Genomic DNA, 57671 nt, shown 5'->3' with positions numbered 1-57671 from the left:
GCATTATCAAGTCCTCCAACAGCAATTTTTTGCACAAGTGACTTGATAGCTATTGGTGTAATGGATGCTGCAAGATTTGAGTATAAGTTGAGGATACCAGAAGATTTATCAGTGATAGGATATGATGATATTCAAATGGCTTCATGGAAAAGTTATAATTTAACAACGATTAGACAGCCACTAGATTTGCTGATTGAAAAAACAATTAATATACTTAAATCTTTATTAAATGAAGAAAATCCAGAGTCAGTAGTTGAAATGTTAAAACCAGAATTGATTGAAAGAGGTTCTACGGTTTAAGTGATTGATATTTAAGGATATGTTAAGAATGGTTTTTATAAAGGAAATTCTATAAGTGAAAGAATCTTATTTTTATAATTACTACTGATTAACATTGGATGTTTGCAAATTTTAATTTTAATGTTTTATGTAGTTATAATATTATATTAATAGATAGAATTAAAAGATGAGTCTTAAATTTGATAAGACTCATCTTTTAAAATTAAACTAGTTTACAGCTTCTTTTCCTATCAAATCCTTTAACTCTTCATGAGTCATAGTCTCTTTTTCAAATAGGAATTTAGAAACAGAATGTAAATCTTCAAGATTATCCTTTAACATCTCTAAAGTCTCTTTATAACAAATTTCAACTATACGATTTGCTTCCTTTTGAACTTTATCACATAAGAAAGTCTTATCATTTCCATCAATAGTCATAAATCCTAAGTTACTCATACCATACTCACAAACCATTTGGTTAGCTATTTCAGTAACTTTCTTTAAGTCATCTTTTGCACCAGTAGATTTGTGGTTAAATATTAATTCTTCTGACGCCTTTCCAGCAAGTAATATTTTTATCTTTCCAATCAACTCGTCCTTAGTATATATATATCTATCTTCATCAGGGAGTTGAAGAACATAACCTAACGCTTGTCCCCTAGGAACTATAGATATTTTTTGTATAGGACAAATTCCTACTATATCACTTACAAGAGCATGTCCAGCTTCATGATATGCTACTATTTTTTTCTCTTTTTCAACCAATGCAGAGTTTTTAGATTCTAGCCCTGCAATAACTCTTTCAAGTGCTTTGTCAAAGTGTTCTGATGTAATACATTCACTGTCATCTCTAACTGCAAATATAGCTGCTTCATTTGCTATATTTGAAAGATGGGCTCCATTGAAACCATGAGTTTTTTTAGCTAAAAGTTCTAGATTTACAGATTTGTCTATAGGTTTGTCATCTGTATGTACCTTTAGAATTTCAAATCTAGTGTGATAATTTGGTGCACCTATATGAATGTGTCTGTCAAATCTTCCTGGTCTAAGTAAAGCTTCATCTAATAAGTCAAGTCTATTGGTAGCACCTATTATTAATACATTGGAATCTTTATTAAATCCATCCATTTCAACTAAAAGTTGGTTTAGAGTTTGGTCTTTTTCGTTGTTACTTTCAAGATGTCTTTTTGCTCCTACAGCATCTATTTCGTCTATAAATATTATACTTGGAGCTTCTTTTCTAGCTTTTTCAAATAGAGTTCTAACTCTTTTTGCTCCTACACCTACATATTTTTCAACGAATTCTGAACCTGTAACATTGAAAAATGATGAGTTTGTTTCACCAGCTACAGCAGATGCAAGTAAAGTTTTTCCTGTTCCTGGAGGACCATAAAATAATACTCCTTTAGGTATCTTTGCACCCATTTTTTGATATTTTTGTGGTGACTTCATAAAATCGACTATTTCAAATAGTTCTTCTTTTACTTCGTCTAATCCAGCAACGTCTCTAAATGTAGTCTTTGGTTTTGTAGAAAGTGAATCATCTGTTTGATTGTCTCTTTCCATTTTTGTTTGTGCAAAGACAGGAGCTGGATTGTTGATTTTCTTAAAAAAGTTGTTTAGCATTTTCATATTCACACCTCAGGTAATTAATTATTGTTAATCAATTTTATATTTTCCATATTTACTATTTTTTATTATTTATTTTTCGTGGAAAAAATATACATCTTATCTAAATAAAAATAAATTTGTTAAATGTATGAAAAAGTGAATTTATGTATATAGAGATTGATTTTATATATTGAATAAAAATTGATGAATAAAGTGATAAATATAGATAATATTGAATAAAATGTGATAAATCTAAATAAAATGAAAATGATAAAAAATGTTATATTGTATATATTGATGGGTGTGAATCATAGTATTATGTATAAAATTGACTAAGTAGGTGTTTTTAGTTATAGTTTTAAAAGAATTTTGATTTGGGGGTAGTATTTTTTTAATATAAGTAAAAAATTAATATCAAAATGAGTAGTACAGACATATAATTAGTAGTAGGAGAAAGTAATTAAATTTTTCCTAAACTAAAAAAAATAGTTGCAAATAATTTGATTAAGTGATATAGTAAATAAGGTAAGAATAAAACAAAGAAGAAGTCCGCTTCTCACCTTACGCCAAGGGTTAGTAAGGTAAATATAAGTTAAAGTTTAATATTAATTTAAACTTGTTTAAATTTGGTAACTTATATTGCGGATGATTATGTCATCCGCTTTTTATTTTATAAAAAATTTGGAGGTGTCCTACAATTAGCAAAGAATTAGCAATCAATGAACAAATAAAAGATAAGGAAATAAGAGTCCTTTCACCAACAGGTGAACAACTTGGAGTAATGCCTACTAAAGAAGCTCAAGCAATGGCTAATAGCAAAAACTTAGATTTAGTTCAAATCTCGCCAAATGCAAATCCACCAGTATGTAAGATAATGGATTATGGAAAGTTTAGATATGAGCAAGCGAGAAAAGAGAAAGAAGCTAAGAAAAAACAAAAAACTATAGTTGTAAAGGAAGTAAGACTTAGACCAGGTATTGAACAAAATGATTTAAATACGAAAGCTAATAATGCTATAAAGTTCCTTACAAAAGGGGATAAAGTCAAAGTTGAACTTAGATTTAGAGGAAGAGAATTAGGACATAAAGACATAGGTAAAGAAGTTATGCTTAAGTTTTTAGATATAATAAAAGAGTTTGGAGAACCAACAAAAGCCCCTACATTTGAGGGGAATAATATGGTTGTAATTATAGATCCAAAAAAATAGATGATTAACTGAGAGGAGGAATTTGTCATGCCTAAAATGAAAACTCATAGAGGTGCAGCAAAGAGATTAAAGAAAACAGGAACTGGAAAGTTAAAGAGAGCTAAAGCTTATAAAAAACATATATTAACTAAAAAATCTGCAAAAACTAAAATGAACTTAAGAAAATCAACTTTAGTAAGTGATGGAGATGCTAAGAGAATAGCACAATTATTACCATACTAGGATACAGATTATAAATAATAACTATAGAAGAGGGATATAAAAGGAGGTCATAACGATGGCAAGAGTTAAAAAAGCTATGAACGCTCGTAAAAAGCATAAGAAAATATTAAAACTTGCAAAAGGATTCAGAGGATCTAGAAGCAAATTATATAGACCAGCAAATACATTCGTAATGAAGGCATTAAAAAATGCTTATATAGGAAGAAAGTTAAAGAAGAGAGACTTCAGAAAACTTTGGATACAAAGAATAAATGCAGCTGCTAGAATGAATGGAATATCTTATTCAAGATTAATGAATGGATTAAAATTATCTGGTATTGAAGTTAACAGAAAGATGTTATCTGAAATGGCTATACAAGACCCAGAAGGATTTGCAAAATTAGCAGAAGTTGCTAAAGCAAAATTAGCTTAGTATTGAATCATGATATGTAAAGTCTTTGAGTTATGTAAATAATTCAAGGGCTTTTTTATTTTTTGAAAAAGAATTATTAGTGTCAAGTACAATCAATTTTATAATGCTAAATAAAATAAGCAATACAATAGAGTTTACTTAGATTTATTATAAAAATTATTACAATTATTTATGAGAATTATAAAAAGTTATCGTAAAAGCAACATTGATATATGTATAAAATTTCCAATCAATCTTGAATTAATATTATCAACATGATAATATTATCTTATTAAGAACGTATACAGGGGGAATATAATATGAATGATAAACTGATGGATTGTTTTGTAAACCAAATTAAATGCAAGTTAATACTTGAAATTTTTTCAAATAGTCGAACTACAGCTAAACAATTAGGAGAAAAATTTCAAGATATATCAAAAGCCACACTTTATCGTTACCTTAATAAAATGCTGGAAGATGACATTATAAAAGTGGTTGAAGAAAATAAAATAAGGGGAACTGTTGAAAAAGTATATGCTATGAAACTAGATATAGCTAATGATGTGAACAAAATTATAGATGAAAATTCTGGAGAAGAATATGCCCAACTGTTTACTCAATATATGATGGGATTTTTAAGAGAATTTTATGAGTATGCTGAAAGGAAGGAAAAGGATATTATAAAAGATGGTTTAGGATTTTCTGTCTGTCCAGTATATGCTAGTATTGATGAGATAGTTGAAGCAAGCAAAAAGATTGCTAGTATACTAGAACCTCTGAAAAATAATTCACAGGAAAAAGGTAGAAGAATGCATTCTATAGGACTAATAATTACGCCACCTAAAGAATATGAAGGCAAATAGAAGATAAAAATAACAGTTTGATTTTTATGTTGAGCTGTTATTTTTATTTATAGTATTTTATTTTAGTGTATACAATAAAATGTATATCAAGCTGACATATAAAGTGATATGATATATTTAAGGAAAAATTGTATATATATGACATATTTAAAGTAAAGGGGCTGAAACTTATGAGGTTAATTACAATAAAATTGCAGAAAAGCCCCCTTCTTTAGATATGGGGATGAAAGGCAAGGTCTTAATATAAATAAAAGTCAGAATAATACTTGCAACCTAACACTACGAATGATAGATTATGTGTAGGAGGTATTAGGTTTTATGTATAAATCTAACGGAAATATAACATATGATTGTAAATATCATATAATATTTTGTCCTAAGTATCATAAACCTGTTTTAGTTGGCGAAGTAGAAAAGATGTTAAAGGAGATAATAACATATAAAGCAGATGAACTTGAAGCAGAAATAATAGAAATGGAAATAGACAAATACCATGTTCATTTAGTAATATCATGTGACCCACAATTTGGAATCCATAAAGTAGTAAAAGGTTTTAGTTCAAGAGTATTAAGAGAAAATTTCAAACATTGTAGTAAATATATTGTGAGTATACTAGGGAAAGTTTTAATTGATAATTTAAGTGCACTAGAGTAAGTCTTGTTTGACTAATAAAAAATATTGAGAACTATATGTAGATTTGATTAAAAAGGAATTTACGTATAGTTCTTTTAGTATAATAAATAGTACAAACTTATTATAATAAAGATAAAGCATGATATTAAATTTTATTATCATCCAAAAATCTAAGGGGGAGGCTTTTATGAAAATAAAATTTATTATAGTAGCACTAATAATATTTTTAATAGTATTACTCGTAGGATGTCAAAGTACTAAAGATACAGAAATCAATGTACTCGCTACAAGTGATTTACATTCAATTATTCCAGATAATTTGGTCTCTTATGTGGATAAAGAAAGAAAATATGATGAGAATCTGCTTATGGTAGATGCAGGTGATTTTTTTGATATGCAAAGTAGTGAAATGAACAAGTGGTTTACTGGACAAAAATTAGTGAGGTTTAAAGATGGTATACCGGAGTACAAAAAAATAGCTGAACCACGTGAAGGTGAGGTTCCCATAGCTAAAGAAATGGCAAAGTTGAAATATGATGCAGTTACATTTGGAAATCATGAATTTGTTTCTAATGACAAGCAAAGCCTTGATAAATTGGTTTCTGATTTTAAAAATAATAACATACCATTAGTGTCAGCAAATGTATATGAACAATCTGGAGAAAACTATGTAAAGCCGTATGTAATGAAAAATGTAAAGACTGATAAGGGAGATGTAAAGGTTGGAATACTTGGTCTGACTATAAAAGAAGTAGGAGAACGTTCAAGATTTAAAAATTTCGAGCAAGATAAAAAAGCTAGAGAACTTGGGGAGCAACCTCAATATAAAGGGAAATTATATGCAAATGATTTAGTAGAAGATGCGAATAAGTGGGTAAAGGTTATGAAAAAAGAAAAGCCAGATATAATAATTGCTATTGTACATTCAGGTGAAGAACCAAAAAAACCTAAAAATCCAGGAAATAGAATAAAAGAACTAGCAACAACTGTAGAGGGAATAGATGTTATTGTAGCAGGTCATACGCATAAAAAAATAGAGCAACACACATATAAAAATAGTTCTGGCGAAGAAGTAATAGTAACACAGCCTGGAGCTCATGGTAATAGTATATCAAAGATTAATTTCAAGTTAGATAAGAAGAATGATAAGTGGTTTATAAAAGATAAATATAGTGAATTAAAAGTGTTTGGAAAAGAAGTAAATATAATCACAACATCTGGTCTAAATCCAAAATGTTCAGATGAAATGGCAGTTAATTTGTTTAGTGAAAGAGATAGGGCTGTTCAACCTATATTTATAGATACTGGAGATTTTCTAAATACTAATACAAAAGAAATGACTAAATGGGCTAAAGAGTGGCAGTACAATGAAAATAAAGGTATACATAAAAAAATAAACGAATGGCCAATTGTATATCTTGGTTATGATGCTGTAGTACTTGGTAGTCATGAATTTACATTCGATAAAGATAATTTTGAAGAAAAAAAATCTACATTGGATTATATTATAGAAAACTTTGAGGAAATGAAGATACCCGTTTTATCGGCTAATATATATGATGAATCTGGAGAAAATTATGTAAAACCGTATATAATTCATAATGTAGAAACTAGGGAAGGAAATATAAAGGTTGGGGTATTAGGTCTTACTACTACTGATAAGGATACTGATAAGGATGAAAAAGACTTAAGTGGCTTAAGTTTAAGCAAAGGTTCTAAGACTTTGAAAACTTCTAAAGATGCAGAAAAATTATATACCAACAACCTAGTACAAGATGCAAAAGAGTGGGTAAAAGTTATGCAAAAGGAAAATCCTGATGTAATCGTTATAGTTGTACATTCAGATAACAATGTCACTCTAAAAAATCCAAGCAGTGAAGTAAAAAAACTTGCAATGTCAGTAGAGGGAATAGATGCTATTGTCGTAGGTCATACGAAAAATAAGGTAGAAGAACATATTTACAAAAATAAGTCTGGAGATGAGGTTATAGTAACACAATCTGGAGAGGATTATTATTCAAAAATAAGCCTTGAATTAAGAAAGGAAAATGGTAAATGGAACATCATTAACAAATATAGTAAAGCAATAAAAATGAAATAAGCTAATAAAGATAAAGCAATACATTAAAATAAGTAATAAAAATAAAGTGAAATAATAAAAATAAAGCAATAAAATAAAGTAAGCAATAAAAATTTAGTAAATTTATATCATAATTATATAATTAGGTGCATAGTAATATCAAATTTATTGGTGAGAATATGTTTATATTAAAAATAAGCTTAGATATAGTTAAAAAACTAAAGAATTGTATATTAAAATAAGATAGGAGAACCTTTATATTTAAGGTTCTTCTTTCTTATTTTTATTTATAAACAAGCAAAATTATCTATAAAAAAACGAATATATTTTTCTTTTACATTTTTTTGATATGCGATACCATATTCAATGATAGCATGTTCAATAATTGGACGAATAATAAATCCATCACTTTCTGTTGGTATACAGTGTTCAGGTAATATTGCTATACCATATCCACAATTTGCAAGTAGGATACTTGCTTGGTCATTTTCACATACAATATTAAAATGGCTTTGGGAATGTAATGTTATTTTTTCTTGTAATATATTCCCATGTTGAAATGGTATAAATTTAGGATTCAATATAATTAGACAGTTTGTCTTTAAATCATCAAAAGTTAAACTATCTTTTTCAGCAAGGGTAGATTGTGGAGACATAATAGCATAATTTCTAGTATTCTTTAATTTCTTAAAAGAGCACTCCTTCATATCCCTAATCATTTCTCTTGTTGAAAGTATAATATCTAAATGTTTATTGTTAAACAAATTTTTAAGCTTAAAATAATCCTCGACAAAGATTAAAGGGTATACTTGTGGAAAGGCAATTCGTAAGTCTGACAATATACTTTGTAATTTATTGAGTTCAGCATAACTAGAACATCCAATACGTAAAAAAGAAGTATTTTTAGAAGTAGCTTTTGCTATTTTTTTCTGTGATACTTCTATTTTGTTGAGTATGTCCTTGGCATCACTGTAAAACATGTTTCCCATTTCTGTCAATCGTACCATTTTTGAAGTTCGTATAAATAATTTCACACCTAATTCTTCCTCTAGATTTTTGATATGATGAGTAACTGTAGGGGTAGATAAAAAAAGTTCTTCAGCTGCTTTTGTGAAATTTAACTTGTCAGCAACACAGACGAAACATTCTAATTGTTGAGTATTCATAGAGCACCTTCCTTTCTAATTAAAAGTATAATTGCAATATGATATGATTTCAAGATAACATTAGATTTTATCTAATGTTATTGCGTTTTTTGAAATTCTCATTCAAAACCGTTCGTGATAAAATTCTAAATATTAGGCATCTAAGTATATCCATTTCTATACAGAATAAATGAAAATTGAGTCATAGAATTATAGATAATTGAAATTGTCTGATAAAACTTAGAATAAGTCAACATCTTAAAAATTAATTAGAAAAGGAGATAGAGTATGATAAAAAAATTAGCTTGTTCTATTAGAGAGTATAAAAATACCTCCATACTAACGTCAGTATTTGTTGTGTTGGAAGTTTTAATGGAAATTTTGATTCCCATGATTATGGTGGAAATGATTGATGAGGGAATTGGGGGGAACAATACACAAACTATAATACAATTTGGTACGATTTTGATTGTTTGTGTGCTTTTAGGGTTATGTTTTGGAATCCTTTCTGGAAGTTTTTGTGCTACTGCTTCTGCTGGATTTGCACAAAATTTAAGAAAGGATATGTATTATAAAATACAGAGTTATTCTTTTGCTAATATTGATAAGTTTTCAACTTCCAGTATGGTGACGAGATTAACTACAGATGTTACAAATGTTCAAAATGCTTACATGATGATTATTCGTGTGGCTGTACGTGCTCCACTTATGCTTGTATTTTCATTGATTGCTGCATTTATGGTTAATGTGAACTTATCCTTTATATTTTTAATTGCAATTCCGATTCTTGGGATTGGTCTATATTTAATTGTAAACTGTTCACATCCATATTTTGAAAGAGTATTCAATATTTATGATGACTTAAATGGAGTTGTGCAGGAAAATCTTACAGGTATACGAGTAGTTAAATCCTTTGTAAGAGAAAAATTTGAAATTAAAAAATTTGGGCGTGTTTCAGAAAAAATATACAAGACATTTGGAAAAGCTGAAGGAATTGTTGCATATAATATGCCATTAATGCAGTTTTCTATATATTGTTGTACACTGTTACTTTGTTGGTTTGGTTCAAAGATGATAGTTTCAAGTAATGCAATTACAATGACTACAGGAGAACTTTCTAGCTTAATTGCATATGCCATGAATATTCTTAATTGTCTTATGATGTTATCTATGGTTATGGTCATGATTAATATGGCAAGAGCTTCTTCTGAACGGATTATAGAAATACTGGATGAAGAAAGTTCATTAAGAAATGGTGATACTCCTGTATATCATATGGAAAATGGAGAAATAAGTTTTGATAATGTATGTTTCAGTTATGTGGATGATAAAGAAAAAGAATGTCTAAAAAATATTTCATTTCATATAGAAGCTGGTTCAACATTAGGTATTATTGGCGGAACTGGAAGTGGGAAAAGTTCACTGGTACAGTTAATACCACGTCTTTATGATGTTACAGAGGGAAAAATTACAATAGGAGGTATAAATGTAAAAGATTATGATTTATTTACACTTCGTAATGAGGTAGGTATGGTTCTTCAAAAAAATGAGTTGTTTTCTGGGACAATTAAAGATAATCTTCTTTGGGGAAATAAATCTGCTAGTGAAGAAGAAATGATACATGCTTGTAAATTGGCACAGGCAAAACCTTTTATTGAGACATTTTCAGATAAATACGACACATATATTGAACAGGGAGGGACAAATGTTTCTGGTGGTCAAAAGCAAAGACTATGTATTGCAAGAGCTTTGTTAAAAAAACCAAAGATTTTAATACTTGATGATTCTACAAGTGCAGTGGATACAAAAACAGATTCAATGATTAGAAAGTCATTCAGCGAGGAAATACCAGAAACTACAAAAATTATTATTGCACAACGTATTTCCTCAGTGGAAGATGCTGATTATATTATCGTTATGGATAGTGGTAAAATCAATGGGTATGGTACACATGAGGAGTTACTAAAAACAAATGTAATCTATAAAGAAATCTATGATTCACAAACGAAGGGAGATGATAAGTAATGGAAACAAAAGTACTTAGTGTATGGAAACGACTGTTATCTTATATTGTAGGGAGACATAAGGTTTTATTTGGTACAGTTGTTATATGTATTCTTTTTAGTTCTTGTACTATTGTTATAAGTTCTTTGTTTTTGCAAATATTGATTGATGACTATATCACTCCACTTTTGCTTGAAGATAATCCATCATTTAGTGGATTACTATATACAATTCTTCTAATGGCATGTATTTATATCTTAGGGGTTGTCGCAACGTTTCTCTATAATAAAATTATGGTAAAGATTTCTCAAGGAACTTTGAAAGAGATTAGAGATGACATGTTTATACATATGCAAAAACTTCCTATTCGTTATTTTGATACTCATACACATGGAGATATTATGAGTCATTACACAAATGATACAGACACATTGCGTCAGTTTATTTCACAGGCATTGCCACAATTTATTTCAGCTATTATTACAGTAGTTGTTATATTGATTTCTATGTTTATAAGTAATGTACCCTTGACACTCTTAGTTTTAATAGTTACAGTCATTATGAGTATAGCTACCAAAAAGATTGGTGGTATAAGTGCAAAATATTTCATAAAACAACAAAAAACACTAGGCAATATCACAGGTTATATTGAAGAAATGATAAATGGTCAAAAAGTTATTAAAGTGTTCTGCCATGAAGAAGAGGCAAAACAACAGTTTGATAAAAAGAATAATAATTTATGTTTAGATTCTACACAAGCAAATAAATATGGTAATATACTTATGCCAACCGTTATGCAACTTGGAAATCTCCAATATGTGTTAATTGCTCTTTTTGGAGGACTTATGGCATTACATAGTGTAGGTTCTATTACGGTTGGAATGATTGTAGCTTTCTTGAACTTGTCAAAAACATTTTGTATGCCTGTTTCACAGATTGCACAGCAAATTAGTATGATGTCTATGGCGTTGGCAGGAGCAGAACGTATATTTGAATTAATTGATGAAGAACCTGAAAAAGATAATGGATATGTCACACTAGTACATGTTAGATTCAATAATGGTAAATTAATTGAAACAACTGATAATACAGGAATATGGGCATGGAAATATCCTCATCATGATGGTACAATAACATATACTCCATTAAAAGGGGATATTCAGTTCTTTGATGTTGATTTTGGATATACAGAAAAGAAATTAGTATTACACAATATAGTTTTGGAAGCAAAAGCAGGAGAAAAAATAGCATTTGTTGGTGTAACTGGGGCTGGAAAAACTACTATTACAAACTTGATTAACCGTTTTTATGATTTAGCAGATGGGAAAATTCGATATGATGATATCAACATCAATAAAATTAAAAAGACAGATTTACGCCGTTCACTGGGCATTGTCTTACAAGATGTCAACTTATTTACAGGAACAATTATGGATAATATAAGATATGGTAAGATGGACGCTACAGATGAAGAGTGTATTGAGGCTGCTAAACTATCAAATGCACATGATTTTATTACCAGACTGCCAAATGGATATCAGACTATATTAACACAAAATGGTGCAAGTCTTTCACAAGGTCAACGACAATTAATCTCGATTGCTCGTGCAGCAGTTGCAAATCCACCAGTGATGATTCTTGATGAAGCTACATCTTCTATTGATACACGTACAGAAACGTTGGTACAGAAAGGTATGGACAATCTTATGAAGGGTAGGACTGTTTTTGTAATAGCACATAGATTGTCCACTGTTAGAAATTCAGATGCAATTATAGTTCTTGAACATGGACGAATAATAGAGCGAGGTAATCATGATGAGTTAATAAATAAAAAAGGAGTTTATCATAGTCTTTATACAGGGTCATTTGAGTTAGAATAAGAGTATAGATTATAATTTTTATAGTGTATTTTTGTATAAATTAGTAAAGTAATTAAAAGTCCCTTTATCATTTATTGAAAATGATATGAATATAACGCCTGAATAGAGGGCGTTTTATTTGTAAAAAATAAGTTTACAAGTTTGAATGTATAAACTTACTTTAAAGGAGAAAAATTATGAGTTATAAGAAGATTGCAATTATAACTGGTGCTAATAGTGGTTTTGGTAAGGAGTTTCTAAAGTTATTAATAAATGAGGAGGAAATAACAGAGATATGGGCAATCGCAAGAAACAAGGCACGATTAAATCAATTAGTAGATGAATTTGGGAGTAAAGTAAAAGTTTTTTCAAAAGACTTATCAAAATTAGAAGAAGTAAAAGAAATTGATAACCTTTTAAATAAAGAAAATATATGTATAAAGTACCTTATAAATAATGCAGGTTTTGCAAAGTTCTGTTCATACAATGATTTGAGTATAGATGAATCTATTAATATGATTGATTTAAATATTAGTGCTGTTGTAGCATTGGGACTTATATGTATTCCATATATGAAAAAGGAAAGTCATATCATAAATATTTCTTCACAAGCATCATTCCAGCCATTGCCATATCAAAATATTTATAGTTCAACTAAAGCATTTGTAAGAAATTATACAAGAGCATTAAATGTTGAACTTAAAAGTAAAGGAATAAATGCAATTGTTGTATGCCCAGGGTGGATGAGTACAAACCTATTTAAGAGAGGTATAGTTGTCGCTAAAAAAGGGACAAAAAATTTCTCAGGCATAGTAACTCCAGATGTTGTCGCTAAAAAAGCATTGAAGGATACAAAGAAAAATAAAGATATTTCTGTGTATGGTATCAATACAAAAGCCAGTCATTTATTAGCAAAACTATTGCCTCAAAAGATAATGATGAAGGTATGGTTAAAGCAACAGCATATTAAGGAATAAGGGTTTTAGATGATGTTCTATTTAGGTTATACGTTTTGCACAATGGTAGACAAGATAAAATACTGCTGTTTAAAACACAAGTGAAATAATATCTGCACAAATTAGTCGGCTTTGCGAAAAATTGAAAATAGCTCCTGACCTGCCAGAGTTTATCAAATCCAAACGGAGTATGGGCTACAGTTTCAATCACGATTGTGATAAACTATGCTAGACTTTTCCACGAACAAACAAAGCCATGACAAAGCGGCTTATCTAATGTTGATAAGCCGTTTAGAATGTAGATAAACTATATTTTGATTTTAATTTATGTATGGCTGAATTTTTATACAGGTAAAAGCAGTGATAGTTTGAAGTCACTTCTTTTGACTACACTATTAAATTGAAATTTACTGATTTTGTATTATAATTATTATTTTATGCTTTATACTATAATTTCCATACCGTCATATGCAAAGTAAATATTATCAAGTTTCTTCTCTAATTCACTGTAATAACCATATGATTTCCCCCACATTTCGTCAATATGTGTAACTATAATCTTTTTAATTCTATAATAGTTTTTAATTTCAATAATCTCATCTAAAGTAAATATTTCATCTTTAAATGGTGTGTCTTTAAGTTCTGTACCACCATTTAATATGCCATCATCAGAAACTAAACTTATTATTAAAATATCTGCGTCAAAGTACATATCATTATGAGTAAACGGCTTGGGATTACAGCAGGCGTATATGACTTTTTTTCCATTTTCTTTGATAACATAGAAGGTTATATTCCTGTCTGGATTGTTGTTAATCAAATCAATATCAAAATTATTTATCTTTATATGTGAAGTTTCATTAACAGAAATACAATTCAAAACATCGCCATAATATTTAAGACAATCTAGATTCGTTCGGTTTATATCTTCAATTACTTCAGGAAGCGCATAAAAACCAATGGGCATATTTTCGCCTGTGATAAAGTCACAGCCGATTTTTTCGACAATTCTAATACCTTTAACATGGTCTGGGTCATGGTGAGAAATTGAAAGATGTTTTACTTCCGATATTTTTTGTCTGTTGCAGGCTACTGCAATATCTTCAGGCGTGTCTATCAACATTTTTATATCATCAATATATAGACTTGGTCCTAATCGTTCATATCTTCTGCCTTTTTGCCTAGCTTCTTCACATATTTTGCATTTACAAAATGAACTTGGAATAATTGACATACCGCCACTACCAATAATTTTTAATTTCAAAGTTATTACACCACCTTATTAAAGTGTTAGATTATATAAATATTCTACAATTACAATTGCTTAACAAAATTTTGAGTTAATAAATTATATCACATGTAAATATGAAAGAATAGTAGAGAATTTTTATATTATATATTCAATATCTTATATAAAATTTACTTTGTTTAAAGTCTAAGTGGCTTATCCAATATTGATAAGACGCTTTTCTTGTCATAAGATATGATTCTCATACAAGGTTCATGTAATTTTGATGTAATACACTTATTACCAGTATACATACTACTAACGAGCATATTTCTATAGAATGGAAGATATAATTTTTTATGATTATCATTGTACCATTGTCCAAAACAGTTAAAAAGAGTAGAGTACAAAGAAATTATTTGTACTTTACTATTTTATTGTTTTATTACAAAAACTAATTTATATCAGTAATTCAAATATGTTTAACTAAAGTATAAGGATTGTATATAATCTTATAATAAATTTATCTGACAAATTAAGATAATATCTTAATTAAATTATAGGTACTTATATATAATATTATAAGCAATTTATCTGGAAAATTAAGATATTATTTTAATTAAATTATAAGTATTTGTACACAATCTTATAGTGAATTTATCTGACAAATTAAGATACTATCCAATTAATATATAAGATAAAGTTACTTCTTTTTAACTGGGAAGCATACCTCTGTTACCCAATTATCAGGATTATTGTCGTTACCAGGACTTATATGATAAATATTAAACATAGGAGCATCCACCTCATAATTATTGTCTGATATCCAAGTACCAATAGCTTCACAAGCATCTGCAACTTGATTGAAATTTCCATTAACAATTGCAGTTGCGGCAGTTACACTTGGTACAGTCTTAAATTTAACATGTTCAGTATCTTTATACTTTCCAGATACAGCAACTTGTACTTCAACATCTACATAATCTTCTTTATATCCAGTATCATAAAAGACTGCTTTAGAATGATTTGGAGATTCAATTTGGACATTCTGGTCTTTTGTCTCTGAAAATGCTTGATGCCATAACATTCCTTCATCTTGATAAGTTGGTATAACCCTTCTAAGTGTCATCATATATTTTGGTGCAAAATTCTTTACAGTTACATCATAGTTTTTCATAGTATCATTTCCTCCAATTCTTTTAATAGTAGTTTCTATTTTCAGTAGTTTTTTCTGTGTATCTTCTAATTGTTCTTTTACTTGAGAATGATGGATATTTAGATATTTTATAAGACTTTCTTTATCGTTGTATTCTGTCAAAATTTCTTTTATAGAATACAAGCCAAAGCCCATATCTTTTAGTGCATGGATTCTATTTGTAGTAGAAAGTTGGTCTGCACTATAGTATCTATATCCATTCGTTTTATTCGTATGAGAAGGAGTTAAAAGTCCAATTTCGTCATAATGACGTAGCATACGAATGCTAATTTTACTTAGCTTTGAAAAATCGCCTATCCTAAACATGTTTTTGTCTCCTTTATAAAGGTATTTTTAGCTTAATTTTTACAGGTATATTTTTATTGATTTCCATAATCCTTTTAATTATATATATGAAAAAATAAAAATATTATATTAATAGGTAAAGCGTCAGAAATTCTAAAGATAAGAGTTTTTAAAATTTCTGACGTCTTTATCAGTATATTTTATTAAACATTAATAATGTAGTCAATATTGTATATTAAAAAGTATTACTTGTTGAAAGCTAATACTGAATCTTAAAAATAAGAATTACCTGTTAAAAGCTAATACTAAATCTTAAAAATAAGTATTACCTGTTAAAAGCTAATATTAAATCTTAAGAATGAATACAAAGTATTAGAAATTAAGAAGCATTTTTTAGCTCAAGTGGATTATCTATGCCAAAATAATCATATAAAGCAGAGCTTATTTCCTCTAAATTCCCATTTTGGAAAGGTAATTGTAAATTCACCTTTTCTACCACATCCTTAAATCCTGCATCAGTGTTTTGATTTAAAAAATCCATATATACACCAACTGCTTTTCTGTAATCATCTTGTGACAGTTCCCATATCTGAAGTGATACGTCAGAAGCAAGACCATAACTCAAGTAATAAAAAGGAACTTGGAAGTTATGAGATACAAGTATCCAAAATGGAGCATTCTTTTCTTTAAGTACATTATTGGATACTCCATATTCTTCCTCTAAATTAAAAAATAACTTATTTATATCATTTAAACTCATATATGGATTTTTGTATATAATTTCTTGAAATTCATCATAAAGACAAGCGTCAATAATAGTATTTAGAACAATTGATAAGTGTTCTTTTTTTATAGCTTCAGATTGTTTACCAAAAAAATCATCAAAATATTTGTAAAATAGAATTTCTAAAGATGTTGAATGAACTTCACATATGTCTATACTTGGCTGTATCTTATTATTTAGATTAATGCTGTTGTAGTAATTATAAAAATGACCAAACTCATGAGCAAAACTAGTAACCCCTAAAAAAGAATTGTCCCATGTATTAAACAAAAAAGGTGCTTTATACTTAGTTATATAAGTAGTATATCCTCCTGGAGATTTATTCTTTCCAGAAGAATAATCGTACAAGTCATATTTTTTCATATAGTCGAAGCTCTCTTTTAGTTTTGGAGATATATCTTCAAGTACCTTATCAAATTTCCTAAATGAGCGATTCTTATATACTTTAATATAAATAGAAGAATCAGCAGGTTTTGATGAAATCTCTCTATATAATGGTACTATGTACTCCTTTACATCTTGTCTAAATTTTTTAGCTTCTTCTTGAGAATAGTCTTTGTTTAGGTTCATATAAGCATATTCTATATAATTTTTAAATCCTAGCTTACTTGCTATTTCAGTTCTTGTCTGTACAAGTTCTAAAAAAATATTACCAAATATAGGGTTGTATTTTTTTAAGTAATCTGAATAAATTTTTACATATTCTTCAGGGCTAAGGTTTGGTCTTGATAAGGCTTCTTCAAAGTCTATCTCTATATCATCTACTGGTACTGTAGACTTAGATAACAAGTCTTCATATTTTACAACTAGGTCTTGCTCTTTTTTAAGTAGACCTTCAACTTCTTTAGAATTAAGTTTCCCAATGTTCTTTAGATAATTAAATGTATCTTTTCCAAGTTCTTTTTCTAATTCTTTAGAGTATTTAGAAGTTACAAATCTATCTTGAAAGTCTTTGTATGACATGTCAACATCAACTGATTTACTCATAAGATACTTGTATTCTTTAGAGTAAAATTCTTCTGATGAATCTATATTGTTTCTAATTTTTGCTATAGTAAGTGTACTATAAAAATCTTGATAAATTCTATCAACTTCATTAAATAAATTTAATTGTTCTTTGGCGGTTTTAGATGTTAAAAGTTTATCGCTATACATGTTAATATTTTCGCAAATAGCCTTTATATCAGGACGCTTATATTCCATTTTTTCAAAGGGAATAGTTCCTCTAGCAGAATCTTTTTTTGTATCATTAGTATAATTTCTTATGTATGAAGCAAATATAATAAAAACTGCAATTAAAATTAGAAAAACAAATATTTTTTTCTTGGATTTAACCATAAAAATCCTCCAATCATGGATATAGTTATTAATTATTTTACTATATTAAATATAAAAAATGCATGTTAAGAAAATTTAACATAAAGATATAGATAAGATTATAAATAATATAAAAAATTCAACTTCAAAGAAAGTATATGAAATTTGTTCTGGTAAAATGATAAATAAATTTTAAGTACAAAATAGTAAAAGTTATGATAGTTTTAGACCTGTTATATGTAAAAAATATAGATGTTTTTGGTGCAATTTAAATTAAAAGACATATATATAAATTTGAAATATTCCAAACAAGAATTATAAAAATTCATATCATTGTCTTTATACAATATTTATACTATAATAGAATAATAATTTAGAGGAAAGCTCTAAAAATAAACAAATTAAAGGTCTTAACAGTAGTGATTTTATGTTAAGGAGGTATAAAGAAAGTTGAAAACAATAGTTAGAAGACTTATTCTCTACGCAGATGGAATGCGACCTACTCAAATAATGGTATCTGGATTTGCTGCGATTATTGTAATTGGAGCATTGTTGTTAACACTCCCGATAGCGTCACAGAGTGGAGAGAGTATAGGCTTATTAAATGCTCTGTTTACGGCTACTTCAGCAGTTTGTGTTACTGGTCTAGTTATGGTAGATACAGCAACTTATTGGAGTTTATTTGGACAGATAGTTATAATAACATTGATACAAATTGGTGGTCTTGGATTTATGACCGTAGCTACAATGTTTTCACTTATGGCACGAAAAAAAATACAACTAAGAGAAAGATTATTAATACAAGAGTCATTAAACCAATCTGATTTGTCGGGTCTTGTAAAACTTACAAGATTTGTATTAATAATAACCATAACAATAGAGGGAATAGGTGCACTAGTTTTATCAACTGTCTTTATTCCACAATTTGGTTTGTCTAAAGGAATATGGTATAGTGTATTTCACGCAATATCAGCGTTTTGTAATGCCGGATTTGATTTAATGGGGAGTGTAAGTGGACCATTTACATCATTAAATTCTTATGTAAATAACTTTACAGTATCAATGACTGTTTGTGCACTTATAGTGCTTGGAGGTCTAGGATTCCCTGTTGTGCTTGATATTGTAAGAAAAAGAAGATTTTCAAAATTAAATGTACATTCTAAAGTTGTATTATTTTCAACTGCGACACTTGTTTTAGTAGGTGCATTATTTATTTTTCTTATAGAATTTAATCAAAAAGCTACTATGGCGGACTTGCCTTTAAAGGGAAAAGTATTATCAGCAATATTTCAATCAGTAACGGCAAGAACTGCTGGTTTTAATACTCTTGATTTAGCTACTTTACAAGAAAGTAGTGTATTTGTAATGATAATTTTGATGTTTATTGGAGCATCACCTGCATCAACTGGTGGAGGTATAAAAACAACAACATTAGCTGTTTTAATAATTACAGTTAGAAGTTTTCTATCAGGAAAATCAGATATAGAAGCTTTTGAAAGAAGATTAGCTCCATCAACTATAAAAAAATCTCTAGGTATATTTGTAATTAGTATATCAGCAGTTATTTTTGGAACCCTGATTATTTCAATAACTCAGCCTAATTTTACACTAGTTCAATCAGCGTTTGAGGTTACATCAGCACTTGCTACAGTTGGTTCAAGTTTAGCTGGAACTCCAAACTTAAATGCTCTAGGAAAGATTATAATAATAATTTTTATGTTTATGGGTAGAGTTGGTTCTCTTACTTTATTTATGGCAATACTTTCTGGAGGTAAAAGAAAGAGTCAACCAGTTAGATATGCAGAAGGTAGAATTATGGTTGGTTAAGTTAGCAAGTAGTAATAAAATTTATTGGTGTTAGGCATCAAGTAGTAATATAAACAAATTGTGTATTAGGGAGGAAGTTTCGAGATGAAGCAATATATAGTCATTGGGTGTGGGCGATTTGGAAGTTCAGTTGCGTCTACTATGCATCTTTTAGGACATCAAGTAATGGCAATAGACAAAAATGAAGATTCAGTTCAGAGTGTATCTGACAAGGTAACTCATTCACTTATAGTGGATGTTACTGATGAACAAGCGTTAAGGTCATTAGGTTTAGGTAACTTTGATGTAGCAGTAGTTGCAATAGGTTCTGATATAAGGGCATCTATAATGGCGACTCTTATAGCCAAAGAAATGGGTGTAGAGTTGATAATATGTAAGGCAAAGGATGAACTACAAGCTAAAGTACTTTATAAAATTGGTGCAGATAGAGTTGTATTCCCAGAAAGAGATATGGGAGTAAGAGTTGCTCATAATTTAGTTTCTGATAACATATTAGACCATATTGAACTTGACCCAGAGTATTCAATTGTTGAAATCGTAACTCCAAATAGCTGGGTTGGCAAGACACTTGTAGAGCTTGAATTAAGAGCTAGGTATGAGATAACTGTACTTGCTATAAAAACAGGTAAAAATATAAATGTTACACCTTCTCCAGATGAAGAACTTATAGCTGGAAGTATCCTAGTTATAATCGGTCAAAACACTAGTATAACAGCGATAACATCTGGAAATAAGGGGATAATTAGAAGAAGATAATTTATTATTTAATATATATTTAATTGCAATGAAAGTAGGTAGTATCATATAATTATGAATAGTTATATGATACTATTTTTATTTAATCAAAAGTAGGATTTAGATGTAAGATTAGGTAAAGAGTATTTTAAGTTAAAAAAGAGTAAGGAGGTTGTGCTAACATAAAAATTTAGCATTTAGATAAAATGATTACGAATATAAACAGTAAGGATAATGAAAAATTAAAGTATACGAAAGCACTGTTAAAATCAAAAAACAGGAATAAAGAATCAAAGTTCATAATAGAAGGTTACAGAATAGTAGTACTTGCACTTGAATGTATGGCAAATCTTGATTATGTATTTATCAATGAGGACTTTGAAAATAAGAAGGAACATGTAAAACTATTAGACGATTTAGATAAAAAAAACACAAAGATATATAAGACTACTAATAAAAACTTTAAAGAATTAGTGGATACAGAAAATACTCAAGGTATAATAGGTGTGGTTTCGTTTAAAGAAAGAAAATTAGGAGAAAGTATAGATAAAAAAGATAAATTTGTATTGATTCTAGATAGAATACAAGACCCAGGAAACATGGGTACTATAATAAGAACTGCTGATTCTGCTGGAGTAGATGCCATAATAGCGCTAAAGGGATGTGTCGATATATACAACCCAAAAGTAATTAGGTCGACTATGGGTTCTATTTTTGATATGAATATAATCAATGCTTCACAAGATGAAACTGTGGACATGCTTAAATCATTGGATTTTAATATAGTTTCAAGTTACCTAAATACAGATAATTTTTATGATAAAATAGACTATGGTTCAAAAGTAGCTTTGGTGATAGGAAACGAAGCAAATGGAATAAATGAAGAACTTGTATCAAAATCTGATATTTTGGTTAAGATACCTATATATGGTAAAGCTGAGTCGTTAAATGCTGCAATAAGCTCTGCTATACTGATGTATGAAATAAAAAAATACTTAATTTAATGTATTGTAATAAATATAATGTCATGTTATAATCTTGAATTAAATAGTAGAGTATCAAAAATAGTCAATATATTAAAAAAAATAATTGAATTAATTCTATATTAGATGTATATTATATTTAAAAAATAATTGAATTAATTATGTATTAGATGTATATTAAAAATAGTCACATAATTTGAATGGAAATGATATAATACTAAAATAAACAATATAATATTGTAAATGCAATGAAAGAGGAAAGTATTTTGATTAAACTTAGTAAAGAGATAAACACCTAGGCTGGGAGTGTTTTCTAAGAGGTCAGGAGAAGTTCCCTCTGGAGTAACAAAGCTGAAATTTTATAGTAGGCTTTGACGTCAAAAACGCGTTAAGTTTGTTAGAGGTGGTTTGATGATTTTTAAATTGTTAAACTACTAGGGTGGTACCGCGAAACTATAGCCTTTCGTCCCTAGACAGGGATTGAGGGGCTTTTTTTATACAAAAAAACGAAAGGGTGATATGTGTGCAAGAAAAATTACTTGCTTTACGTGAAGCAGCTTTGGCTGAAATAAAAGAGGCACAAAGCATAGAAAGTGTAGAAAGTTTAAGAGTTAAGTACTTAGGAAAAAAAGGTGAGATAACTGCCATACTTAAAGAAATGGGTAAATTATCTGCAGAAGAAAGACCAGTGGTTGGTAAGGTTGCCAATGAGGTAAGAGAGCATATTGAACTTAGCATAAATTCTAAAAAAGAAGAACTAAATGCTATTGAAAAAGAAAGAAAATTAAGAGAAGAAGTAATAGATGTTACTCAACCAGGAAAAGTTTTAAAGGTTGGAAAGAAACATCCAATAACTCAAATTATAGATGAAGTAACAGATATATTTATCGGAATGGGATTCTCTATAGCAGAAGGTCCAGAAGTTGAAACTGTTGAAAATAACTTTGATGCTTTGAACGCTCCTAAAGACCATCCATCAAGAGATATGAGTGACACATTCTATATCAATGATGGAGTATTACTTAGAACTCAAACATCTCCAGTTCAAGTAAGAACTATGAGAAGTCAAGAGTTACCAATAAAAGTAATTGCACCAGGTAGATGTTTTAGGTCAGATTCGCCAGATGCGACACATTCACCAATGTTCCATCAGATAGAAGGGCTTGTTGTTGGAAAAGATGTTACTATGGCAGAGTTCAAAGGAACTATGGATATCTTCGTTGAAAAATTGTTTGGTTCTGATATCAAAACTAAGTTTAGACCTCACAACTTCCCATTTACAGAGCCAAGTGCAGAAGTTGATGTTACTTGTTTTAAATGTGGTGGTAAAGGTTGCCCAATGTGTAAATATGAAGGTTGGATAGAAATATTAGGTTCAGGTATGGTTCATCCAAATGTGCTTAGAAATTGTGGAATAGACCCAGAAGTTTATAGCGGATTTGCATTTGGAGTTGGGGTTGAAAGACTTGCAATGCTTAAATATGAAATAGATGATATTAGATTATTATTCGAAAATGATATGAGATTCTTAAATCAATTTTAATTAGGAGGGTATGTAGATGTTAATATCTTTAAAATGGCTTAGAGACTATGTTGATATAGACATGGATGTAAAAGAGTTCGCTGATAAAATGACAATGACAGGAACTAAAGTTGAAACAATAGATTATTATGGTGAAGAAATAGAAAATATATTGGTTGGAAAGATTTTAGAAATAAAGCAACATCCAAATGCTGATAAGTTAGTTGTAACTAAAGTAGATATTGGAGATAAAGTTGTTCAAATAGTTACAGGAGCTACAAATATATCAGAAGGAGATTATATTCCAGTAGCTGTAAATGGTTCTAAATTACCTGGAGGAGTTGAAATCAAACAGACTGATTTCAGAGGTGAATTATCAGATGGTATGATGTGTTCAGCGGCTGAACTAGGTATAGATGAACATTACATTGAAGAGTACAAAAGAGGTGGTATATATATTTTAGACCACGAAGATTCTTATGAATTAGGAAAAGATATAAAAGATGTTTTGGGATTAAATGATGCTTTAATAGATTTTGAATTAACTTCAAACAGACCTGATTGTAAATGTATGATAGGTATAGCTAGAGAAGCGGCTGCAACTATAGGCACAAAAGTAAAATATCCTGAAATCGAAGTAAAAGAAAGTGATGAAGAGATAGACTTCAAAGTTGAAATAGATAATCCAGATTTATGTAGAAGATATGTTGCTAGAATGGTTACAGATGTAAAAATAGAACCTTCTCCATATTGGATGCAAAGAAGACTTACAGAAGCAGGAGTAAGACCTATAAGCAACATAGTTGATATAACAAACTTCGTAATGTTAGAGCTTGGTCAACCACTTCATGCTTTTGATATAAATCAAGTAGAGACTGGAAGAATAGTAGTAAGAAATGCTAAAGATGGAGAGAAACTTGTAACATTAGATGATGTTGAGAGAACGTTAGATAAAGATATGTTAGTTATAACAAATGGAGAAAAATCACTTGGTCTAGCTGGTGTAATGGGGGGTGCTAACTCAGAAATAACTGACAACACAAAGACTGTACTTTTTGAAAGTGCTAATTTCAAACCAGAAAATATAAGAATGACAGCTAAAAAAGTTGGTATTAGGTCAGAAGCATCTTCAAGAAATGAAAAAGATTTAGACCCTAATCTTGCAGAAATAGCAGCAAATAGAGCTGCACAACTTGTTGAAATGTTAGGAGCAGGAAAAGTTTTAAAAGGTGTTGTAGATGTTTATCCAAATAAACCAGAACCTAAAAAATTGGTAGTAAATCCTCAAAGAATTAACCATCTTTTAGGCGTAGATGTACCAATGGAGCAGTTTGTAGGAATTTTAGAATCATTAGAATTTAAATGTAATTTAGTAGCTGATGATAAACTAGAAATAGATGTACCAAGCTTTAGAACAGATATGGAACAAGAAGCTGATGTATGGGAAGAAATAACTAGAATTTATGGATTTGAAAACATACCTTCTGTACAATTAGAAGGGAATACGACAGCAGGAATCAAAACTTCAAAACAAAAATTCATGGATGCTTTAAAAGATAATTCAACTGCTGTAGGATTAAACGAAATATTAACATATTCATTTGTAAGCCCTAAGGGAGTAGATAAGATAAGAGTACCAGAAGGTAATGCGAAGAGAAATTTTGTTAAATTACTTAACCCATTAGGAGAAGAAACTTCTGTAATGAGAACTACTTTAATACCAAATATGTTAGATGTTTTATCAACTAATGTATCTCATAAAATAGAAGAAGTATATGCTTTTGAGTGTGGCCATATATTTATACCACAAGACTCAGAGTTACCTAAGGAAGAAAATAGAATGTGTATAGGTATGTATGGTAAAGATGTTGATTTCTTTGCATTAAAAGGAACTGTAGAAACTATACTTGTAAATGTCGGATTTAAAGGTTATGAAATTGAACCTCAAGATAATAATACTACCTTCCACCCTGGTAGATGTGCTAAAATAGTGTATAATAATAAATATGTAGGTACATTAGGTGAATTGCATCCAGATGTTATAGAAAACTACAATCTAGGTCAAAGAGTTTATGTGGCTGAAATAGATATTGACTTTGTATTTGATAATTCTGATAGAACAAAGAATTATGTACCATTACCAAAATATCCATCTACATCAAGAGATATAGCTCTTATTGTTAAAGAAGATATATTTGTAAAACAAATAGAAGATATAATAAAGGAAAATGGTCAAGGATTAGTAGAGAGCTACAAGTTATTTGACGTTTATAAAGGTTCTCAAATAGAAGATGGATACAAGTCAATTGCATATTCAATCACTTATAGAAGTAAGGATAAAACTCTGACAGATGAAGATGTAGCTAAGGTGCATGATAAGATATTAAGTGAATTAAGCGAAAAATTGAATGCTAACTTAAGATCAAATTAACAACTAATGTCGGGGAGGTTAGGATGAACAAAGTAATGGTTAAAATCCATGGCGCTGAATATCCAATGGTTGGAGACAAATCAGAGAAGTTTATGATTAGTATTGCTGATTTTGTAGACAAAGAAATGGATAAAATAACACGTCAAAACCCGAAATTAAGCTTATCAGTTGCTGCGATATTGACTGCATTAAATATATCAGACCTTTTATTTGAATGTTCAGATGAGAATGAAAAATTGATTAAAGCTAATGAGGAATTGAGTAAGAAGGTTGGAGCATCTAATGAAGAACTTCAATTAGAAATCAAGTCTTTAAAGCTTACAATAGCAGAAAAAGAAGCAGAAAATCGTGAAGCTGAAGCTAAGATGAAAGAGTTAATTGAGATTATAGAAAATAAAAAGCAAGAAATATTCGAACTTAGTAATACGACAGAAGGTTCTAGAGCCGAGTTAGATGCTTATAAAAGCAAGATTGAGGAGTTAAGTACTCAACTTGAAGAAGCAAATGAAAGAGCTACTATAGCTGAAAACTTAGCTTCTGAGTTTCAAAACAAAGCTTATGATTTACAGCTAAAATGTACAGGGTTAAACAATGATGTAAAAAACGTGGAATAAATTAAAAGATTTGCTGTCTCTCTTGTTTTTTGAGACAGCTTCTTTTAATGTATAAATATAAATGATGTATAAATAATTTTTATATGTTAATGAAAAACAGTATTTAAAATAATTTTGATAATAGATAACTTATGTAATAATCGTAGGAACTACGGGGATAGCCTGTGGAGAATTGGTAAGACATATTTTAGTATGCAAAATTCTATGAAGCAGGAATCCTGTGACTTTAGTCATGGGAGGTTTAGTTGGTATCTATCATTAGAAAGTGAGAGGTTTATATATGACAAGCAAGAGTCAGATGTCTGAATCATTCTTCTTATGTTCTTTATTGGCAATAACAGGAGGATTTTTAGATATTTATACTTATGTAGTAAGAGGTAAAGTCTTTGCTAATGCACAGACTGGAAACATAGTTTTATTTGGGCTTAATATAGCGAAAGGCAATATAAAGGAATCGTTTTATTATTTGATTCCTATTTTGGCATTTATGTTAGGTGTGTTTATAGCAGAGAATATAAGAAAGTATTTTACAAATAATAATGCAAAGATTCATTGGCGTCAGGTAATCATTATAATTGAAATGATTACAATACTTATTGTTTCATTTGTTCCTAGAGGAAGATTTAATATGTTTGTAAATGTTGCTATTTCTTTTATTTGTTCAATGCAAGTGGAGAGTTTTAGAAAGGTAAATGGAAATAGTTTTGCAACGACAATGTGTACTGGAAATTTAAGAAGTGCTACAGAAACATTATTTCATTATATACATACTAAGAATATTTTTATGATAAAAAAGAGTTTACAGTATTATGCTATTATTATATTCTTTATATTTGGAGCTATTTTAGGGACTTTTTTTACAAAAATTTTCGTAGAAAAATCAATACTAATATGTTTCTTTATTTTGGCAGTAGTCTTTGGAATTATGTTTATCAATAAAGATGATTCATTTAATGAAAATTAGCTTTATGAAAATTTACAAAAAATGAAGCTATTATTTGATATACTTTATATATAGTAAGTAATATATAAATTATTTAATATATATTAAATATATCAAGTGGTGTACAAATTAAGTGAAGTAAGTAGTGTGTATAAGTTAAGCTAAGTATTCTAAGTGAAATAAGTAGTGTATAAGTTAATGGAAATATTTAAAATAAGATTAAGTAATGTATATGTTAACTGAAATACATCAAGTATAAATAATTCTTGTATAAATTAATGGAAGTATTTAAAATATAGTAAGTAGTATATAGATTCAATATAAATATTTGAATTATAGATATAATTATATTAACCTAACAAGTATAAATAGAGGAGAAAAATATGAAAAAAATAGAATTACTTGCACCAGTTGGCTCTTTTGATTCATTAAAAGCAGCAGTACAAAATGGAGCAAATGCTGTGTATTTAGGTGGTAAAGACTTTAGTGCAAGAGCATCTGCAAATAATTTTGATAGAAATGAGTTGATTGACGCTGTTAAATACTCTCATATAAGGGGAGTGCAAGTCTTTGTTACTGTGAACACATTGATAAAACAGTATGAGATAGAGGATTTTGTAGAGTATGTAAAATTTTTATATGATATAGATATTGATGCTTTAATAGTACAAGATATAGGAATGGCAAAGCTTATAAAAAAACTATTACCTGATTTTGAATTACATGCAAGTACTCAAATGGTAGCACATTCATTAGAAGATGTGAAGTATCTTCAAAGTGTGGGATTTGATAGAGTTGTTTTAGCAAGGGAATTAAATGTTGATGAGATAAAATGGATTTGTGAAAATACAACTGTAGATATAGAAGTTTTTGTACATGGGGCCTTATGTGTGTGCTACTCAGGTCAATGCCTTATGAGTAGTATGATAGGAAATAGGTCTGGAAACAGGGGCAGATGTGCACAACCATGTAGACAAAAGTATGAGTTGATAGATATAAATACAGGGGAAGTAGTAAAAAGTGATGGAGATTATTTATTGAGTCCTAGAGATTTAAGCACTATAGAAGATTTAGATAAAATAATTGAAGCAGGTGTATTATCTCTAAAAATTGAAGGAAGAATGAAAAAGCCAGAATATGTAGCTACTGTGGTTTCAGGATATAGAGAAGCGATTAATGAATTTATAGATAAGAAAAAAATAAGTATTTCTGAGGAAATAATAAATAATTTGTATACTATATTTAACAGAAAGTTTACAAAAGGATATATATTAGGTGAAGTTGGCAAGGATATAATGAACTCTAATAGACCTAATAATCAAGGGCTATATATTGGAAAAGTTTTAGATTATAATAGAAAAAACAAAAGACTTAGGGTGATACTAGAAAATACGCTTAAAAAAGGTGATGGAATCAACCTAGGTGGAGGTACTATTGGAAGGATAATAAAAAATGGAGAGATAACTACAATAGCACATAAAGGGGACTTGATAGAATTAGATTTTGTTGGAGAAGCAAAGAGAAATCAGCTTATATATAAGACTTCTGATAGCGAATTAATGGATAGAGTACAAGCTACATTCCAGCAAGATAAAGAGTTTATAAAAACTAATATAAGTGCAAAAGTGAGTATTAAACTAGGTAAAAAACCAGTGCTTTCTATAAGTGATTTTTGTGGAAATAAATCGGTTGTAGAGGGAGAAAAGATAGTTGAAAAAGCTATAAAAGTAGCTTTAAGTAAAGAAAAAATAGAAACACAAATTCAAAAGCTTGGAAACACACCTTATAAATTAAAAGAGATAGAAATTGATTTGGATGAAGGTGTAAGTATGCCTATAAGTGTGTTAAATCAAATGAGAAGAGATTGTATTGAGCTTTTAGATGAAGAAAGAATAAAGATAAAAGATAGAAAGTTTAAAAAGAACAGATTAAAATACCAACCAGCTAGAATAAATAAACAGAAAAAACTTAATAAAATTCCTAAAATTAGAGTTAAAGTCAAGAACTTGGAGCAATTAGAGGCAGTATTAAAATATGATGTGGATTTAATCTATTATGAAGATATAAATACACTATCAAAAGCTTTACAAATGGTCTCAAGTATTTCTATAGATTCAAGTATTTCCATGGATTTAGATACTTCTTTGTCTTTAAGTATTTCTAAAGAATCAATGAGTTCAAATCCAAATAAAATAGATATTCTGTCAAATTCAAATAACATAGATACTTTGAATTTGAAGCGTTCTAATACAGCAGTCACTGACAAGAAATTAATATATTCAGCACCAAGGATTGTCAGAAATAAAGAGTATAAACAATTTGAGATATTAGATAATATAAAAGTAATTGATAAGGTTCAAATTGGTAATTGGGGTTCTATGGAATATTTTAAAGAAAAAGATTTAAATATAGATTGTTATTTAAATGTATTTAATAGTGAAAGTATAAACCATTTTAAAGATGAGGGAGCAAGCACAGTTTGCTTGTCGCAAGAATTAAATCTAAATGAAATTAAACAAACTTTAAAATATACAGATGTAGAAATTGAAGCAGTAATATATGGATATACTCCTATGATGATTACAGAATACTGTCCTATGGGAGTTGTTGTTAGAGATTGTAAAAAGGATAAGAGAGTTGCTAAATGTAAGGAAAGTAGTTATGCTTTGAGAGATTTTACAGATGCAAATTATAGGATAACACAAGATATGTTCTGTAGAAGTACAATTTACAATTCAAAGGTTACTTGTATGTTGGACAATCTATATGAGTTAGATGAAGTTGGAATAGATGTATTTAGAATAGATTTTACAGTGGAAGATAGTGAGATGGTTAAAAAGGTTATTGAAGCTCATATTGAAGTTTTGAGTAATGATTATAAACTTGGGAAAAAATCTACTGATTTATATAATCAATTGGATGAAATTGGAACAGTTGCAGGACACTACTACAAAGGTGTAGAATAGATATAACATGAAAAATATACATAAATATATAAAAAAACTTGAATTTATGTGTATTGATATATAAAAATATCATATCTATGAAAAAACAGGGGGATTAGTGAAAATGAGAGAAGAAGCTTTAGAAATTTTATTTAAGTATTTAGAAACTGATAGAATGAGAAAACATTGTTATGCTGTTGAAGCAGTTATGAGAGATTTAGCCAAAAGATTAGAACCAGAAAAAGAAGAAGAGTGGGCAGTTGCAGGTCTTTTACACGATTTGGATTCAGATATAGTTGGAAGAAAGCCAGGAGAAATCTGTGAAGGACATGCTACAACAACAGTAGAACTGCTTAAAAAAGAAAACTTTGGTGATGAAGAAATGTACAGAGCAATACTTGGTCATCATGATGGAATGGGAGTTACAAGAACTAGTCTAATGGAAAAAGCTATATATGCAGCAGACCCTATAACTGGGTTTATAACTGCCATAGCTTTAGTTTATCCAGATAAAAAACTTACTAGTGTAAAGACAAAGTCTGTAATTAAAAGAATGAAGGAAACAAGATTTGCTTCAAATGTAAACAGAGATGCAATGAGAAGTATAGAAGATATAGGAATTCCATTTGATGAATTTGCAGAGCTTTCTCTTAATGCAATGAAAAATATAAGTGATGTACTTGAAAGTGCTGAAAATAATTAAATGAAAATATAAAGAGAAAGCAAGGCGAGATATATGAAACTTACAACTATTTGTTATATGGAAAAAGATGATAAGACTTTGATGTTGTACAGGAATAAAAAGAAAGATGATGTACATGAAGGTAAGTATGTGGGGATTGGAGGAAAGTTTGAACAAGGAGAGACTCCAGAGGAATGTGTAATCAGAGAAGTTAAAGAAGAGACTGGTCTTACTCTTAAATCATTGTCGTATAAAGGATTGATAACTTTCCCAAAATTTAAAGATGAAGAAGATTGGTATATGTTTTTGTATTTTTCAGATGAATTTGAAGGAGAATTATCTGAAAAAGATTTAAATGATTGTAAAGAAGGAAATTTAATTTGGGTTGATAATGATAAAATATTTGATTTAAATATGTGGGAAGGCGATAGGTTATTTTTAAATTGGGCTAAGACTGGAAATGTTTTTAGTGCAAAGATAGTATATGATAATGGGAAACTAAAAGATTATAGTGTAAACTTCTTAGATTAATTAAGATACAACTTAATGATACATTTCAAAAATATAGTCTAAAGATACCACTTAAGAATGTAATTTAAGTTTATAGCAAATTAAATTGATTGATATAATATTAAGATAAACCATTTGTTTTATACTAAAGTAAAATTTTTATAAATGGAGGAATAATTTGGAATGATAGACATAAATTTAGAAAAATGTGTAGGATGTGGTATGTGTGAATCAGACTGCCTTGTAAATGCAATAAAAGTTAAGGATGATAAAGCAAAGGTAAAAAATATTCTCTGTATTAACTGTGGTCACTGTATGGCAATCTGTCCAACAGATGCAATAGAAATGCAGGGATTTGATAAAAGTGAGGTAATAGAATACAATCGTGAAAAATTTGAATTAGAAGCTGAAAAGTTATTGAATTTCATTAAGTTTAGAAGAAGTATAAGACAATATAAAGACGTAGAGGTAGAAGAAGAAAAACTAAAAAATATAGTGGAAGCTGGTAGATACACACCAACAGGTGGAAATAGACAGCCTATAAGATACATATTAGTAAAAGAAAAACTAAAAGAAGTAAAAGAACTAGCAATAGAAGGTCTTTATAACTTAGCATTAGACACTGATGATAGTGACCCTGTGAGCTCTATGTATAAAAATACATTTAAGAAAATGTACAAAAGATATAAAGAGAAAGGAAATGATTCTTTATTTTATGATGCCCCACTACTTATGGTAGTTGTAGGTGACATGTCTCTAGGTAAAAGTGCGTATGTAGATGGAGGATTGGCTGCATCTAATATGGAACTTATGGCCTATTCTCAAGGATTGGGAATGTGCTATAATGGATTTTTTGTTATGGCATCAAATGTAGAGCCAAAGATAAAAGAACTATTGGGAATGAGTGAGAATGAAGCAGTTATAACTTCATTTATATTAGGTTATCCAGATGTGAAATATAAAAGAACAGTAAATAGAAACACTGCTAAATTCGAGATAATATAGAGATTAAACTTCACTGAAATTTGTAAAATTATGGAATATGGAGTAAGTATTTAGCAGGGTAAATTTGTTGTAATAAATAGATAAATGAGTTATAATTTAGGTATATTGTATATGTTAAGGATATTTAAATTTTTGATTAAATTTATATATCCTTTTATATACTAATCTATTTTTTCATATCTACAAGTTTATGCAGTAATTTATACTGTAAATCTTAACTATATGGAGGTTTGTGTAGTGAATTTAAAAAAATTACTTTTATTAACTATTGTAATTACATCTATATTCACTTCTTACATATTTTCTTTTAGTATTAATGCTATAGGTAATGATAATCGTACTATTCGGGTTGCTTATCCTGTTCAAAAAGGTCTAACTGAAATGGATGAACAAGGTAACTATTCTGGATATACATATGAATATTTATTAGAAATTGCACAATATACTGGATGGAATTATGAATTTGTTCAAGTTCCTGGAGAAATAAATGAATCTATTACAAAATTAATGAAGATGTTAGAAGATGGTGAAATTGATATAATGGGAGGCATGTTATACAATGAACCATTGGAAAAAATGTATAATTATGCAGGTAATAGTTATGGAGTAGTAAATACAGTACTACAAGTATTATATGAAAATACAGCTATTGATAGTATTAGTTCACAAACCATGAAAAAAATTAGAATTGCTATAATGGAAAATTCTAGTACAAGACTTGAAGAGTTGAATGAATATTGTAAGATGAATTTAATTTCACCCGAGTTGGTATATTGTAAGACAGAAGAAGAACAAATAGAAGCACTAAAGAATGGTAAAGCAGATGCACTTCTTAATGTGAGTATGAATCCAATCGAAGGTGTGCGTACTGTGGCTAAATTTTCTCCAAAACCATTTTATTTTATTACACCTAAAGGTAATACAGACCTAACTCAAAGACTAAATTCAGCAATTAGTAATATTGAACAGACGGACCCATATTTTTCAACTACTTTATATGAAAAGTACTTTACACCAGAAAATAATAAGATGTTTTTGTCTGATGAAGAAACTAAATTCATTAAAGATACAGAAAAATTAAGGGTGGGGGTGCCTTTAAATAAACCACCATTTCAGAATATATATAAAGATACAAGTGAATTAAAAGGTATATCAATTGATTTATTAAATCATATATCTGACAAAACAGGATTGGAATTTGAGCTTGTGCCTGTGAAGTCACAAGCAAATTTGGAAAAAATGACTAAAAATCATGAAATTGATATTGTAGCAGGAATGATTTATGATTATGAATATTCCCGGAAACACAATATAATTATGTCTCGGCCATTTATTTCCACTCAATATGCTATGATGATTAACAATAAATTAAATGAGAATAGTTTAGATGGGAAACGTCTAGCTCTAACTAAAGATATTGCTTATGAGAGTCATTTTAAAGGGGATATTGTATGGTATGATACTTTAGAAGAGTGTATAGAAGCTGTCAATAAAGGATATGTAGATTATACTTATGGTGAAGGTTATTCTATGCAGTATTATATGAATCAACCTAAGTATAAAGACGTACGTCTAGTTCCACAGACTTATGAAGCACAGCGTATTTGTTTTGGGGTAACTAAACCAAATAAACAAGAATTATTGAACATATTTAATAAAGCTATTATAAGTATTTCATCAGAAAAAATGCAATCAATTATTTATCAAAATACTACCTATAGACAAGATTTTTCACTGCTTTATATTATGCAACAAAATCCAATTGAGACTGTTTTTATTGTATCAAGTTTATTAATTTGTGTTATTGGATTTATGGCATTTAGTTTACATACTCGTACAAGTATGAATGAGAAAATATCTTTAGAACTTAAAAAACATACTCAAGTATATGAAATGGCAAGTGAATACTTTTTTGAGTATGATTATAAAAAAGATAAATTGATAATTTCTATGCAAGGAAAAGGAATTGATACCTATTATGGTGTAAATAAAAATAATAATAGTGAAAATGATAATATAACAGATGCTAAAAAAGAAATAAGAAGAGAATACAATAAAAAGTTTTTTGATGTAATTAAATCACAAGAAAATGGAACAACTGAAATATATACTCTTATTTCCGATGATACTTTTCACTGGATTAGAATTACTTCAAAAATAATTTATAATGACAGAAATATACCAGTTTATGTAATTGGGAAAATATGCAATATTGATTCTGAAAAAGAGGAAAAGAATATGTTATTGGATAAGGTTCAAAAGGATAGTCTAACAAATATTTATAATGCAGCTTACATTAGAAAATTAACAGCAAAAAATTTATTAGATTTATCAACTGATAAAAATGGAGCTTTATTAATTATAGATATTGATTATTTTAAGTCTATTAATGATAATTATGGGCACTTGTTTGGAGATAAAGTACTAGTTAATGTTGCAAAGATACTTGATGAAAGTTTTGCAAAAGATGATATAGTAGGTCGTTTAGGTGGAGATGAGTTTAGCGTTTATGTCAAGGATATAATAAATAAGGAAGAACTTATTAATAAATGTAATAATGTATACAATCAGATTCAGCTTATTAAATTGCCAAACGGGGAAAGTTTATCAATTAGTATGGGAGTAGTTATAACAAAATGTGGTCAGGAATATGATGAACTATATGAAATAGCAGATAATGCTCTTTACGATTCTAAGAGAGAAGGAAGAAATAGATTTAAAATAGTATAAGAATTAATTTAAAATCACAATAAAGCCTAATGATACGTGCTATCACTTATCATTAGGCTTTATTTCTATAAATTAACACTAAGATTAAATGGTGACACTAACACTAGTATTAATTTACATGGTTAATTTTATATTAATTTACTTAGAACTAAAGTCTATTTAGAATCAAATCTTAAATTTAATATTGGTTCATAGATTTTAATATTTCAATAACATAATCCCAAACATTAGCTACAGAAGGGATACTAACATGTTCATTTGGAGTATGAACATCAAACATATCTGGTCCTATAGAGATAGCTTCAGCATGAGGAAGTTTATCAAGTAATAATCCACACTCAAGACCAGCATGTAGAGCCATAACAGTAGGAACTTTACCAGTTAATTTTTCATAAGTTTCACTACATATTTTTTCTAATTTTGAACCTTTTTTGAATTCCCAAGCTGGGTATTGAGCTATAAGGTTATAATTAGCACCTAAAGCTTGAGCTAAAAGTTTTATTCTATCAGCGATTTCATCTCTAATAGACATAACAGAACTTCTAACAGAAGTTAAGAATTCGATAGTAGATTCTTTAGTTTCAATTATAGCGAAGTTAGTAGAACTTTCAACTAATCCTTCTATATCAAGGCTCACAGATTGAACTCCATGAGGAGTTAAGCAAGACATTTGAACAACTTTTTCTTTACAATCTTTAGTAAGAACTTTATCTACAGAAGTTTCAGCTACTGAATAAGTCATACCAGAGTCAGAAGTAGTGAACTCATGTTTAAATGCAGTTAAAATATCATTTATTTGTTTTTTAGCAGATTCAACATCAGCCTTATTAACAGCTATTACACACTTAGCTTCACGAGGTATAGCATTGTGCTTAGTACCACCATCAACAGAAGCTAATTCATAATCAACATCTAAAACACTTAATACTCTAGCTATTGCTTTATTAGCATTAGCTCTTTGTAAGACAATCTCCATACCAGAGTGTCCACCTAATAGTCCACTAACTTCAACTAATAATCCTTGCTTGTCACCTTCAACTTTTTTGTATTCAACAGGTAAACTAACAACACAAGTTTTACCACCAGCACAGCTAACTAATAAGTATCCTTCCTCCTCGGAGTCCATATTTAGAATATATTGACCTTTAATTAAGCTAGGGTCTAGTGCATCTGCACCATTCATACCATCTTCTTCATTAACAGTAACTAAAACTTCTAGTGCTGGATGCTCTAAAGTGTTGTCTTCTAATATAGCCATACCCATAGCAACAGCTATACCATTATCAGCTCCTAGAGTAGTTCCAGTAGCATATATCATGTCACCATCAATTCTTAATTTTATAGGGTCTTTAAGAAAATCATGTTCAACATCCTTTTCTTTTTCACAAACCATATCCATATGTCCTTGAAGAACTACACCTGGACAATTTTCATATCCTTTTGTAGCAGGCTTTCTTATTATTATGTTTAAGCTTTCATCTTGAATAGTTTCAAGACCTAAATTTTTACCAAAGCTAAGTAAAAAATCACTTATGCCTTTTTCATTTCCAGAACCTCTAGGAATTTGAGATATTTTCTCAAAGTTTTTAAAAACATTTTCTGGTTTTAATCCTTCCAATACGTTTCCCATGACTTATGTTCCTCCTTAATTTATCTATATAAGTAGCTATTTTTTAAAATAAGCCAAAATAAACTTCTTTAAAAATATTAAAGAAGATTTTTTAACAGATTATATTACAAATAAACCATGTTTATGTATAATATATAGATAGCTACATACATAGTATAATACAAAATATGTGTAAAATATATCTAAAAGAGAAAAAATATAATAATTTTAGAAATGAAAAAGAAATAAAACTTGCAGTTTTTATTGGAAATGCTTGAAAACATACATTTTTAAAATTAAATAAAAAAGTTAAAATATCGAGGATGGTGAATATATAAAATGAATGAGAAATCGTTAAGAGTTCTAGAATACAATAAAATAATAGATTTGTTAAAGAAGAAAGCCTCATCTTCTTTAGGTCTAAAATATATAGAAAATTTAGTCCCAAATACTGATTTTGTAGAAGTAAAATCTATGCTAGAAGAAACTAGTGAAGCTCAATCAATTATTATAAAAAGAGGTTCAGTAGGTTTGGAAGGTATTCATGATATAGAAGATAAGGTAAGGAGAGCTTATGTAGGTGCATCTCTTGACCCAGGAAGTTTAATTATGATAGCAGATACTTTAAGAGTAGCTAGAAGATTAAAAAATAGTCTATCTAGCAGTGATGAAGAAGATTTCAATTATCCAATAATACAATCTCTATCAAATTCTCTATATGTATATAAAGACATAGAAGACCAGATATACAATGCGATAATTAGTGAAGTAGAAATATCTGACAACGCTTCAAGTACACTTAGAGATATCAGAAGAAGAATAGCTCAAAAAAATCAATCCATTAGGTCAAAACTAAATTCAATAATAAGTTCAACTACTTATCAAAAATACTTACAAGATGCCATAATATCTTTAAGAGGTGATAGATTTGTAGTACCTGTAAAATCTGAATATAGGTCACAAGTAGCTGGTATAGTGCATGACCAGTCATCTTCTGGTGCTACACTTTTTATAGAACCAATGACTATAGTAGAAATGAACAATGAATTGAGACAGTTGAAACTAGGAGAACAAGAAGAGATAGAAAGAATTTTATCAGAGCTTTCTGCTATGGTTGGAGAAGTAAGTGAAGACTTAATTTCAAATCAAGAGATACTCGGAAGATTGGATTTTGCATTTTCAAAGGGAAAACTTTCTATACAAATGAGAGGAATAGAACCAACTTTAAATGAGGATAAATATTTAAACATAAAAAATGGAAGGCATCCATTGTTGGATAAGAAGAAAGTAGTAGCAAATACGATTTATTTAGGAAGAGATTTCCATACATTGGTAATAACTGGTCCAAATACAGGTGGTAAGACAGTTACAATAAAGACTGTAGGTCTATTTGCACTTATGACACAAAGTGGACTTCATATACCTGCTGATTACGGAAGTAGTATGTGTGTATACGATAATGTATTTGCTGATATAGGAGATGAACAAAGTATTGAACAGAGTCTATCAACATTTTCATCTCATATGACGAATATAGTATCAATACTACAAAACGTAACAGTTGACTCTTTAGTTATATTTGACGAATTAGGAGCAGGAACAGACCCTGTTGAAGGAGCTGCCCTTGCAATAGCAGTATTAGAAGATATAAATTCTGTAGGAGCTAAATGTATAGCAACCACTCACTATAGTGAGCTTAAAAACTATGCTCTTACTAAATCAGGTGTAGAAAATGCAGCAGTTGAGTTTGATATAGAAACTTTAAGCCCAACATATAAACTACTTATAGGTGTTCCTGGAAAATCAAATGCGTTTGAGATTTCTAGAAAACTCGGACTAAGTGACTATGTAATTTCACGTGCTAAAGAATATATAAATACAGAGAACATAGCTTTAGAAGATGTGTTACAGAATGTTGAAAAAAATAGAATCAAAGCAGTAGAAGATAGAGAAGAAGCTGAAAGATTAAAAGAAGAGATTGAAAGACTAAAAGTAGAGTATGATGAAAAACTTGAAAAATTGGTCAGCCAAAGAGATAAGATGATTGAAAAAGCTAAGTCAGAAGCATTTTCAATTATAAGACAAGCTAAAGAAGAAGTAGACCTTATAATAAAGGAACTTAGAAGTCTTGAGCAAGAAAGAGCTTCAAAAGAAAAGAACCGTAAAATAGAAGAACTTAGAAGAGAATTGACTAGCTCTATGGGAAGTCTTCAACCAACAGTAAAAAGCATGATAGTTCCAAAAGTCTCAAATAAGGAGATAAAAGACTTAAAGCCAGGTGAAGAAGTCAAGGTAATAACTTTAAACCAAAATGGTAGTGTAGTTTCAGTAGATAAAAAGAGAAAAGAAGCAGTAGTACAAATTGGTATAATGAAGATGAATCTACCTTTTAAGTCTTTACAAAAAACACACAAAGATGTTTCAACAAATGTAACTAAATCAACTAGAAATATTATAAGGGCAAAATCTGGTAATGTAAAAAATGAGGTTGACCTTAGAGGATTAAACTTAGAAGAAGCTATAATGGAAGTCGAAAAGTATCTTGATGATGCGTATGTGGCAGGTTTAGAGTCTGTAACAGTAATACATGGGATAGGTACAGGAGTATTAAAAGCAGGGCTACAAGACATTTTAAGAAGAAATAGACATGTAAAATCACAAAGAGGTGGTCAATATGGAGAAGGTGGAGCAGGAGTAACAATTGTTAAACTAAAATAATTTGTATAGGAGCACATTTTTATGATATTGGTATCTGCATGTTTAATAGGAATAAATTGTAAATATAGTGGCGATAATAATGAAAATGAAAAAGTTAAGGAATATTTAAAAGGCAAAGAATTTACACTTGTATGCCCAGAGCAGTTAGGTGGTCTATCTACACCAAGACCACCTGCTGAGATAGTTGATGGAAAAGTAATTACTAAAGATAATAATGATGTGACAGAAAACTTTGTGAGAGGGGCTAAGGAAACTCTAAAAATAGCAAGATTATATGTATGTAGCGAAGCAATACTAAAAGAGGGTAGCCCCTCTTGTGGATGTAATCTAATATATGATGGTAGTTTTTCAGGTAAAAAAATACCAGGTAAAGGTGTAACAGCAAGGTTATTAGAAGAAGAAGGAATAAGAGTTAAGAGTGAAAAAGACTTATAGAAAATTAATACGGATGTATAAAAAATTGATAAAAGAGTAAAAGAAGTTAATACTGATGCATAAAAAACTGATAAAAAAGTAAAAAAAGGTATATAAAGTCAACTTGGTAGTATAAGAAATGATAAAATAGAGAAAAAAGCTTTTAAAAAATCAATAATAGTGTGATTAAAAACTGCAATTATAGTATTTTTAATATATACAGAAAACATAACTACTAAAGTGTTTTGCCCTGTAATGAAATACTTGAAAAAACACGAAATTTGATTTAACATAAAGAGATAAGCACAATATAAACCAGGAACAATGTAGAGAGGAGCAACAGGATGCAAGATTTCAAGGTAGCAATATCAAATTGTCTTAAAGAAAAAATAGAAGATTTATCGAAAGAAGAGATAGAGGTACTTATAGAAGTTCCACCAAATAAGGACATGGGTGACTATGCTTTTCCATGTTTTAAATTAGCTAAAGTGTTTAGAAAAGCTCCAAACATGATAGCAAGTGAATTAGCAGAAAGTATAGAACCAAGTGGAGAGATAACAAAAGTAATACAACTAGGCGGATATGTGAATTTCTTTGTAAATAAATCTCAATTAGCAGAAACTGTAATCAAAAAAGTTTTACATGAAAAAGAAAATTACGGACATAGTGATTTTGGAAAAGATAAAACTGTAATAGTTGAGTATTCTTCTCCAAATATAGCAAAACCTTTCCATATAGGGCATATAAGAACTACAGTTATAGGCAATGCTTTATATAAGATATATGATTCACAAGGATACAAGACTATAAGAATAAATCATTTAGGTGACTATGGAACTCAATTTGGTAAGTTAATAGTGGCCTTTAAAAAGTGGGGAGAAAAAGAAGTAGTAGAAGCTAATCCAATTCCAGAATTACTAAAATTATATGTAAGATTCCATGATGAAGCTGAACAACATCCCGAAATGGAAGATGAAGCAAGAGCATGGTTTACTAAATTAGAAAATGGTGATGAAGAAGCAAAGGAATTATGGCAATGGTTTAGAGATGAGAGTTTAAAAGAGTTTAACAGAGTGTATAAACTTTTAGATATAGAATTTGATTCTTTAGCAGGTGAGAGTTTCTATTCTGATAAAATGAACAGGGTTATTGAACTATTAGAAGAGAAAAATCTTTTAAAAGAGTCTAAAGGAGCCAGAATTGTTGATTTAGAAGAGTATAAAATGCCACCAGCACTAATTACTAAGAATGATGGTTCAACATTATATATGACAAGAGATTTAGCTGCTGCAATATATAGAAAAGAAACTTATAATTTTGACAAGTGTATATATGTAGTTGGTTCTCAACAAAACTTGCATTTCCAACAATGGTTTAAGGTAATTGAGCTTATGGGATATGATTGGGCAAAAGATTTAATTCATGTTGGATTTGGTATGGTAGCCCTTGAAGAAGGCACTATGTCAACTAGAAAAGGAAGAGTCGTATTTTTAGAAGATGCTTTGAATCAAGCTATAGATAAGACTAAAGATATTATACTAGCTAAAAATCCAAATGCTAAAAATGTAGATGAAATATCTAAGCAAGTAGGTGTTGGAGCTGTAGTTTTCCAAGAATTATCTAATAGTAGAATTAAAGATTATACATTCTCATGGGAAAGAACATTGAGTTTTGATGGAGAGACTGGACCATATGTTCAATATACACATGCTAGATGTTGTGCAGTTTTAAGAAAGGCAGAAGTAGAAGTGACTTCTGATATAGATTATAGTCTATTATCTGATGAAGATAGTGCAGAAGTTCTTAGAGTTATAGAATCATTCAATAAGAATATTTTACTTGCTCTAAAGAAAAATGAACCACATATAGTAACTAGATTTATGTTAGATTTAGCTCAAGCGTTTAATAAATTTTATCATGAAAATCCAATTTTAGTAGAAAATTTGAAAGTTAGAAAAGCAAGACTTGCATTAGTTCTAGCCACAAAACAAACTTTAGAAAATTCTCTGAAACTGTTGGGAATGCACGCTCCAGAAAGAATGTAATACAGTAAAATGTTGAAATAAAAAGAATAAAATAGAACTTAGTACGCAATTTGTATAACTGTAAAATATAGGGATGTCGAAAACTGATACTTTACATATAAAAAAGTAGTATCGTATAATAATATATAGATAGTAGATTACAATGATTTTTGTACACTACTATCCCCCTATATATGACAGCTTCTTAAACGGGCTGTCTCTTTTTTTTTAATAACAAGATATTTAGATTCAATTTTTCAGAAAGGATATATTTATGAATGACGAATTACTAAAAAAAGTCTATATATCTTCTTTTATTAGTGCAAGTAGGGCTCTTAAAGATTTAATTATAATAAATACAAAATCCTTAATAGATGATAAAACGCAAAGATGTGTATATATAGACGAAAAGAGACTGAGAGATGAACTTATTTACTATAGATTTTATGGAGAAAAAATAGGAAATATCAACTTTTTAAATATTTTATTACCACTAATTTTATCGAATACTAATATTCAAAAAAGTGAAGATGAAGTTATTAAATTAATAAAAAAATATGTGAGTTATTTTAAAAAAGAAGAATTTTTATTTGATTATTTATTAGGTTCTGTAGTGTATAATTCTGTTATTCACAATCTTATAAATAATATTAAAATAGAATATGTCGAATTACTACAGAGTATTAAAGACAAGATAATAGGATTTTCTATAGAATTAGACAAATCGGATATTGTAAAGTTTCAGATGGCAAGGATTAAAGCAATACAATTAATTGATAAATATATTGATTTGAAGTTTGAAGATTATGATGAAGAAAGTATTCTATTAAATGTTTTAAATGTCCTATATGATGTATATATTGAAGATAGAACTGTAGAAAATGAAGGAGCTTCTAGCATAAAAAAATCTATATTATCCATTTTGGGTGAAGATAGTGAATTAAATGAAGATAATATAGATTTTATTTTTTCTATGTCGGAATATATTGTTAAATTGAGAAAATATAAAATTGGAGTTAAAGCGTATAATAAAGAAATAGACCCAAGAAGCCTTATAAGACTTGAAGAGGGTAATACTACAATAGACCCTATATTTAATCAAATAACAATTGTATCAAAAACCTTTAATGATAATATACTAAGCATAAAAATAAATTCTAAATCAGGTATTTATATATTAAAGTTTAAAAAGGTTTAGGTTATTAGAGCGTACTATTTTTTTCTAGATAATCTAAAAAATCTTTTTCTTTAGTGTCAGTTAAAAAACATAATTCTTTTACTATATTATTTCTAAGTTCGATAAAATCACTAATTTGAGTATTTTCATTAGTGTATTCAAGAGACTTTATAATAAGTAGTAAATCTCTTTTTGACAAAGAGTTGATAGATACTTTTTCAATTAATTCCATAAAAAACTTCCTTTCTCATATTACTTGAAATTAATAAATTAATTATATAGATATTATTTAAACTTTACATATACTATTTTAACCTATAAGGGGTACAAAAAGACAGTATAATATTAAAAAGAGGTGAGAAATATTTGAAAATTTTATTAACAACGTTGAATTCTAAGTTTATTCATACAAATTTAGCTATAAGATATCTAAAAGAATTTGTAAGAGATTTGATAGAAGTTGATATGAAAGAATATACTATAAACAACGATTTGGACTATATCTTGAAGGATATATATAAAAACGAATATGATATAATATTATTCTCAACATATATCTGGAATGTGGGAGATATAGTTAAGCTTTGTGATAATCTAAAAAAAATTAGACCTAATACTAAAATAGCTTTGGGCGGACCAGAAGTGAGTTATGATAGTTATGATGCAATGAAAAAGTATGATTTTGTGGATTATATACTTTATGGAGAAGGAGAATTAATTTTTAGAGACTTAGTACTCCATTTGCAAGGAAAGATGGAAATAAATGATGTAAATGGACTTGTATATAGACAAGGTAGTGAGATAATAGTAAATAAGCCTATGGAATTACTTCAAAATCTGGACGAGATTCCTAGCCCTTATGAAAATTTGAATCCAAAAGAATATGAAAATAGAATAGTATACTATGAATCATCAAGAGGTTGTCCTTTTAACTGTCAGTACTGTTTATCATCTACTATTCCAGGACTAAGATATTTTAGTTTAGATAGGATAAAAAGGGATTTAAAGGCTTTAATAGATGCAAGAGTATCACAGATAAAATTTATTGATAGGACATTTAATGCAAATAGAAAAGTGGCTATGGAAATTATGGATTTTCTTATGAAAAACGATAATGGCTATACAACTTATCATTTTGAAGTTACAGCGTATTTGATAGATGATAAGATGCTTGGATTTTTAGCTGATTGTAAAGAAGGTCTTTTTCAATTTGAAATAGGTGTGCAGTCAACAAATGAAAAAACACTTGATGCAGTAGGAAGAAGGGATGATTTTAAAAAGTTGTCTCATGTTGTACAGACTGTGGCATCTTATAGAAATATACATCAGCACTTAGATTTAATCGCAGGACTACCTTATGAAGATTATAAGAGCTTTGAGAATTCTTTTAATGATGTATTTAATCTAGGTATAGAGCACTTACAATTAGGCTTTTTAAAGATGATTAAAGGTACAGGTATGAGAAAAGTTGCAGATGAGCATGGTTTTAAATATAAAGATTATGCTCCATATGAATTTTTATACAATAATTATATAAGTTATGAAGAAACACTGAAGTTAAAGGATATAGAAGATATACTTGAGAGATACTATAATTCTAAAAATTTTGTGCTGTCTATGAGATATATTATAGGCAGATTTTATAAGCAAAGCCCTTTTAAATTCTTTGAGATTTTTGCCAAGTATTTTGATGAAAATGGTTATTTTGATTTGGCACAAGGGAAGAATCAATTATATAAAATATTGATGGATTTTTATAATGAAGAAATAAATATTGATAATGATGTATTCAATGATATATTAAAGTATGACTATATATCACTGGGCAAAACATCAAATATTCCACAGTTTTTTAATAAACTAGATGTGGATGATTTTAAGAATAGATGCCATGTATTTTTACAGGATAATGATAACTTATCAACATATTTACCTAATTTTGTTGATAAACCGGCTAAACATATAATAAAATATGTTCATTTTGAGCCATTTAAATTTAATGTTGTGGATTTAAAAAATGATATAAAGACAGAAATAAGAGAAGAAGAAAATGTAGTATTATTTGAGTATGATGATAAAAAAATATTTGAGAAATCTAAAACTCATAAAGTAAAGATTTAAGTATTTAGGAGGATAAAATGGATTTTAAAATAGAAAAATATTTGCTAAAAAAAGCAGATGAATTAGCCTTTATAACGATAAAACATGGTGGAGAGTTTAAATTAAAGAGCTATGAAGTACCAAAAGGTGGATTAGATGTACCTATAAAAAATGAGGTACTGGTAAAAGGAATAAAAGAAAAAACTGCTCAAGATAAGTTAAATTCAATGTCTATAGCAGATGCAATGATATATATAATTGGGATAGATAGTAAATTTAAAAACAATGCAGAGTATGAGAAGTTTTTAAATGCTTTAGCTAAAGATATTGATTTAGATTTGAAAGCATACATGGGGTATATGTCGAGAAAATACTTTGAAATTGGTGAACATACAGATTCTTTAATATATATAAAATCATTTATAACAATGTATCCAGAGGATTTAGATGCAATGTATAATTATGCGATTGTTTGTCAAGAGATAGCAAAGCAGTATCAAAAAGATATGGATGATAAGGCAATGAATGCATTCTTACTTGAAGCAATGGATAAGCTTGAAAAAATAATTGATGTTGATGAGAATTTTGCATTAGGTTATTATCACTTAGGTTACCATTATTATAATCAAGGTCAATATCTAAAGACTAAGTTGACTTGGGAAGAGGCATTAAGACTAGGGCTAGATGCTGATTTGGTGGCTGAGATACAAGATAATTTAGGCAAGATGGACTTTAAAGTTCAATATGAAGAAGGATATACACTTGTATTCCAAGGTAAGTTTAAAGAAGGATTAGAGAAATTACTGCCATTAGAAGAAGAACATATGGATTGGTGGAACTTGTTGTTCATGATAGCACTTGGATATAAGGGTATGGGTGAAATAGAACAGGCTAAGATGTATCTTGAGAAGATATTGATAATAAAGCCTAATCAAGTAGATTCTATAGTGGAATTGGGGCTTTGTGAAGCTTATAAGAATAATCTAGATAAAGCAATAGAGTATTTTGAACAAGCGGCTAAGATAAAGGAAGACCCAGAAATACTTTGTAATTTAGGAATGGCTTATTTAAATAATGGTGATATTGATGACGCAACTTACTATATAGAAAGAGCTTATGAATTGAATCCACAAGATGAAATTACGATTGCTTGTTTAAGAGAGCTTGGAATAAATAAGTAAGTATACTGTTAAATTGTATTTCATTTATTGGTTAAGTGAGGCTGGCTCAAAATAGAGATAAGCCTCTTTTTTATTGCTGAAATGATGAAAATATATTTGATTTCATACAAAAAAGAGTTCCTTATGAACTAAAAAGTTCATTTTGAGACACCCACACTTTTTATTCTTATTATTTATTTTTTTCAGGTGTATCCAACTTAGATGTATCCAACATGATAGAAGAAAAATCTTTTTGTATTTGAAGTAAAAATTTTTCTGCTGCTTTTGAGAATATTTGATGTTTTTTCCATATAATATTTAACTTAGCTTCTAAAGAAGGAGATAGAGGTCTAAAACAAAGATTACTGTTTTCTGTAGTATTAACGAGTCTATCTAAACACAAAGCATAGCCCAGCCCCTCTTCCACCAAAAGAGAAGCATTATAAACTAAATTGTATGTTGCAACAATATTTAGCTTTTCAGTACTGTATTCAAGCCATTTAGAAATTGCCTTATCAACTAGTGTCTGCCTTGAAATAATAAGTGGTATATTACATAAATCTTTTGGATTTATCGTGTTTTGTGAGGCGAGGATACTATCTTTACGCATTAGTAAACCCCACACATCAGTAGCAGGAATTTGTGCATAATCATATTTCTGTATATTTGCAGGTTCAATTAAAATACCAAAATCAAGAAGCCCCTTGTCTAATTTTTCAGTTACATCATCAGCATTTCCACTAAAAAGATGGTATCTTACATTGGGGTATTTTTGATGAAAATGATGTGCAGTTCTAGCAATAAGTCGCATAGCTTCAGTCTCACCACCTCCTATATATATATCACCACTAACAATCTCATTTGGATTGTCGAATTCTAACTCTACTTTATCAACTAATGATATAATTTCCTCTGCTCTTTTATGTAAAAGTCTACCTTCATTTGTTAAAGTAATTTTTCTATTTCCTCTAACTAATAATTTGACTCCCAACTCTTCTTCAAGTTCTATAATCTGTCTAGAAAGCGTTGGTTGTGTTATATGCAAAAATGTCGCTGCACCAGATATACTTTCTTCTCTTGCAATTGCCAAAAAATATCTTAATACTCTTAGCTCCATAGTCAGCCCTCCTTTACTAGTCTATTTACTATATAATTATATCAATTTTTATGCTTTTTAAGTATATTTAAGTATTTAATATAGGTATTTGATATATAGAGAGTAGTATATTACACTAAAAGAAGCAATGATATTGCTTATAAAATGAATTAAATTAATTTTTATTAAAAATATTGTTTAAAATGTACAAATAAATTAAAGCGTATATTGAAAGGATGTATAAAATGAATATCAATGAATTTTTAACACATGTCAATCAAGGAAAACCTGTTTCTAGTGAATCAGAAATACATGAATTTATGGTTAAGTTGAGTAATGAAGCAATGAAAATCACAAGTAAGTTAAATTCTTCTTATCATGAGCCAGAAGAAATCCGTAGTTTGTTTTCTGAGTTAATTGGAAAGAAAGTAGATGAATCATTTTTTATGTTTCCACCATTTTATACAGATTGTGGAAAAAATATCACTATAGGAAAAAATGTTTTTATAAATAGCAGTTGCCATTTTCAAGACCAAGGTGGTATTGAGATTGGAGATAACACACAAATTGGGCATAATGTGGTATTGGCTACACTTAATCATGGTATTATGCCAGAAAAACGTAGTACAACCTATCCTTCTCCAATCATAATAGGAAAAAATGTATGGATTGGTGCTAATGTAACTGTTGTTCCAGGAGTTACTATTGGGGATAATGCAATTATTGCTGCTGGAGCAGTTGTAACCAAAAATGTTTCAGAAAACACAATTGTAGGTGGTGTCCCTGCAAAGATTTTAAGAGTTATTGATGAAATCCCAGAATAAAATATTAAACTATCTTTTAGTTATATAAATTCTTTATCACATAAAAAATAAATTGAGAAAAGGTATATTAAATATGGTATTATTTAGTTAAATATATATAAGGGAGGGGTTACTTTTGATAAAAAAATTAGATGATATTTTAGACCAACTTAAGGGAGGGGAGAAAATAGTACTTTCTGTAGCAGCAGCTCATGACAAAGAAGTTTTAATGGCAATAAAGGATGCTGTAGAAAGAAATATAATTACTCCTATATTAGTTGGAAATGAAGCAAAAATAAGAGAAATATCAAAAGAAATAGGATTTGATTTAAGTGGTATCAAAATAGTGGATAAGGATGATATCAAAGAGTGTGCAGAAATAGCAGTTAAATTAGTATCAAGTAAAGAAGCTGATTTTGTAATGAAAGGATTACTGGATACATCTGTCATACTAAAAGAAGTACTAAATAAAGAGTACGGTCTTAGAACTGATAGTTTATTAAGTCATGTCATGGTTTATGAGTTAGAAAAATACCATAAATTACTTATAACTACAGATGGAGGTATGAATATAGCTCCTGATTATGAACAAAAGGCAAAAATATTAAAAAATTCTATAAAAGCTGCAAAAGCTTTAGGTATGGAAACTGTAAAAGTTGCATGCTTAGCAGCTAAAGAAAAAGTAAATCCTAAGATGCAGGCAACTGTAGATGCAGATATGTTAGCAAAAGCTTGCAAAGAAGGTGAATTTGGTGACAATGTAATTGTGGAAGGACCTTTAGCTTTTGATTTGGCTGTTTCAAAAGAAGCTAGTGAAATAAAAGGGTTTGAAAGTGAAGTATCTGGAGATGTAGATATCATATTGGTTCCAACAATAGAGGTTGGGAATGGAATAGGGAAATCCTTTACATACATGGCAGACTCTAAATCAGCAGGTATAATTATGGGTGCAAAAGCTCCTATAGTTTTAGTGTCAAGAGCTGATTCACATGAATCTAAATTATATTCCATTGCATATGGAGCTATTGTAGCTAAGAGCATGAAATAGAATAAATAGTTTGAAATAAATGAATTAAAGTAGAAAAATAGTAAAAATATCTAAATTAATACAGTATTAAAAAATTTTTATATAAAAAATAATTATAGCTTCAAATGAATATATACAAATGTTCAATTTGAAGCTATAATTAATATTAAAGTAGGAAAAATAAAAAAATTCAAAAAAATTAGTCGAAAAAATGCTATTCTAAGAAGTTTTTACTAATTAAGTTTAGGGAGTAAAAATCTGTAATAAGTCCAAAAGTAGTGAAAAATAATAAATACACAAACAATCTGTAATAACATAAAAATGACTAGAAAAATTTCAAATTTGATTTAAAAAAATCAAAACATAATTTAATTAAACTAAAATATCAAAAAAGTAGGTTTAGATATTAACAAATAGCCAAAAATGAGCAGTAAAATTAACTTAAATTAGGTATAAAAAATAAAATTTTTATGTATTATCTAATTTTGTTAAAAAAATATTTAAATTTAAAGCAAAGTACTGAAAATTAGTATATAATCAACTTAGAAAGCATTTATTTTATTATTTTATGACATGAAGTCAGTCACCTGGGGGATTTTAAAAATCAAAAAAAGGGGATAGGAATATGGATGAAAAAATGTTAACAATTGATTTAAACAGCCAGAAGATGATAGCTAAAGCTAGAGAAGAAGGCGTAGAAACAATGTATGATAGAAAAGAAGGCTTTAAGGCACAATGTGGTTTTGGTCTTCAAGGTGTTTGCTGTAGAATATGTGGAATGGGACCATGTAGAATAAGTCCTAAGACTCCAAGAGGGTTATGTGGAGCAGATGAGCATACTATAGTAGGTAGAAACTTTGCAAGAATGGTTGCTGGTGGGACAGCTGCCCATTCAGACCATGCTAGAGATATAGCACATACATTAGCATTAGCTGATCCAAATGGAAACTATAAAATAAGAGACGAAGCTAAGTTAATTACTTTAGCTAAAGAATGGGATGTAGAGACAGAAGGTAGAGATATCTATGATGTAGCACATGAAGTGGCAGAAATTGCATTAATGGAATTTGGAAAACCTTTTGGGACATTAAGATTTATAAAAAATGCACCAGAACCAAGACAAAAAATATGGAAAGAATATGCTATAGAGCCAAGAGCTATAGATAGAGAAATTGCAACAATAATGCACTCTACTCATATAGGATGTACTGGTGATATAGATAGTTTAATACACATGAGTCTTAGAACTTCTATGGCTGATGGTTGGGGTGGCTCTATGATAGGTACTCGTCTAAGTGATATCTTATTTGGAACTCCAGTGCCAAGAAGAACAGAGGCTAACTTAGCAGTATTAGAAGAAAATAAAGTTAATATAATATTACATGGACATGAGCCAGCATTATCTGAAATGATAGTTTTAGCTTCAGAAGAGCCAGACTTAGTAGCTTTAGCTAAAGAGGTTGGAGCTGATGGAATAAACTTAGCTGGTATGTGTTGTACAGGTAATGAGATTACAATGAGACATGGTGTAAGAATAGCAGGAGACTTCCATCAACAAGAACTTGCAATAATAACTGGAGCAGTTGAAGCTGTAATAGTTGACGTTCAATGTATATTCCCTGCATTAGCTAGAGTTGCAGATTGTTACCATACTAAATTTGTAACAACTTCTCCAAAAGCTAAAATAACAGGTTCAACTTATATTGAATTTAGAGAAGAACAAGCACTTGATGATGCTAAAGCAATAGTTAAAGAAGCTATTTTAAACTTTAAAAATAGAGATAAATCAAAAGTACTTATACCTGAATTAAAATCAGGAGCAACAGTTGGGTATAGTGTAGAAGCAGTAGTAAACCAATTAGATAGAGTTGTAAACTCTCATATAGACCCAGCAGGAACAGTTAAGCCATTAACAGACTGTTTAAAATCTGGAGTATTAAGAGGAGCAGCTGGTGTAGTTGGATGTAACAATGCTAAAGGAGTTTCAAATGAGGCTCATGTAACAATAATGAAAGAATTAATCAAAAACGACATAATAGTAGTTACTACAGGATGTGGTGCTTCAGCAGCAGCTAAGTTTGGTTTAATGGAAACTGATGCAGCTGAAAAATATGCAGGTAAAGGTCTTGCAACTGTCTGTAAATTAGTAGGAATCCCACCAGTACTACATATGGGTTCTTGTGTTGATATAAGTCGTATACTAGATTTAGTTGGAGCAGCAGCTAATTACTTAGATATGGATATGTGTGACCTTCCAGTTGTAGGTATAGCTCCAGAATGGATGTCAGAAAAAGCAGTTGCTATAGGATGTTATGTTGTAGCTTCTGGTATAGATACTTATTTAGGAATAATGCCTCCAATAGCTGGTTCTTCAAGAGCAGTAGATATATTAACTAGCGAATTAAAAGATAAAGTTGGAGCAACATTTACTGTAAATACAAATCCAAAAGAATTGGCAGCTACAATAATAGAAGATATAGAGAAGAAACGTGTTCACTTTGAAGCATTAGTTGAAGAAAAAATGGCAGAAAAAGCTGAAGCTTAAGGACTGGTAAAGATATAGAAAAAACGATTTTATGATTTAAGAAAGTCAAGTATAATTAAGTAATGTTAGGCGTTAAAGAAAAACTGTCAAAATAAATTGAATATACAGAATAAATAAAATATAGACAATATTAAAAGAAATAAATTGAAAATAAAAACAATTTTGAACTAAATAAAATACAAACAATGTAATGAAGAAGAATAAAACTATACATGCTGCTTTGAAAAGCTAGTAGGGTAAATCTAATTGGTTCCTGTAAGGACTAGCTGTAGTTTATTTTTAGTGTATAAAAATACTTAACTATAAAATTAACTACTAAAAAGCAAATAGTAATAAAGGTGGTAGGGATTATGAAGATAGCAATAACAGGTAAAGGTGGAGTAGGTAAAACGACTTTTTCTTCAATGCTCTCTAGGATGTTTGCTGAAGACGGATACAGAGTTGTTGCTGTTGATGCCGACCCTGATGCTAATTTAGCTTTAGCACTAGGTTTTCCAAAAGAAGTATATGAATCAATAGTACCTATATCAGAAATGAAAAAATTAGTTTCAGATAGAACAGCTGCTTCTGTAGGTTCATTTGGAAAAATGTTTAAGATGAATCCTAAAGTAGACGATATACCTGAAAATTTCTGTAAAGAATACAATGGAGTGAGATTACTTACATTAGGAACAGTAGATTCTGGTGGTACTGGATGTGTATGCCCAGAGCATGTTCTTTTAAAAAGACTCTGTTCTCATTTAATACTACAAAATAAAGATGTAGTGGTTATGGATATGGAAGCGGGAATCGAACATTTAGGAAGAGGAACAGCCCAAGGTGTAGATGCTTTTATAGTAGTTGTAGAACCAGGAGAGAGAAGCCTACAGACTTATAGAAAAGTTAAGAAACTTGGGCATGATATAGGTGTAAATAAAGTATTTGTAGTAGGAAATAAAATTAGAAATAAGGAAGATGAAGAATTTATAATCCAAAATTTAGAAGATGGAGAATCTTTAGGATTTATTTATTATAATCAAGATGTTATAGATTCTGATAGAGCTAATCAATCTCCATATGATTCTAGTGAAACAACGAAAGCACAAATTAAAGCAATAAAAGATAAATTAGTGTCACTTAAAGATAAATAGATAGAATTTTGATTTGGGATTTTAAGTTGGTTAAAGGTTAGACATAGGTAATAGATAGGTAATAAATAAGTAATTAGATAAATAACTAGCTATTAAGTTTGAATATTTTAATAGCTTAGTAGCTAGTTTTTAAGCCATTTTACATGTATAATTATCTTATAAAATATAATTTTTACATATTAATACAATTTTTACAAAAATTATATTTTAAATCTATTTAGGTTGTGGGAGGAGATTCAGTTATGGGATTTAAATCTGATATTGAAATAGCTCAAGAAGCTAAACCTCAAGATATTAGGGAGGTTGCAAAAAAATTAGGACTAGGTGAAGATGATGTAGAACTTTATGGTAAATACAAAGCCAAAGTTGACTACAATCTACTAAAAAGAGAGACTGGTAAAAAAGCTAAGTTAATACTAACTACAGCTATAAACCCAACTCCAGCAGGTGAAGGAAAAACTACTACTACTATAGGTGTTGCTGATGCATTTGCTAAATTAGACAAAAATGTATTAGTTGCTTTAAGAGAACCATCTCTAGGACCAGTATTTGGTGTTAAAGGTGGAGCTGCTGGTGGAGGATATGCACAAGTTGTTCCTATGGAAGATATAAACTTACACTTTACAGGAGATTTTCATGCTATAGGAGCTGCTAACAACCTTTTAGCTGCTATGCTTGACAACCATATTCACCAAGGAAATGCACTTAGAATAGACCCTAAGAAAATAACTTGGAGAAGATGTGTAGACATGAACGATAGACAACTTAGAAATATCGTTGATGGTATGGGTAAAAAAGGTGATGGAGCAGTTAGACAAGATGGATTTGATATAACTGTTGCTTCTGAAATAATGGCAGCATTCTGTTTGGCAAGTGACATATCTGACTTAAAAGAAAGATTAGGAAATATAATAGTTGGATATAGCTACGAAGGTGAACCTGTAACAGCTAGACAATTAAAAGCTAACGGTGCTATGGCTGCATTATTAAAAGATGCTTTAAAACCAAACCTAGTTCAAACTCTTGAAGGAACACCATCATTTGTACATGGTGGACCATTCGCCAATATAGCTCATGGATGTAACTCTGTTATAGCTACAAGAATGGCTATGCACTTTGCAGATTATGTAATAACTGAGGCTGGTTTCGGTGCTGACCTTGGAGCAGAAAAATTCTTAGATATAAAATGTAGAATGGCTAACTTAAAACCAGATGCTGTTATAATAGTTGCTACTGTAAGAGCATTAAAATACAATGGTGGAGTTGCTAAAGCAGACTTAAATGAAGAAAACCTAGAAGCTCTTGAGAAAGGACTTCCAAACTTATTAAAACATGTTGAAAACATAACTCAAGTATATGGATTACCAGCAGTTGTTGCAATTAACAGATTCCCACTTGACACTGAAGCTGAACTTAAACTTGTTGAAGACAAGTGTAAAGAATTAGGTGTTAATGTTGCTCTTTCTGAAGTATGGGCAAAAGGTGGAGAAGGTGGAATTGCAGTAGCTAAAGAAGTTTTAAGATTATTGGATGAAGAAGAAAATAACTTTAGATTCTGCTATGAAGATGATTTATCTATAAAAGACAAGATAAATGCTATAGTTACTAAGATTTATGGAGCAGATGGTGTAGATTATACTCCAGAAGCTGATAAAGAAATAGCTAACTTAGAAAAACTTGGATTTACTAAAGTTCCAGTATGTATGGCTAAAACTCAATATTCTTTAACTGATGACCAAACTAAATTAGGTAGACCAACAGGATTTAGAATAACTGTAAGACAGGCAACAATATCAGCAGGAGCTGGATTTATAGTTGCACTTACTGGAGAGATAATGAAGATGCCAGGATTACCAAAAGTTCCAGCAGCAGAAAAAATAGATGTTGATGAAAATGGAGTAATAGTTGGATTATTCTAAGGAAATTAATTTATAAATAAAGAGTAGGAAATATCTCTAAAATAACTTGAGATATTTTCCTACATCCTTTTAAGGAGGATTATCATGAAAATAGCAGATAAAACTTGTGTTGATTTTGTAGAAGTGCTATCTTCTAAAGAAGCAGTACCAGGTGGCGGGGGGGCTGCCGCACTAGTTGGTGCAATTGGTATGGCTCTAGGTAGTATGGTGTGTAACCTTACAATAGGAAAGAAGAAGTATGCTGAGTATGAAGAAAGTGTAAAAGAGATATTAAGTAAGGCAGGAAAGTTAGAAAAAGATTTATTAAAAATGATAGATGATGATGCAGAATGTTTCTTACCACTATCAAAAGCTTATGGGCTTCCCAAAGAAACAGAAGAAGAAAAAAGAATAAAAGCAGAAACAATGGAAAAAGCATTAAAAGTTGCTTGTGAAGTACCATTAAACATAGTAAGAGTTTGCTATGAAGCTATTAAGTTACATGAAGATTTAGTTGATAAAGGTTCAAGACTTGCTATAAGTGATGTCGGTGTAGGAGTTCAGTGTTTAAGAGCTGCTATACTTGGTGGACAATTAAATGTAGTTATAAATATAAATTCTATACAAGATAAAGAATATGTTAATAAGGTAAAAACAGAAGTAGATAAGTTAGTTGAAGATGGTGTAAAAATTTGTGATGAAGTTTATGCCAAAGTTGAAAAAGCTCTTGGAAAATAATTTTTAAATGACGAAAGTAGATACTATGTTATTAATATGTGGTATATAGAATAAATTAATTTAAGTTTGCTTGTAGGGGAGTTGTGAATGTATGGAAGGAATGTCAACTAAAGGACAAATTATAAAAGGAAAACCTGTAGCTGATAAGATTAGTGAAGAATTAATAAAAGAAGTTGATTTACTAGTAAAAGAAGGTATAAATCCTAAACTAACAATAGTTAGAGTTGGGGCAAGAAGTGATGATTTATCTTATGAAAGAGGAGCACTAAAAAGATGCCAAAACATCGGTATAACAACAGAAGTGTTAGAGTTAGCTGAAGATATAACTCAAGAGGAATATATTGATGTATTAAAGAGAGTTAATGATGATAAAAATGTTAATGGTATATTATGTTTTAGACCTCTTCCAAAACATTTAAATGAAGAAGTTATAAAATATGTTATTGCACCAGAAAAAGATGTAGACTGCTTTAGTCCAATAAACTCTGCTAAGGTAATGGAGGGAGATAAAAGTGGATTTCCACCATGTACTCCTACAGCAGTAGTAGAGATATTAAAACATTATAATGTTGATTTAAAAGGAAGTAAAGTAACAGTTCTTGGAAGATCAATGGTAGTTGGAAAGCCAGTATCAATGCTTTTATTAAGTGAACATGCAACTGTTACAATATGCCATTCAAAAACTAAAAACCTATCAGGTGTAGCAGCAGAGGCTGATGTATTGATAGCAGCTATTGGTAGAGCTAAGATGGTTGATGAAAGCTTTGTTAAAGATGGGGCAGTAGTTATAGACGTTGGTATAAATGTTGATGAAGAAGGAAATTTATGTGGAGATGTTGATACAAATGCAGTTTTAGACAAAGTATCAATGATAACTCCAGTTCCAGCGGGGGTTGGTTCAGTTACGACATCTATACTTGCAAAACATGTAGTTAAGGCTTGTAAATTACAAAACAATAAATAGATATATATGTGGAAGGTTTAGGGGGGAAGTAGATATGATAATTTCTGAAAATAAACCATTAGAAGAAGTGCTAGGGTACTTGAAGAATTTTGACAAGCTAGTTTTAGTTGGTTGTAATCAATGTGCAGCAACTTGTAAAAGTGGTGGGGAAGAAGAAGTTCTAAAAATGAAGGAAACTCTTGAAGGTGAAGGCAAAAAAATCTTAGGATATGTAATGCTTGACCCTGCTTGTAACCTTTTAAAGTCTAAAAAGGATTTAAAAGCTCTAAAAGAAGAGACTAAAGAAGCTGATGCAGTTTTATCTTTGGCATGTGGAGATGGTACACAGACAATAGTTAAGAACCTAAAAGATAAGCCAGTTTATCCAGCCAACAATACTTTGTTCATAGGGGAAGTACAAAGAGTTGGAGAATACGAGGAAGCCTGTAAGGCTTGTGGAGACTGTGAGCTTGGTTGGACAGGTGGGATATGTCCAGTGACTATGTGTGCTAAAGGTCTTATGAATGGGGCTTGTGGTGGAGCTAAAAATGGTAAGTGTGAAGTAAACGCAGAGAATGATTGTGCTTGGATAAAGATATATGAAAGACTAGAAGCTATAGGACAATTAGATAACTTAGCAGAAATAAGACCACCAAAAGACTATTCTAAGCAAAATAATCCAAGAAGTCTAAGTGCAAAGAAAAAGAAAGAAGCAGCAGCAAATTCATAAAAGTTTTTTTTAGAAGGTTAAAAGGGGGATTAGAGATGAGCTTATTAAGAGAAACATTAGAAAGTGGAAAATTTGCAGTTACTACTGAGATGGCTCCTCCAAAAGGGACTGACCTTTCACATTTAATAGAATGTGCAAAGCCATTAGTTGGAAGAGTTCATGCAGCAAATGTAACAGACTTTCAATCAGCAGTTATGAGAGCAACTTCTCTTGCTACATGTAAATTATTAAAAGATGCTGGATTAGAGCCAGTTATTCAAATAACAGGGAGAGATAGAAATAGGATAGCTATACAAGGAGAAATGTTGTCAGCAGGTGTATTTGGGATAAATAATCTGTTGGCATTAACAGGAGACCATACTAGCGTAGGAGACCATCCACAAGCTAAGGGAGTATTTGACTTAGACTCTGTGGGGATACTTCAAACTGCTGAGACTTTAATGGCAGGTACGGATATGGCTGGTAATAAATTAAAAGGTTCTCCAGATTTTTATCTAGGAGCATCAGTAACTCCAGAATATTCTCCAATAGAAGTTCAATTATTAAAAA

At 29.5% G+C, this 57671-nt stretch carries 45 protein-coding genes and 1 other annotated feature (2 of these 46 cut by a window edge); of the genes, 37 read left to right on the top strand and 8 right to left on the bottom strand.

Annotated elements, in window-relative coordinates; translation table 11 throughout:
* Window positions 1-300, top strand: the end of a protein-coding gene (locus KGF39_RS00475; RefSeq protein WP_227820767.1) for a LacI family DNA-binding transcriptional regulator. 723 nt of this gene lie to the left of the window's left edge; 300 of the gene's 1023 nt are visible here — the last part of the coding sequence; its start codon lies off the left edge, out of view; it ends in the stop codon at window positions 298-300.
* Window positions 301-507: 207 nt separating this feature from the next.
* On the opposite strand, the gene KGF39_RS00470 is transcribed toward KGF39_RS00475, so the two are convergent.
* Window positions 508-1911 carry an ATP-dependent metallopeptidase FtsH/Yme1/Tma family protein gene (locus KGF39_RS00470; protein ID WP_003439135.1) on the bottom strand — a complete coding sequence of 468 codons (1404 nt, stop codon included), beginning with the start codon at window positions 1909-1911 and terminating at the stop codon, window positions 508-510.
* A 676-nt stretch (window positions 1912-2587) separates the two neighbouring features.
* On the opposite strand from KGF39_RS00470, the gene infC reads away from it, so the two are divergent.
* From infC to KGF39_RS00440, 6 genes are all read left to right on the top strand, one after another.
* Complete coding sequence (gene infC, locus KGF39_RS00465) at window positions 2588-3097, top strand: translation initiation factor IF-3 (protein WP_107594153.1); 510 nt, start codon at window positions 2588-2590, stop codon at window positions 3095-3097.
* Between the two features lie 27 nt (window positions 3098-3124).
* On the top strand, window positions 3125-3319 hold the full coding sequence (rpmI, locus tag KGF39_RS00460; RefSeq protein WP_003418222.1) for a 50S ribosomal protein L35: 195 nt from the start codon (window positions 3125-3127) through the stop codon (window positions 3317-3319).
* Between the two features lie 55 nt (window positions 3320-3374).
* Window positions 3375-3731, top strand: a complete 357-nt coding sequence (gene rplT / locus KGF39_RS00455) for a 50S ribosomal protein L20 (RefSeq protein WP_003423569.1) — start codon at window positions 3375-3377, stop codon at window positions 3729-3731.
* A 299-nt stretch (window positions 3732-4030) separates the two neighbouring features.
* Window positions 4031-4576 carry a hypothetical protein gene (locus tag KGF39_RS00450; protein WP_227820766.1) on the top strand — a complete coding sequence of 182 codons (546 nt, stop codon included), beginning with the start codon at window positions 4031-4033 and terminating at the stop codon, window positions 4574-4576.
* A 318-nt stretch (window positions 4577-4894) separates the two neighbouring features.
* Window positions 4895-5230 (top strand): IS200/IS605 family transposase, encoded by a 336-nt coding sequence (gene tnpA / locus KGF39_RS00445; RefSeq protein WP_227820765.1) that lies wholly within the window; start codon window positions 4895-4897, stop codon window positions 5228-5230.
* A 166-nt stretch (window positions 5231-5396) separates the two neighbouring features.
* Window positions 5397-7310 carry a metallophosphoesterase gene (locus KGF39_RS00440; protein WP_227820764.1) on the top strand — a complete coding sequence of 638 codons (1914 nt, stop codon included), beginning with the start codon at window positions 5397-5399 and terminating at the stop codon, window positions 7308-7310.
* 266 nt (window positions 7311-7576) lie between these two features.
* On the opposite strand, the gene KGF39_RS00435 is transcribed toward KGF39_RS00440, so the two are convergent.
* A complete protein-coding gene (locus tag KGF39_RS00435) occupies window positions 7577-8455 on the bottom strand; it encodes a LysR family transcriptional regulator (RefSeq protein ID WP_054272632.1) in 879 nt (292 codons plus the stop codon).
* A gap of 267 nt (window positions 8456-8722) precedes the next feature.
* On the opposite strand from KGF39_RS00435, the gene KGF39_RS00430 reads away from it, so the two are divergent.
* From KGF39_RS00430 to KGF39_RS00420, 3 genes are all read left to right on the top strand, one after another.
* Window positions 8723-10459 (top strand): ABC transporter ATP-binding protein, encoded by a 1737-nt coding sequence (locus KGF39_RS00430; protein ID WP_227820763.1) that lies wholly within the window; start codon window positions 8723-8725, stop codon window positions 10457-10459.
* Window positions 10459-12318: an ABC transporter ATP-binding protein gene (locus KGF39_RS00425; protein ID WP_227820762.1), complete on the top strand. Its 1860-nt coding sequence runs from the start codon at window positions 10459-10461 to the stop codon at window positions 12316-12318. The genes KGF39_RS00430 and KGF39_RS00425 overlap by 1 nt, the downstream gene beginning before the upstream one ends.
* Before the next feature lie 176 nt (window positions 12319-12494).
* Window positions 12495-13274, top strand: a complete 780-nt coding sequence (locus tag KGF39_RS00420; protein ID WP_227820761.1) for an SDR family NAD(P)-dependent oxidoreductase — start codon at window positions 12495-12497, stop codon at window positions 13272-13274.
* A 421-nt stretch (window positions 13275-13695) separates the two neighbouring features.
* Here KGF39_RS00420 and KGF39_RS00415 read toward each other — a convergent pair whose 3' ends face one another.
* The 3 genes from KGF39_RS00415 to KGF39_RS00405 all read right to left on the bottom strand — a co-directional run bounded on the left by KGF39_RS00415 (window position 13696) and on the right by KGF39_RS00405 (window position 18104).
* Entirely contained in the window at window positions 13696-14517 is an 822-nt protein-coding gene (locus tag KGF39_RS00415) for a metallohydrolase (protein WP_227820760.1), read from the bottom strand.
* Between the two features lie 667 nt (window positions 14518-15184).
* Entirely contained in the window at window positions 15185-16003 is an 819-nt protein-coding gene (locus KGF39_RS00410) for a MerR family transcriptional regulator (RefSeq protein ID WP_227820759.1), read from the bottom strand.
* A gap of 358 nt (window positions 16004-16361) precedes the next feature.
* A complete protein-coding gene (locus tag KGF39_RS00405; RefSeq protein ID WP_227820758.1) occupies window positions 16362-18104 on the bottom strand; it encodes a peptidase M3 in 1743 nt (580 codons plus the stop codon).
* A gap of 429 nt (window positions 18105-18533) precedes the next feature.
* Between KGF39_RS00405 and KGF39_RS00400 the strand changes: the two genes are divergently transcribed.
* The 12 genes from KGF39_RS00400 to KGF39_RS00345 all read left to right on the top strand — a co-directional run bounded on the left by KGF39_RS00400 (window position 18534) and on the right by KGF39_RS00345 (window position 35010).
* Window positions 18534-19910, top strand: a complete 1377-nt coding sequence (locus KGF39_RS00400) for a TrkH family potassium uptake protein (protein WP_227820757.1) — start codon at window positions 18534-18536, stop codon at window positions 19908-19910.
* 84 nt (window positions 19911-19994) lie between these two features.
* Window positions 19995-20666, top strand: coding sequence for a potassium channel family protein (locus KGF39_RS00395; RefSeq protein WP_107594706.1), 672 nt, complete (start codon window positions 19995-19997; stop codon window positions 20664-20666).
* 185 nt (window positions 20667-20851) lie between these two features.
* The gene (locus KGF39_RS00390) at window positions 20852-21649 is read left to right on the top strand and encodes a TrmH family RNA methyltransferase (RefSeq protein ID WP_227820756.1); all 798 of its coding nucleotides are present in this window, start codon (window positions 20852-20854) and stop codon (window positions 21647-21649) included.
* A gap of 218 nt (window positions 21650-21867) precedes the next feature.
* Window positions 21868-22102: a binding site (T-box leader), on the top strand.
* A 49-nt stretch (window positions 22103-22151) separates the two neighbouring features.
* Window positions 22152-23171, top strand: a complete 1020-nt coding sequence (pheS, locus tag KGF39_RS00385) for a phenylalanine--tRNA ligase subunit alpha (protein WP_107594704.1) — start codon at window positions 22152-22154, stop codon at window positions 23169-23171.
* Window positions 23172-23187: 16 nt separating this feature from the next.
* Window positions 23188-25581, top strand: a complete 2394-nt coding sequence (pheT, locus tag KGF39_RS00380) for a phenylalanine--tRNA ligase subunit beta (RefSeq protein ID WP_227820755.1) — start codon at window positions 23188-23190, stop codon at window positions 25579-25581.
* Between the two features lie 23 nt (window positions 25582-25604).
* The gene (gene zapA, locus KGF39_RS00375; protein WP_054272648.1) at window positions 25605-26195 is read left to right on the top strand and encodes a cell division protein ZapA; all 591 of its coding nucleotides are present in this window, start codon (window positions 25605-25607) and stop codon (window positions 26193-26195) included.
* A gap of 280 nt (window positions 26196-26475) precedes the next feature.
* Window positions 26476-27159: a YoaK family protein gene (locus KGF39_RS00370; RefSeq protein ID WP_227820754.1), complete on the top strand. Its 684-nt coding sequence runs from the start codon at window positions 26476-26478 to the stop codon at window positions 27157-27159.
* 362 nt (window positions 27160-27521) lie between these two features.
* Entirely contained in the window at window positions 27522-30104 is a 2583-nt protein-coding gene (locus tag KGF39_RS00365; protein ID WP_227820753.1) for a U32 family peptidase, read from the top strand.
* 103 nt (window positions 30105-30207) lie between these two features.
* Window positions 30208-30786 carry an HD domain-containing protein gene (locus tag KGF39_RS00360; RefSeq protein ID WP_003418276.1) on the top strand — a complete coding sequence of 193 codons (579 nt, stop codon included), beginning with the start codon at window positions 30208-30210 and terminating at the stop codon, window positions 30784-30786.
* Between the two features lie 33 nt (window positions 30787-30819).
* Window positions 30820-31296: an 8-oxo-dGTP diphosphatase gene (locus tag KGF39_RS00355; protein WP_227820752.1), complete on the top strand. Its 477-nt coding sequence runs from the start codon at window positions 30820-30822 to the stop codon at window positions 31294-31296.
* Between the two features lie 162 nt (window positions 31297-31458).
* The gene (locus tag KGF39_RS00350; RefSeq protein ID WP_227820751.1) at window positions 31459-32280 is read left to right on the top strand and encodes a nitroreductase family protein; all 822 of its coding nucleotides are present in this window, start codon (window positions 31459-31461) and stop codon (window positions 32278-32280) included.
* A gap of 222 nt (window positions 32281-32502) precedes the next feature.
* Window positions 32503-35010 (top strand): diguanylate cyclase domain-containing protein, encoded by a 2508-nt coding sequence (locus KGF39_RS00345; protein ID WP_255643202.1) that lies wholly within the window; start codon window positions 32503-32505, stop codon window positions 35008-35010.
* 178 nt (window positions 35011-35188) lie between these two features.
* Here the strand turns inward: KGF39_RS00345 and KGF39_RS00340 are convergent, their stop codons facing one another.
* Window positions 35189-36640: an aminoacyl-histidine dipeptidase gene (locus tag KGF39_RS00340; protein ID WP_227820749.1), complete on the bottom strand. Its 1452-nt coding sequence runs from the start codon at window positions 36638-36640 to the stop codon at window positions 35189-35191.
* Between the two features lie 318 nt (window positions 36641-36958).
* Between KGF39_RS00340 and KGF39_RS00335 the strand changes: the two genes are divergently transcribed.
* The 4 genes from KGF39_RS00335 to KGF39_RS00320 all read left to right on the top strand — a co-directional run bounded on the left by KGF39_RS00335 (window position 36959) and on the right by KGF39_RS00320 (window position 42973).
* Entirely contained in the window at window positions 36959-39337 is a 2379-nt protein-coding gene (locus tag KGF39_RS00335) for an endonuclease MutS2 (RefSeq protein ID WP_227820748.1), read from the top strand.
* 21 nt (window positions 39338-39358) lie between these two features.
* Window positions 39359-39772 (top strand): DUF523 domain-containing protein, encoded by a 414-nt coding sequence (locus KGF39_RS00330; RefSeq protein ID WP_227820747.1) that lies wholly within the window; start codon window positions 39359-39361, stop codon window positions 39770-39772.
* Window positions 39773-40095: 323 nt separating this feature from the next.
* Window positions 40096-41796 (top strand): arginine--tRNA ligase, encoded by a 1701-nt coding sequence (gene argS, locus KGF39_RS00325; RefSeq protein ID WP_227820746.1) that lies wholly within the window; start codon window positions 40096-40098, stop codon window positions 41794-41796.
* Between the two features lie 253 nt (window positions 41797-42049).
* Window positions 42050-42973 carry a hypothetical protein gene (locus KGF39_RS00320; protein ID WP_227820745.1) on the top strand — a complete coding sequence of 308 codons (924 nt, stop codon included), beginning with the start codon at window positions 42050-42052 and terminating at the stop codon, window positions 42971-42973.
* A gap of 4 nt (window positions 42974-42977) precedes the next feature.
* Here the strand turns inward: KGF39_RS00320 and KGF39_RS00315 are convergent, their stop codons facing one another.
* Window positions 42978-43184: a hypothetical protein gene (locus KGF39_RS00315; RefSeq protein WP_054272659.1), complete on the bottom strand. Its 207-nt coding sequence runs from the start codon at window positions 43182-43184 to the stop codon at window positions 42978-42980.
* Between the two features lie 134 nt (window positions 43185-43318).
* Here KGF39_RS00315 and KGF39_RS00310 point away from each other — a divergent pair, with 134 nt between their 5' ends.
* Together KGF39_RS00310 and KGF39_RS00305 are read left to right on the top strand one after the other, a co-directional pair.
* The gene (locus tag KGF39_RS00310) at window positions 43319-45073 is read left to right on the top strand and encodes a B12-binding domain-containing radical SAM protein (RefSeq protein WP_227820744.1); all 1755 of its coding nucleotides are present in this window, start codon (window positions 43319-43321) and stop codon (window positions 45071-45073) included.
* Between the two features lie 17 nt (window positions 45074-45090).
* On the top strand, window positions 45091-46233 hold the full coding sequence (locus KGF39_RS00305) for a tetratricopeptide repeat protein (RefSeq protein WP_227820743.1): 1143 nt from the start codon (window positions 45091-45093) through the stop codon (window positions 46231-46233).
* 169 nt (window positions 46234-46402) lie between these two features.
* Here the strand turns inward: KGF39_RS00305 and KGF39_RS00300 are convergent, their stop codons facing one another.
* Window positions 46403-47329: a LysR family transcriptional regulator gene (locus tag KGF39_RS00300; protein ID WP_227820742.1), complete on the bottom strand. Its 927-nt coding sequence runs from the start codon at window positions 47327-47329 to the stop codon at window positions 46403-46405.
* Between the two features lie 224 nt (window positions 47330-47553).
* On the opposite strand from KGF39_RS00300, the gene KGF39_RS00295 reads away from it, so the two are divergent.
* The 9 genes from KGF39_RS00295 to KGF39_RS00255 all read left to right on the top strand — a co-directional run.
* On the top strand, window positions 47554-48132 hold the full coding sequence (locus tag KGF39_RS00295; protein WP_227820741.1) for a sugar O-acetyltransferase: 579 nt from the start codon (window positions 47554-47556) through the stop codon (window positions 48130-48132).
* Window positions 48133-48247: 115 nt separating this feature from the next.
* Window positions 48248-49159 carry a bifunctional enoyl-CoA hydratase/phosphate acetyltransferase gene (locus KGF39_RS00290; RefSeq protein WP_227820740.1) on the top strand — a complete coding sequence of 304 codons (912 nt, stop codon included), beginning with the start codon at window positions 48248-48250 and terminating at the stop codon, window positions 49157-49159.
* Between the two features lie 604 nt (window positions 49160-49763).
* Window positions 49764-51683: an anaerobic carbon-monoxide dehydrogenase catalytic subunit gene (cooS, locus tag KGF39_RS00285; protein ID WP_227820739.1), complete on the top strand. Its 1920-nt coding sequence runs from the start codon at window positions 49764-49766 to the stop codon at window positions 51681-51683.
* Window positions 51684-52033: 350 nt separating this feature from the next.
* The gene (locus KGF39_RS00280; RefSeq protein ID WP_227820738.1) at window positions 52034-52813 is read left to right on the top strand and encodes a carbon monoxide dehydrogenase accessory protein CooC; all 780 of its coding nucleotides are present in this window, start codon (window positions 52034-52036) and stop codon (window positions 52811-52813) included.
* Between the two features lie 242 nt (window positions 52814-53055).
* A complete protein-coding gene (locus tag KGF39_RS00275) occupies window positions 53056-54732 on the top strand; it encodes a formate--tetrahydrofolate ligase (protein ID WP_227820737.1) in 1677 nt (558 codons plus the stop codon).
* Window positions 54733-54816: 84 nt separating this feature from the next.
* Window positions 54817-55449: a cyclodeaminase/cyclohydrolase family protein gene (locus KGF39_RS00270; RefSeq protein ID WP_003432265.1), complete on the top strand. Its 633-nt coding sequence runs from the start codon at window positions 54817-54819 to the stop codon at window positions 55447-55449.
* Between the two features lie 91 nt (window positions 55450-55540).
* Window positions 55541-56413: a bifunctional 5,10-methylenetetrahydrofolate dehydrogenase/5,10-methenyltetrahydrofolate cyclohydrolase gene (locus KGF39_RS00265; RefSeq protein ID WP_003432264.1), complete on the top strand. Its 873-nt coding sequence runs from the start codon at window positions 55541-55543 to the stop codon at window positions 56411-56413.
* A 34-nt stretch (window positions 56414-56447) separates the two neighbouring features.
* On the top strand, window positions 56448-57122 hold the full coding sequence (locus KGF39_RS00260) for a methylenetetrahydrofolate reductase C-terminal domain-containing protein (protein ID WP_227450318.1): 675 nt from the start codon (window positions 56448-56450) through the stop codon (window positions 57120-57122).
* Window positions 57123-57157: 35 nt separating this feature from the next.
* Window positions 57158-57671 carry the 5' portion of a methylenetetrahydrofolate reductase gene (locus tag KGF39_RS00255; protein ID WP_003432262.1) on the top strand. The gene runs 368 nt beyond the window's last position, so 514 of the gene's 882 nt are visible here — the first part of the coding sequence; it begins with the start codon at window positions 57158-57160; the stop codon falls past the right edge of the window.

It is taken from the genome of Clostridioides sp. ZZV14-6345, from assembly GCF_020657775.1.
Taxonomy (GTDB): domain Bacteria; phylum Bacillota; class Clostridia; order Peptostreptococcales; family Peptostreptococcaceae; genus Clostridioides; species Clostridioides difficile_D.
Note: the sequence above shows the minus strand (reverse complement) of the source record. Positions and strands in the feature narration are given on the sequence as shown.

Coding starts and splice junctions, on each gene's coding strand:
- KGF39_RS00470 (WP_003439135.1), bottom strand. CDS start 1,911: ATGAAAATGCTAAACAACTTTTTTAAGAAAATCAACAATCCAGCTCCT.
- rpmI (WP_003418222.1), top strand. CDS start 3,125: ATGCCTAAAATGAAAACTCATAGAGGTGCAGCAAAGAGATTAAAGAAA.
- rplT (WP_003423569.1), top strand. CDS start 3,375: ATGGCAAGAGTTAAAAAAGCTATGAACGCTCGTAAAAAGCATAAGAAA.
- KGF39_RS00450 (WP_227820766.1), top strand. CDS start 4,031: ATGAATGATAAACTGATGGATTGTTTTGTAAACCAAATTAAATGCAAG.
- tnpA (WP_227820765.1), top strand. CDS start 4,895: ATGTATAAATCTAACGGAAATATAACATATGATTGTAAATATCATATA.
- KGF39_RS00440 (WP_227820764.1), top strand. CDS start 5,397: ATGAAAATAAAATTTATTATAGTAGCACTAATAATATTTTTAATAGTA.
- KGF39_RS00435 (WP_054272632.1), bottom strand. CDS start 8,455: ATGAATACTCAACAATTAGAATGTTTCGTCTGTGTTGCTGACAAGTTA.
- KGF39_RS00430 (WP_227820763.1), top strand. CDS start 8,723: ATGATAAAAAAATTAGCTTGTTCTATTAGAGAGTATAAAAATACCTCC.
- KGF39_RS00425 (WP_227820762.1), top strand. CDS start 10,459: ATGGAAACAAAAGTACTTAGTGTATGGAAACGACTGTTATCTTATATT.
- KGF39_RS00420 (WP_227820761.1), top strand. CDS start 12,495: ATGAGTTATAAGAAGATTGCAATTATAACTGGTGCTAATAGTGGTTTT.
- KGF39_RS00410 (WP_227820759.1), bottom strand. CDS start 16,003: ATGTTTAGGATAGGCGATTTTTCAAAGCTAAGTAAAATTAGCATTCGT.
- KGF39_RS00405 (WP_227820758.1), bottom strand. CDS start 18,104: ATGGTTAAATCCAAGAAAAAAATATTTGTTTTTCTAATTTTAATTGCA.
- KGF39_RS00395 (WP_107594706.1), top strand. CDS start 19,995: ATGAAGCAATATATAGTCATTGGGTGTGGGCGATTTGGAAGTTCAGTT.
- KGF39_RS00390 (WP_227820756.1), top strand. CDS start 20,852: ATGATTACGAATATAAACAGTAAGGATAATGAAAAATTAAAGTATACG.
- pheT (WP_227820755.1), top strand. CDS start 23,188: ATGTTAATATCTTTAAAATGGCTTAGAGACTATGTTGATATAGACATG.
- zapA (WP_054272648.1), top strand. CDS start 25,605: ATGAACAAAGTAATGGTTAAAATCCATGGCGCTGAATATCCAATGGTT.
- KGF39_RS00370 (WP_227820754.1), top strand. CDS start 26,476: ATGACAAGCAAGAGTCAGATGTCTGAATCATTCTTCTTATGTTCTTTA.
- KGF39_RS00365 (WP_227820753.1), top strand. CDS start 27,522: ATGAAAAAAATAGAATTACTTGCACCAGTTGGCTCTTTTGATTCATTA.
- KGF39_RS00360 (WP_003418276.1), top strand. CDS start 30,208: ATGAGAGAAGAAGCTTTAGAAATTTTATTTAAGTATTTAGAAACTGAT.
- KGF39_RS00355 (WP_227820752.1), top strand. CDS start 30,820: ATGAAACTTACAACTATTTGTTATATGGAAAAAGATGATAAGACTTTG.
- KGF39_RS00350 (WP_227820751.1), top strand. CDS start 31,459: ATGATAGACATAAATTTAGAAAAATGTGTAGGATGTGGTATGTGTGAA.
- KGF39_RS00345 (WP_255643202.1), top strand. CDS start 32,503: ATGGAGGTTTGTGTAGTGAATTTAAAAAAATTACTTTTATTAACTATT.
- KGF39_RS00340 (WP_227820749.1), bottom strand. CDS start 36,640: ATGGGAAACGTATTGGAAGGATTAAAACCAGAAAATGTTTTTAAAAAC.
- KGF39_RS00335 (WP_227820748.1), top strand. CDS start 36,959: ATGAATGAGAAATCGTTAAGAGTTCTAGAATACAATAAAATAATAGAT.
- KGF39_RS00330 (WP_227820747.1), top strand. CDS start 39,359: ATGATATTGGTATCTGCATGTTTAATAGGAATAAATTGTAAATATAGT.
- argS (WP_227820746.1), top strand. CDS start 40,096: ATGCAAGATTTCAAGGTAGCAATATCAAATTGTCTTAAAGAAAAAATA.
- KGF39_RS00320 (WP_227820745.1), top strand. CDS start 42,050: ATGAATGACGAATTACTAAAAAAAGTCTATATATCTTCTTTTATTAGT.
- KGF39_RS00315 (WP_054272659.1), bottom strand. CDS start 43,184: ATGGAATTAATTGAAAAAGTATCTATCAACTCTTTGTCAAAAAGAGAT.
- KGF39_RS00305 (WP_227820743.1), top strand. CDS start 45,091: ATGGATTTTAAAATAGAAAAATATTTGCTAAAAAAAGCAGATGAATTA.
- KGF39_RS00300 (WP_227820742.1), bottom strand. CDS start 47,329: ATGGAGCTAAGAGTATTAAGATATTTTTTGGCAATTGCAAGAGAAGAA.
- KGF39_RS00295 (WP_227820741.1), top strand. CDS start 47,554: ATGAATATCAATGAATTTTTAACACATGTCAATCAAGGAAAACCTGTT.
- cooS (WP_227820739.1), top strand. CDS start 49,764: ATGGATGAAAAAATGTTAACAATTGATTTAAACAGCCAGAAGATGATA.
- KGF39_RS00280 (WP_227820738.1), top strand. CDS start 52,034: ATGAAGATAGCAATAACAGGTAAAGGTGGAGTAGGTAAAACGACTTTT.
- KGF39_RS00275 (WP_227820737.1), top strand. CDS start 53,056: ATGGGATTTAAATCTGATATTGAAATAGCTCAAGAAGCTAAACCTCAA.
- KGF39_RS00270 (WP_003432265.1), top strand. CDS start 54,817: ATGAAAATAGCAGATAAAACTTGTGTTGATTTTGTAGAAGTGCTATCT.
- KGF39_RS00265 (WP_003432264.1), top strand. CDS start 55,541: ATGGAAGGAATGTCAACTAAAGGACAAATTATAAAAGGAAAACCTGTA.
- KGF39_RS00260 (WP_227450318.1), top strand. CDS start 56,448: ATGATAATTTCTGAAAATAAACCATTAGAAGAAGTGCTAGGGTACTTG.